Source organism: Arthrobacter sp. 9MFCol3.1 (assembly GCF_000620385.1).
GTDB lineage: Bacteria > Actinomycetota > Actinomycetes > Actinomycetales > Micrococcaceae > Arthrobacter.
In genome coordinates this window covers 1-57,671 of sequence record NZ_JIBJ01000010.1, presented here as the reverse complement: position 1 = coordinate 57,671, position 57,671 = coordinate 1, and the positions used below count along the sequence as shown (strand labels likewise).

General features: G+C 68.6%; 43 protein-coding genes, 2 tRNA genes and 2 pseudogenes (1 of these 47 running past the window's edge). 19 read left to right on the top strand and 28 right to left on the bottom strand.

Features of this window, described 5'->3' with window-relative positions:
• From C560_RS0112045 to C560_RS0112030, 4 genes are all read left to right on the top strand, one after another.
• Positions 1 to 778 carry the 3' portion of a J domain-containing protein gene (locus C560_RS0112045; RefSeq protein ID WP_026538403.1) on the top strand. The gene continues 206 nt to the left of window position 1, outside the view, so the window shows 778 of its 984 coding nt (coding positions 207-984); its start codon lies off the left edge, out of view; it ends in the stop codon at positions 776 to 778.
• A gap of 82 nt (positions 779 to 860) precedes the next feature.
• Positions 861 to 1,328, top strand: a complete 468-nt coding sequence (locus tag C560_RS0112040) for a tRNA (cytidine(34)-2'-O)-methyltransferase (RefSeq protein ID WP_026538402.1) — start codon at positions 861 to 863, stop codon at positions 1,326 to 1,328.
• 309 nt (positions 1,329 to 1,637) lie between these two features.
• Positions 1,638 to 2,243 (top strand): ECF RNA polymerase sigma factor SigK, encoded by a 606-nt coding sequence (gene sigK, locus C560_RS0112035; RefSeq protein WP_018775186.1) that lies wholly within the window; start codon positions 1,638 to 1,640, stop codon positions 2,241 to 2,243.
• A 10-nt stretch (positions 2,244 to 2,253) separates the two neighbouring features.
• Positions 2,254 to 3,153 carry an anti-sigma factor gene (locus C560_RS0112030; RefSeq protein WP_043423054.1) on the top strand — a complete coding sequence of 300 codons (900 nt, stop codon included), beginning with the start codon at positions 2,254 to 2,256 and terminating at the stop codon, positions 3,151 to 3,153.
• A gap of 153 nt (positions 3,154 to 3,306) precedes the next feature.
• Here the strand turns inward: C560_RS0112030 and C560_RS0112025 are convergent, their stop codons facing one another.
• The 6 genes from C560_RS0112025 to C560_RS0112000 form a co-directional block, all read right to left on the bottom strand.
• A complete protein-coding gene (locus C560_RS0112025; protein WP_026538400.1) occupies positions 3,307 to 4,701 on the bottom strand; it encodes a GntT/GntP/DsdX family permease in 1,395 nt (464 codons plus the stop codon).
• A 53-nt stretch (positions 4,702 to 4,754) separates the two neighbouring features.
• A complete protein-coding gene (locus C560_RS0112020; RefSeq protein ID WP_026538399.1) occupies positions 4,755 to 5,285 on the bottom strand; it encodes a gluconokinase in 531 nt (176 codons plus the stop codon).
• Between the two features lie 75 nt (positions 5,286 to 5,360).
• The gene (locus tag C560_RS0112015; protein ID WP_026538398.1) at positions 5,361 to 6,140 is read right to left on the bottom strand and encodes a PIG-L deacetylase family protein; all 780 of its coding nucleotides are present in this window, start codon (positions 6,138 to 6,140) and stop codon (positions 5,361 to 5,363) included.
• A 4-nt stretch (positions 6,141 to 6,144) separates the two neighbouring features.
• Positions 6,145 to 7,095, bottom strand: a complete 951-nt coding sequence (locus C560_RS0112010) for an electron transfer flavoprotein subunit alpha/FixB family protein (RefSeq protein WP_026538397.1) — start codon at positions 7,093 to 7,095, stop codon at positions 6,145 to 6,147.
• A 17-nt stretch (positions 7,096 to 7,112) separates the two neighbouring features.
• The gene (locus C560_RS0112005; RefSeq protein WP_026538396.1) at positions 7,113 to 7,925 is read right to left on the bottom strand and encodes an electron transfer flavoprotein subunit beta/FixA family protein; all 813 of its coding nucleotides are present in this window, start codon (positions 7,923 to 7,925) and stop codon (positions 7,113 to 7,115) included.
• A 256-nt stretch (positions 7,926 to 8,181) separates the two neighbouring features.
• A complete protein-coding gene (locus tag C560_RS0112000) occupies positions 8,182 to 9,909 on the bottom strand; it encodes a S1C family serine protease (protein WP_026538395.1) in 1,728 nt (575 codons plus the stop codon).
• Between the two features lie 297 nt (positions 9,910 to 10,206).
• Here C560_RS0112000 and C560_RS0111995 point away from each other — a divergent pair, with 297 nt between their 5' ends.
• The 4 genes from C560_RS0111995 (at position 10,207) to C560_RS0111975 (ending at position 15,630) form a co-directional block, all read left to right on the top strand.
• On the top strand, positions 10,207 to 12,267 hold the full coding sequence (locus C560_RS0111995; RefSeq protein ID WP_026538394.1) for a TPM domain-containing protein: 2,061 nt from the start codon (positions 10,207 to 10,209) through the stop codon (positions 12,265 to 12,267).
• A gap of 172 nt (positions 12,268 to 12,439) precedes the next feature.
• Positions 12,440 to 13,231: a PspA/IM30 family protein gene (locus tag C560_RS0111990; protein ID WP_026538393.1), complete on the top strand. Its 792-nt coding sequence runs from the start codon at positions 12,440 to 12,442 to the stop codon at positions 13,229 to 13,231.
• Positions 13,232 to 13,403: 172 nt separating this feature from the next.
• A complete protein-coding gene (locus C560_RS0111980) occupies positions 13,404 to 14,828 on the top strand; it encodes a cryptochrome/photolyase family protein (protein WP_026538392.1) in 1,425 nt (474 codons plus the stop codon).
• A gap of 220 nt (positions 14,829 to 15,048) precedes the next feature.
• Positions 15,049 to 15,630 (top strand): dihydrofolate reductase family protein, encoded by a 582-nt coding sequence (locus tag C560_RS0111975; protein WP_026538391.1) that lies wholly within the window; start codon positions 15,049 to 15,051, stop codon positions 15,628 to 15,630.
• A gap of 214 nt (positions 15,631 to 15,844) precedes the next feature.
• Here C560_RS0111975 and C560_RS0111970 read toward each other — a convergent pair.
• From C560_RS0111970 to C560_RS0111955, 4 genes are all read right to left on the bottom strand, one after another.
• Positions 15,845 to 15,918: transfer RNA gene (locus C560_RS0111970), tRNA-Met, on the bottom strand.
• A gap of 334 nt (positions 15,919 to 16,252) precedes the next feature.
• A tRNA-Met gene (locus tag C560_RS0111965) sits at positions 16,253 to 16,326 on the bottom strand.
• Positions 16,327 to 16,615: 289 nt separating this feature from the next.
• Positions 16,616 to 19,615 carry a UPF0182 family membrane protein gene (locus tag C560_RS0111960; protein WP_026538390.1) on the bottom strand — a complete coding sequence of 1,000 codons (3,000 nt, stop codon included), beginning with the start codon at positions 19,613 to 19,615 and terminating at the stop codon, positions 16,616 to 16,618.
• Positions 19,616 to 19,827: 212 nt separating this feature from the next.
• Positions 19,828 to 20,976 carry a YlbL family protein gene (locus C560_RS0111955; protein ID WP_026538389.1) on the bottom strand — a complete coding sequence of 383 codons (1,149 nt, stop codon included), beginning with the start codon at positions 20,974 to 20,976 and terminating at the stop codon, positions 19,828 to 19,830.
• 257 nt (positions 20,977 to 21,233) lie between these two features.
• On the opposite strand from C560_RS0111955, the gene C560_RS0111950 reads away from it, so the two are divergent.
• Positions 21,234 to 22,733, top strand: coding sequence for a zinc-dependent metalloprotease (locus C560_RS0111950; RefSeq protein ID WP_026538388.1), 1,500 nt, complete (start codon positions 21,234 to 21,236; stop codon positions 22,731 to 22,733).
• Positions 22,734 to 22,740: 7 nt separating this feature from the next.
• Here C560_RS0111950 and C560_RS0111945 read toward each other — a convergent pair whose 3' ends face one another.
• From C560_RS0111945 to nudC, 3 genes are all read right to left on the bottom strand, one after another.
• Positions 22,741 to 23,403: a M48 metallopeptidase family protein gene (locus C560_RS0111945; RefSeq protein ID WP_026538387.1), complete on the bottom strand. Its 663-nt coding sequence runs from the start codon at positions 23,401 to 23,403 to the stop codon at positions 22,741 to 22,743.
• Complete coding sequence (locus C560_RS0111940) at positions 23,403 to 25,505, bottom strand: ATP-dependent DNA helicase UvrD2 (protein ID WP_026538386.1); 2,103 nt, start codon at positions 25,503 to 25,505, stop codon at positions 23,403 to 23,405. The genes C560_RS0111945 and C560_RS0111940 overlap by 1 nt, the downstream gene beginning before the upstream one ends.
• Positions 25,506 to 25,665: 160 nt before the next feature.
• Positions 25,666 to 26,643: an NAD(+) diphosphatase gene (gene nudC / locus C560_RS0111935; RefSeq protein WP_231494328.1), complete on the bottom strand. Its 978-nt coding sequence runs from the start codon at positions 26,641 to 26,643 to the stop codon at positions 25,666 to 25,668.
• A gap of 313 nt (positions 26,644 to 26,956) precedes the next feature.
• On the opposite strand from nudC, the pseudogene C560_RS21685 reads away from it, so the two are divergent.
• A pseudogene (locus tag C560_RS21685) lies at positions 26,957 to 27,908 on the top strand (macrolide 2'-phosphotransferase); the annotation flags it as partial.
• A gap of 832 nt (positions 27,909 to 28,740) precedes the next feature.
• Here the strand turns inward: C560_RS21685 and C560_RS0111925 are convergent.
• The 3 genes from C560_RS0111925 to C560_RS0111915 are packed head-to-tail and all read right to left on the bottom strand — an operon-like array spanning position 28,741 to position 36,208.
• Positions 28,741 to 32,415, bottom strand: coding sequence for an ATP-dependent helicase (locus C560_RS0111925; protein WP_026538384.1), 3,675 nt, complete (start codon positions 32,413 to 32,415; stop codon positions 28,741 to 28,743).
• Entirely contained in the window at positions 32,412 to 35,765 is a 3,354-nt protein-coding gene (locus tag C560_RS0111920; protein WP_051533136.1) for an ATP-dependent DNA helicase, read from the bottom strand. Before C560_RS0111920 ends, C560_RS0111925 begins: the two co-directional genes overlap by 4 nt.
• 26 nt (positions 35,766 to 35,791) lie before the next feature.
• Complete coding sequence (locus tag C560_RS0111915; RefSeq protein ID WP_026538382.1) at positions 35,792 to 36,208, bottom strand: MGMT family protein; 417 nt, start codon at positions 36,206 to 36,208, stop codon at positions 35,792 to 35,794.
• A 97-nt stretch (positions 36,209 to 36,305) separates the two neighbouring features.
• Between C560_RS0111915 and C560_RS0111910 the strand changes: the two genes are divergently transcribed.
• The 4 genes from C560_RS0111910 (at position 36,306) to C560_RS0111895 (ending at position 39,863) form a co-directional block, all read left to right on the top strand.
• Entirely contained in the window at positions 36,306 to 37,016 is a 711-nt protein-coding gene (locus C560_RS0111910; RefSeq protein ID WP_018773857.1) for a 3'-5' exonuclease, read from the top strand.
• A 409-nt stretch (positions 37,017 to 37,425) separates the two neighbouring features.
• Positions 37,426 to 38,361, top strand: coding sequence for an ABC transporter substrate-binding protein (locus C560_RS23595; protein ID WP_026538381.1), 936 nt, complete (start codon positions 37,426 to 37,428; stop codon positions 38,359 to 38,361).
• A gap of 3 nt (positions 38,362 to 38,364) precedes the next feature.
• A complete protein-coding gene (locus tag C560_RS23590; RefSeq protein WP_026538380.1) occupies positions 38,365 to 39,129 on the top strand; it encodes an amino acid ABC transporter permease in 765 nt (254 codons plus the stop codon).
• The gene (locus tag C560_RS0111895) at positions 39,126 to 39,863 is read left to right on the top strand and encodes an amino acid ABC transporter ATP-binding protein (RefSeq protein ID WP_026538379.1); all 738 of its coding nucleotides are present in this window, start codon (positions 39,126 to 39,128) and stop codon (positions 39,861 to 39,863) included. The genes C560_RS23590 and C560_RS0111895 overlap by 4 nt, the downstream gene beginning before the upstream one ends.
• A 100-nt stretch (positions 39,864 to 39,963) precedes the next feature.
• Here C560_RS0111895 and hemL read toward each other — a convergent pair whose 3' ends face one another.
• The 10 genes from hemL to hemE form a co-directional block, all read right to left on the bottom strand.
• Positions 39,964 to 41,295, bottom strand: a complete 1,332-nt coding sequence (gene hemL, locus C560_RS0111890) for a glutamate-1-semialdehyde 2,1-aminomutase (RefSeq protein ID WP_026538378.1) — start codon at positions 41,293 to 41,295, stop codon at positions 39,964 to 39,966.
• Positions 41,296 to 41,324: 29 nt separating this feature from the next.
• Complete coding sequence (locus C560_RS0111885) at positions 41,325 to 42,425, bottom strand: LLM class flavin-dependent oxidoreductase (RefSeq protein WP_026538377.1); 1,101 nt, start codon at positions 42,423 to 42,425, stop codon at positions 41,325 to 41,327.
• Positions 42,422 to 43,405 carry a porphobilinogen synthase gene (gene hemB, locus C560_RS0111880; protein ID WP_026538376.1) on the bottom strand — a complete coding sequence of 328 codons (984 nt, stop codon included), beginning with the start codon at positions 43,403 to 43,405 and terminating at the stop codon, positions 42,422 to 42,424. The genes C560_RS0111885 and hemB overlap by 4 nt, the downstream gene beginning before the upstream one ends.
• Positions 43,402 to 44,370, bottom strand: a complete 969-nt coding sequence (locus C560_RS0111875) for a uroporphyrinogen-III synthase (protein WP_026538375.1) — start codon at positions 44,368 to 44,370, stop codon at positions 43,402 to 43,404. Before C560_RS0111875 ends, hemB begins: the two co-directional genes overlap by 4 nt.
• Positions 44,371 to 44,389: 19 nt before the next feature.
• Positions 44,390 to 45,388, bottom strand: a complete 999-nt coding sequence (hemC, locus tag C560_RS0111870; RefSeq protein WP_026538374.1) for a hydroxymethylbilane synthase — start codon at positions 45,386 to 45,388, stop codon at positions 44,390 to 44,392.
• Positions 45,385 to 46,680, bottom strand: coding sequence for a ferrochelatase (locus C560_RS0111865; RefSeq protein ID WP_026538373.1), 1,296 nt, complete (start codon positions 46,678 to 46,680; stop codon positions 45,385 to 45,387). The genes hemC and C560_RS0111865 overlap by 4 nt, the downstream gene beginning before the upstream one ends.
• On the bottom strand, positions 46,677 to 47,423 hold the full coding sequence (hemQ, locus tag C560_RS0111860; RefSeq protein ID WP_026538372.1) for a hydrogen peroxide-dependent heme synthase: 747 nt from the start codon (positions 47,421 to 47,423) through the stop codon (positions 46,677 to 46,679). Before hemQ ends, C560_RS0111865 begins: the two co-directional genes overlap by 4 nt.
• A 154-nt stretch (positions 47,424 to 47,577) precedes the next feature.
• The gene (locus C560_RS22640) at positions 47,578 to 48,342 is read right to left on the bottom strand and encodes a hypothetical protein (protein WP_155855774.1); all 765 of its coding nucleotides are present in this window, start codon (positions 48,340 to 48,342) and stop codon (positions 47,578 to 47,580) included.
• A gap of 370 nt (positions 48,343 to 48,712) precedes the next feature.
• Positions 48,713 to 50,239: a protoporphyrinogen oxidase gene (gene hemG / locus C560_RS0111850; protein WP_026538371.1), complete on the bottom strand. Its 1,527-nt coding sequence runs from the start codon at positions 50,237 to 50,239 to the stop codon at positions 48,713 to 48,715.
• A 4-nt stretch (positions 50,240 to 50,243) separates the two neighbouring features.
• A complete protein-coding gene (gene hemE, locus C560_RS0111845; protein ID WP_043423034.1) occupies positions 50,244 to 51,416 on the bottom strand; it encodes a uroporphyrinogen decarboxylase in 1,173 nt (390 codons plus the stop codon).
• Positions 51,417 to 51,585: 169 nt separating this feature from the next.
• Here hemE and C560_RS0111840 point away from each other — a divergent pair, with 169 nt between their 5' ends.
• Positions 51,586 to 52,980 (top strand): glutamyl-tRNA reductase, encoded by a 1,395-nt coding sequence (locus C560_RS0111840; RefSeq protein ID WP_231494327.1) that lies wholly within the window; start codon positions 51,586 to 51,588, stop codon positions 52,978 to 52,980.
• Between the two features lie 60 nt (positions 52,981 to 53,040).
• Here C560_RS0111840 and C560_RS0111835 read toward each other — a convergent pair whose 3' ends face one another.
• Positions 53,041 to 54,084: an SDR family NAD(P)-dependent oxidoreductase gene (locus C560_RS0111835; RefSeq protein WP_026538368.1), complete on the bottom strand. Its 1,044-nt coding sequence runs from the start codon at positions 54,082 to 54,084 to the stop codon at positions 53,041 to 53,043.
• A 101-nt stretch (positions 54,085 to 54,185) separates the two neighbouring features.
• The gene (gene moeB / locus C560_RS0111830; RefSeq protein ID WP_231494326.1) at positions 54,186 to 55,409 is read right to left on the bottom strand and encodes a molybdopterin-synthase adenylyltransferase MoeB; all 1,224 of its coding nucleotides are present in this window, start codon (positions 55,407 to 55,409) and stop codon (positions 54,186 to 54,188) included.
• An 83-nt stretch (positions 55,410 to 55,492) separates the two neighbouring features.
• Between moeB and C560_RS0111825 the strand changes: the two genes are divergently transcribed.
• From C560_RS0111825 to C560_RS21675, 4 genes and pseudogenes are all read left to right on the top strand, one after another.
• Complete coding sequence (locus C560_RS0111825; protein ID WP_442852618.1) at positions 55,493 to 56,212, top strand: TetR/AcrR family transcriptional regulator; 720 nt, start codon at positions 55,493 to 55,495, stop codon at positions 56,210 to 56,212.
• A gap of 60 nt (positions 56,213 to 56,272) precedes the next feature.
• The gene (locus C560_RS0111820) at positions 56,273 to 56,497 is read left to right on the top strand and encodes a DUF3107 domain-containing protein (protein WP_026538366.1); all 225 of its coding nucleotides are present in this window, start codon (positions 56,273 to 56,275) and stop codon (positions 56,495 to 56,497) included.
• Positions 56,498 to 56,584: 87 nt separating this feature from the next.
• The gene (locus tag C560_RS0111815) at positions 56,585 to 56,887 is read left to right on the top strand and encodes a hypothetical protein (protein ID WP_018773839.1); all 303 of its coding nucleotides are present in this window, start codon (positions 56,585 to 56,587) and stop codon (positions 56,885 to 56,887) included.
• Positions 56,888 to 57,037: 150 nt separating this feature from the next.
• Positions 57,038 to 57,671, top strand: a pseudogene (locus tag C560_RS21675) (hypothetical protein); the annotation flags it as partial.

Genomic DNA, 57,671 nt, shown 5'->3' with positions numbered 1-57,671 from the left:
CAGCGCATCCGGCGGGGCGTATGCGTCTCCCGCCGGCGACGAGGGCGCCCACTTCGACGCGCCGGCCGCGGGCAGCCGGGCCTCGGCCAACGTGCGACGGCCGAACACGCCGCGGAATACGGCCGCGGACCCACCCGTCTACGTTCCGCCGTTCGAGCAGTTTGACGGCGGATCGGCGGTGCCGCTGATTCCCGCCAGCCTTGCCCGACAGCAGGTCCACGGCATGCCCCGCAAGCGCGGAATCTTCGGTGCCGAAGCCCGGATCCAACGCGAGATGCGCACCGTGCAGCTCATCAGCAGGCAGATCCTGACCACCATCCCGGCGGCGCGCCTCGTCAACGGGCTGCAGTCCCCGGCGGACAACAGCCACATCGACCACGCCGTCCTTGCCGGGTACCGGCTCGCGATCGTGGGATCCATGCTCCTGCCGCCGGGCGCCTATGCATGGAACGGCAGCACGCTGACCCACGGCGGACGCTCCGTTGCCCCGCCCCAACTGGGCCATATCGTGCGCCGGATGCAGGACATATTTCCCGAGCTCAATGTCACCGGCTGGATTGTTGTCCACAGCACGGACGGCAATCTGCACCAACCGGTGATCGACCGGCACCGCCGCGCCGGCGGCCAGGGAAGCGGGTACGGGGAAGGCTCGGGCCTTGTCGAGGTGGTCAATGCCGCGGGCCTGGCCCGTGGCCTCAAGTTGTTCCTCGGCTCGGGACCGGCGCCTAACACGGTCAACGTTCCCGTTCTGGCCCGCCTGCTGGGCGGAATGCACTAGATTCCGCCCGGGCACTCCCCTGCGCCCCCGGGACAGAAGGCCCGCGGCGCGTTCGACGCCGGCGGCTCGCTAGGATGGAAACGTGTTCCGCATCCTCTTCCACACCCCCGAAATCCCCGGCAATACGGGAAACGCCATCAGGCTGGCTGCCATCACGGGCGCCGAACTGCATCTGGTGGAGCCCCTGGGCTTTGACTTCTCCGACGCCAAACTCCGGCGGGCCGGCCTGGACTACCATGACCTCGCCGTCGTGACCGTCCACCCGGACATCGACGCGGCGTGGGCCGCCCTGGAACCGGAACGGGTATTTGCCTTCACCTCTGACGGCGAGACCACGTACACAGACATCCGCTACCGTGCGGGGGACGTCCTCCTGTTTGGTCCTGAATCCGTGGGCTTGCCCGAGGAAGTCAAACACAGTCCCCGGGTGACGTCCCGGGTCCGCCTGCCGATGCTGCCGGCCCTGCGCTCGCTGAACCTTGCCAATGCGGCGTCCATCGCAGTCTACGAGGCGTGGCGCCAGAACGGGTTCGCAGGGGCCAAGTTGTAGCGGTCCGCCGCGGAGGCCCGCCGGGACCGGCAGTGGCCCCGGGGGGAGCCCGCGGGAAAGAATTCCCGCGCACGGCGCCCATCCAGGTGCCGGGCTGCGCCGAATCACTTCTGAAGGCGGACACCAAATCCGCCCACTCGGCATTGTGTCTACCAAGCATCATGCGGAGAAACGGAAGGGAGCGAGGAACGGCGGGTGAAAACAGTACATCTGGACAGATCCTCTGCCGGTGCGGCAGGGGCCGGCCTCGCGCAGCATGCCGCACAGAGTGGCCCGCGTTGGCCTGCAGGCGCCCTATGCTTGGGAGTGATGGAAACTCCGAATGCCCCGAACCCCGAGGCCGCCGCACCGGCGGGCACCTCAGCCGACATCAACGGCCGGCTCAGCAGCCTGCTGGCACTGATCGCCCAGGGCGACCAGACGGCGTTCGCGGAGTTTTACAGCCTTACCTCCAGGCGCGTCTTCGGCATGGCGCGCCGGGTCCTGATCGACACCGAACTCAGTGAGGACACCACCCAGGAAGTCTTCCTGCAGGTGTGGCAGAACGCCGCCAAGTTCAATCCCGCCGCCGGCAGTCCGCTCGCCTGGCTCATGACCATCTCGCACCGCCGCGCCGTTGACAAAGTCCGGTCTTCGCAGTCCGCCACCGACCGCGAAGCCAGATACGGTGCCAGCAGCCAAGAGATCGACCACGATTCCGTCTCGGACGAAGTCGGCAGCCGGCTCGAGGCCGAGGCCGTGGTCCGGTGCATGGAGACGCTGACCGATACGCAGCAGGAGTCCGTCCGGCTGGCATATTACGGCGGCCTCACCTACCGGGAAGTGGCCGAGCGGCTGAATGCCGCAGTACCTACCATCAAGTCCCGCATCCGCGATGGACTGATCCGACTGAAGACCTGCTTGGGGGTGAGCTGAATTGACCGACATGAACGCACCTGAGAACAACAACCGCCTCCCCGGCGGCTTCACCGCCGAGATCGCCACCGATCTGTCGTCCGGCCGCGTCGTGGACCTTGCCGAGGTCTACGCCCTCAACGCCGTGGACGACGCCGAGCGCACCGCAATCGAGCAGTTCCTCGCCTCCGCGCCGGCAGCAGACCGGGATGCCTTCAACGATCGTGTCCGGCAGGCCCGGGAGACCCTGGCTACCAGCTTCACCGCAGAGGAAGAGCCTCCGGCCGGGCTGCTGGACCGGATTATGTCATCCCTGCCCGCGCAAACGGCAGAGCAGGCCGCAGCGCAGATCCCCGCCGCAGTGCCCCTTCCCGGCAAGGGTCCGCAAGCGACGCCGGTGCTGCCGCATCCGGCACGCGACAGCTCCGCACTGCCCGCCACCGACGAACTCGGTGCGGCCCGCCAGCGCAGGGAAGAACGCCGCCGCCCGCAGGGCATGCGGAACTGGCTTATCGGCGTCGCCGCCGCAGCCGTGATCGCCCTGGGCGGCGTGGGCGTCGGCGCGTACGTCGCCAACCAGAACGATCCGCTGAATCAGGTGATGCAGGCCAGCGACGTCCGCCAGGCCACCGTCGACGTCAACGGCGGCGGCACCGCCACCGTGTCGATTTCCCCGTCCAGGGACGCGGCCGTCGTCAAAATGAACGGCGTCCCCGCTCCGCCCACGGGCAAGGTCTACCAGATGTGGCTGATCCCCAAGGACGGCTCTGCCCCGGTCTCGCAGGGCCTCATGGACGCTGAAGCCCTGTCCAAGCCCGCGGTGGTCAAGGGCATCGGTTCCGCTGCCGCGCTGGGCATCACCGTGGAACCCGAAGGCGGATCCGCGTCACCCACCCTGCCGACCGTCGCGGCCGCACCGCTGGACGCCTAGCAACCCGCAGGAAACAGCAAGCCGCCCGGACACACAAAGCCGCCCGGGCCTTGGCTCCTTCCGTAGAAGGACTCAAGGCCCGGGCGGCTTCTGTGTTGTGTCCGGTGGACGTTGTGTCCGGCGGGCGTCTTGTCCGGCCGCTTTCCTGCCCGGCTAAATGACCAGCGAGAGCAGCATGACCAGGCCGAAGCTCACCACGGAGATCAGCGTTTCCATGACGGACCAGGTCTTGAACGTCTGGCCCACCGTGAGTCCGAACAGCTCCTTGACGAGCCAGAACCCGGCGTCGTTCACGTGTGAAAAGAACAGCGAGCCCGCACCGATCGCGAGCGCCAGGAGGGCTGCGTGCGTCGGCGACAGCGAACTGGCCAGCGGTGCCACGATGCCGGCGGCCGTCACTGTGGCGACGGTGGCCGAGCCGGTCGCCAGGCGCAGGGCAACGGCCACGATGAAGCCGAGCACCAGGACGGACATGTTGGTCCCCTCGGCCCAAGCCTTCACGGAGTCACCGACGCCGGCACCGATCAGCGTCTGCTTGAAGCCGCCGCCTGCGCCGACGATCAGGATGATCCCCGCGATCGGGCCCAGGCTGGCCGCGATCTTGCTCGTGATCTTGGCGCCGTTCAGGCCCACGGCATAGCCGAAGGTCACCATGGCCAGCAGGACGGCCAGGGTCATCGCCACCAGCGGCTGCCCGACGAAGTCGAAGAACATCCGGATGGCCGGGGCCGTCCTGGGGTCGGGCCAGATGATGTCTACGACGGCCCTGAGCAGCATGAGGACCACCGGGAAGAGGATGGTCAGCAGCGTGACGGTGAAGTTCGGCGGGCGCTTGACGCCCTCCATGTCCGCGCCGTGCACCGTGTCGACGCCGCCGGCGACGGCGGGGGCGCCCACCGGCACCCAGCGGGCCGCCAGGCGGGAGAAGAGCGGGCCGCAGATAATCACCGTGGGGACGGCGATGAGGATGCCGAGGGCCAGGGTGGTGCCCAGTTCCGCCTTGACGGCGCTGATCGCGATCAGCGGTCCCGGGTGCGGCGGCACCAGCCCGTGCAGCACGGACAGGCCGGCCAGGGCCGGGATGGCGATGCGCATCAGTGGCATCTTCGAGCGCTGCGTGACCAGGACGATCACCGGCAGCAGCAGGACGAGCCCGATCTCGAAGAACATCGGCAGGCCGATGATCACTGCGACGAGGGTGATGGACCAGACCAGCTTGTTTCCGGTGGCCTTGGCCAGGAGGGTGTCGACCACCCGGTTGGCGCCGCCGGAGTCTGCGAGCAGTTTGCCCAGCATCGCGCCGAGGGCGACCAGCAGGCCGACTTCCTTCAGGACGCCGCCCACACCGTCTTCGAAGTTGGCGATCACCTTGGCCGGTTCCACACCGGCGGCGAGGCCGACGAATCCGGACCCCAGGATCAGGGCCAGGAAGGGGTGGAACTTGAATTTGGCGATCAGCACCACGAGCAGGGCGATGCCCAGGCCCGCAATGAGCAGTAGTTGGGTATTCACGCCGGTCCCGGCCTCAACGGCAGCCGGAAGCTGCATTGCTATCAGTGATTTCACAAAAATTCCTTGGTCGCGGCGGAACGCGGGAAGGCTCAGGGCCTGGCGTCGGCGGCGTCGAGATTAAGTCGGGTGATGATTTCCTGTGCTTCTTCCGCCGGCGTTGCGGAGACGGACAGGGAAATGAAGTTTTCGTCCGCTGTTGGGGCTTCGAGCGCGTCGAACTGGGACTCCAGCAGGGCCGGGGGCATGAAGTGCCCGTGGCGGGAAGCCAGCCGGTCGGAGATCTTGTCCCGTGATCCCTCAAGGAACACGAAGACCACCCCTTCGCCGCGCAGAACGTCCCGGTAACGCTTCTTCAGCGCTGAACAGGTCACGACGCCGGGATTCCCGGACCCGGTGTGGGCCCTGATCCAGTCGGCAATGCTTTCGAGCCAGGGCCACCGGTCCTCGTCGGTCAGCGGCTGTCCTGCGTGCATCTTCGCGACGTTTGATTCGGGGTGCAGATCATCGCCCTCGGCCAGGTCCCAGCCCAGCCTGCCGGCCAGAAGTCCCGCGACAGTTGATTTGCCGGATCCGGAGACGCCCATGATCACAAGAACGGGGTGTTGCGCAGTCTTCGCCATCAAAGTCTGCCTTCCATCAAATAAATATGATTTAAACAGAGGCCAGCTTATGGCAGAGGTTGTGCTGCAGCAACACTAGAAGCCGGCGATGGTCCCCTGGCCGTTGACTGTTACGACATGGAAGGCCTCGGCGCTACGCCCGGCGGGAAGTCCTGCGCGCGCCCCGGTGCCGAGCATGAGGCCGCGGACCGTGCGCTCCATGGCGTCGACGTCGGGGTGCTGGCTGACGTGGATGTGGATGGCGGCCAGCTTGCTCTCCACGTGCTCTGTGACGTCCACGAAGTGGTTTTCGCGCTCTTCCGGCCCGGCGAAGAGCCACAGCCAGGGCAATTTGTAGGCCTCCAGCCCGGCCTCGGCCAGTTCCGGGTATGCAAACGGGTTTTCCAGTGCGGGGTACACGGCACGGGTCACGGCCTCCCCCACGGCCAGGTGGTCCGGATGGCTCTTCTGGATCCGGTTCCAGTTGCGTTCCGGATGCATAGACACCACGACGTCGGGCCGGAGCTGCCGGATCAGGCGCACCACTTCGCGCATCACCTCATGCGAGGGTTCGAGGTAGCCGTCGCGCTGGTGCAGGTAATGGATGTCCGTGACGCCGACCAGGGCGGCGGCGCGCTGCTGCTCGGCAACGCGCAGCCGCACGATTTCCTCGCGCTGCTCCGGATCAAAGCCGCCGGCATCGCCGTCGGTCATGATGCAGTAGCTGACCTGGACGCCGGCGGCGGTCCACGCTGCAACCGTGCCGGCGGCGCCGAAATCGATGTCGTCGGGGTGGGCCGTGAAACAAAGCACCCGCTCGATCCGGGAGCTCTCCGGATCGAACGGGCTTTGTGCCGGGATGGCGGTGGTGCTCATGCGGTCAGCCTCTGCGCTTCTTGATTTCGGCGGTGGCCTGCGGCAGGACCTGGAAGAGGTCGCCCACAATGCCGAAGTCCGCGATCTCGAAGACCGGCGATTCGGCGTCCTTGTTCACGGCCACGATCACTTTGGCGGTCTGCATGCCGGCTTTCTGCTGGATGGCTCCGGAAATGCCCGCGGAGATGTAGAGCTGCGGCGCGACGGTCTTGCCGGTCTGGCCGATCTGCGCGTCGTGGCCGATCCAGCCGGCGTCCGTGGCAGCCCGCGAGGCGCCGATGGCCGCGCCGAGGGCGTCGGCGAGTTCCTCCAGCGGACCAAAGTTGCCGTCCACGCCGCGGCCGCCGGCCACGACGATCCGCGCCTCGGACAGATCGGGGCGTCCGCTGGCAGGCTTTTCGGCGCGCGCCGTGACCCGGGCGGCTGCCGCGGTCACGTCAGGGACCTGGACAGTGATGCTCTCCGGCGCCGTGCCGGTGACCGCGGGCTCGGGCGTGACGCTGTTGGGCTTCACGGTCAGCACGGAAACGGGCGTCGTGGCCTTCGCGGTGGTGGTGTAGGACCCGGCCAGCACGGACTTGTGTGCCGTTCCGTCGGGGTCCACGGCCACGACGTCGGTGATGACGCCGGCGCCGAGCCTGATGCCGAGCCGGGCGGCGATTTCCTTGCCCTCGGCCGAGTTCTCGGCCAGGACCACGCCAGCCCCGGCGGCGTCGGCGGCCGCGGCCAGGAATGCCGCCTTGGGTCCTACGAGGTAGTCGTCGAGGTCCGCGGCGGACGGGCGGTACAGTGCCTGGGTGCCGTAGGCGGCCAGGGTCGAGGCGGCGTCGTCGTGCAGTTCGCCGTTGACGGCGGCGACGGTCTCGCCCAGGGAACGGGCGATTGTGAGCAGTTCCAGGCTCGACTTCTTCAGCGCGGCACCGGGGTTGTCGATGAAAACGAGTACTTTTGCCATGATTCGGATAATCCCCTTTAGAGCAGCTTCTGGGCGGCCAGGAACTCGACCAGCTGGATGCCGGCGTCGCCTTCGTCGGTGATGATGGTGCCGGCCGTCCGCGGCGGGCGGGCCTCTGCGGTCTCGACGGCGGTCCAGGAACCGGACTTGCCCACCAGGGCAGCGTCGACGCCGATGTCGGCAAGGCTCAAGGTGGTGATGGTTTTCTTCTTCGCCGCCATGATGCCCTTGAAGTTGGGGTACCGCGGATCATTGATCTGGTCGGTGACGGAAACGACGGCCGGCAGCGCGGCCTCAATGGTGTCCGCGTGGGTGTCGCCGTCGCGGCGGGCGGTGAGCTTGCCGGCGTCGAGCTCCAGGGACGCGGCGAAAGTTACCTGCGGGAGACCCAGCCGTTCAGCGAGCTGTGCCGGGACCAGCGAGGTCTCCCCGTCCGTGGAGGACATCCCGGTGAGGATGAGGTCCGCGGGGGCATCCGCGCCCAGGTGGCGGATCGCGGCGGCCAGCGCCAGCGACGTGGCCGCGGCATCAGAACCGGCCAGGGCCTCATCGCTGAGGTGCACGCCTTCCGTGGCGCCGATCTGGAGGGACTTCTTCACCGCATTGACGGCCCCGGCCGGGCCCATGCTCAGTGCGATGACCTTGTTGCCGGCCGCTTCTCCGCCGCGGGCCTCGGTCAGCTGCAGCGCCGCTTCCAGGGCGTATTCATCCAGTTCGGACAGGATGCTTTCGGAGCGGTCCACCGTGTTGGCCTCACCGGTGAGGTGGCGGTCGAACTGCGCATCCGGGACGTGCTTGACCAGCACAATGATTTTCAGAGTTTCTTCCACTGTGTCTACAGCAGCCTTCCATGCGGGTGGACAGCCGCCCCTGACGGGGTCATGGCCACGGATCGCCCGGCAGCCGGGCTAATCCTAGCTAACCACATAGCCGCCGGGCAGCGCGGCCACGGTTAACGTCTGTGTCAGTGAACGGGCCCGGGACGGCAAAGGCCGGGCCGCACCTTTTCGGTGCGCCCGGCCTGCCCGGTACTGCGCAGTTTTGACTGCTGCGCTGTCTGCCGCTGCGCTGTTTTTACTGCTCTGGTTACTGCTCAGCTGCGGCGCCGAGCGTCACGTCGACGTCCTTGAGCTGGCCGCCGCGCAGCACCGTCACCTTGACCGTGGCCCCGGCGGCCTGTTCCCGCACCGCCGCGGTGAGCTGGTTGGGATCGCTGATGGTCAGGTTCTGGAACTTCGTCACGACGTCGCCGACCTTGATGCCGGCCTTGTCTGCGGCCGAGCCGGACTCGACGGTCGCGACCTCCGCGCCCACCGAGAACCCGGAGGAGGACGAGCCGGCGGCCTTGGGCTTCACGCTGACGCCGAACTGCCCGTGGGAGGCTTTGCCGGCGCTGATGATCTCCTGGGCCACGCGCTTGGCATGGTTGATGGGGATGCTGAAGCCCACGCCGATGTTGCCGCTGCTGCTTCCGCTGGCCGCGTCACCGCCGGCGGAGGCGATCGCGACGTTGACGCCGATGATTTCGCCCTTGGTGTTCACCAGCGCGCCGCCGGAGTTACCCGGGTTGATGGCCGCGTCCGTCTGAATGACATTGATCGAGATCGAGCCCTGATCCGCGGCGTTCGGAGTCTCGCCGCCGCCGGGGGGTGCGAACTGGAAGCCCTGGTCACCGCCCTGGGAGTTGTCCGCACCGTCCTTCGGCGCAGCCGAGGATGCCACGCTGATGGTCCGGTTCAGGGTTGAGACGATGCCGTCCGTGACTGTTCCGGTGAGTCCCAGCGGCGATCCGATGGCGACGGCAGTGTCGCCGACGTTCAGCTTGCCCGAGTCACCAAGCGTTGCCGGGACCAGCCCCGAGGGGTTCTCGATCTTGATCACGGCGAGGTCGGAAAGCGGGTCGGTACCGACGATCTTCGCGGAGTAGACCTTGCCGTCGCTGGTCCGGACCTCCATGGAAGCGTTGGCGGCCTTGCCGTCGAGTGTCACCACGTGGGTGTTGGTCAGCACGTGGCCCTGGGTGTCGAGGATGATCCCGCTGCCGGTGCCGCCGTCGCTGCCGCTGGTCGCCTTGATGGTCACAACACTCGGGGAAGCCTTGAGGGCGGCGGCGGTGATGGCGTTGACGTCGTCCCTGTTGTTGACGATCACCGGACCAGCCTGGCTCGTGTTGCTCGCGGCGGACGGGGCAAGACGGTCGCCCAGCAGGACGTTGCTGCCGGCCACCACGCCGCCGCCGATCAGGCCGGCGGCCACGATGCTGGCCACGAGGGTGGGCACGCCGAACGCCGCCTTGCGCTTGGGGGCGTGTGCCGGGTCGTTTGCAAAGGCCGGGCCGGAAGGGTAGGACGGACCCGACGGCGGCTGGCCGCCGGAGTGGGCACCGTAGGGGTTGGCGCCGTACTGGGCCTGGCCGTACGGGGCTTGCTGCGACTGGCCGTACGGGGTTTGCTGCGACTGGCCGTAGGGCGGGTGGCCGGGCTGGGAGGGCTGGCCTTGGCCGGGCTGCGATGGTCCGCCGTAGGGGCCTGCGTGCTGGGCCGGGGCGCCTATCTGCTGGGTGTCCGCGGCGGGCGGCTGGTGCTGCTGGTACACCGGACGCGGTGCGCCGTCCTCGGTGCGGTCCAGCCGGAGGGTCGGGTTCTCGGGCGCCGGGCTTCCCGCGGCCGGGCGTTCGGATACCGGATTTCCCGGTGCCGCCTCAGGCGTGCGGCCGGCATGCGGCTGCTCCGGCGAGCCCTCCTGTGCTCCCGCCGGTTCCTGGTTCTGTTGTGTCGGCTCCGGTGACACACCCGGCACTGGGTTCTCAGTCATGAGACTTCCTTTCATCCTCGTCTGCATTTAACTATGGACGCTCAGGCTGACACTAGAGCGGACATTTGCTGGGAGGTTCCTGAACGGACAGTTTCGCGGCCCGCGGGCCGGTGTTTCCTTGGTTAAGCGCGTTTCGCTGGTGGCATATTCCCCTAGGTGGACTGCCATTTGGGTGCACCATAGAATCAAATGGAAATGCCACAGCGACCTGCGGCTTTACATCTGCGTGGGGGCGCTGCTGCTTTCTGTGACGGCTGGTTCGACCGAACCGGTCCCAGAAGTGCTGAAGGGTTGCACATGCGGTCTAAGTTGAATCGTTTCCTCGCCGTCCTTGGCGTCGCTGGATTGCTGGCGCTTCCCGCCGCTCCAGCCCTGGCCGAAGATCCGGTGACCATTCCGTCCGGGCAGAACATCGTGGACAGTGCGAACGTGCTCGGCAGCCGCAAGGCCGAAGTCCAGGACGCCATCCAAAAGCTCCTGAAGGACCACAAGTACAACCTCTACGTCATCACGGCAAAGACGTTCGAGAATCCGGCCGACCCCAAGGCGTGGGCCCAGGCCGTCGCGACCAACAAGGGCATGGGCAAGGCCGACGTCATCCTGACCATGTCCGACGATGGCAAGTACTACTTCTCACCCAGTTCGGCCAGCGCCATCTATCCCAAGACGTCCAACATCGTCCAGAACGCCATCGTGCCGAACCTGGCTGGCGGAAAGCGCGACTTCTCCCAGGCCGCCATTGATACGGCCGCTGCGGTGGGCGACGCGGCCGGCGGCGGCAGCGGAACGGTGCCCTCCGGCGACGGAGCGGGCAGCGCCGTCCTCGTGGGTGTCGGCGTCGTGGCTGTGGGCGGAGCTGGAACGTACCTGTACCTGCGCAACCGGCGGAAGAAGGCCCTGCAAAGTTCGGGGGCGTCAGCCGGGGCCCAAGGCTCGCAGCCGGACCCGCTGGCGGGGCTCACCGTGGCCGAGCTGCGCCGGAAGAGCGATTCCCTGCTGATCGAAGCCGACGACGCCATCAAGTCCAGCGAGCAGGAGCTCGGATTCGCCCAGGCCCAGTACGGCGACGCCGCGGTGGGCAATTTCACCAAAGCGCTGCAGGAGGCCAAGGGCCACATGACGGAATCGTTCAAGCTGCAGCAGCAGCTTGACGACCACATCCCCGACACCGAGGAGCAGCAACGGAGCTGGCTCGTTGAAATCATCGGCCGCTCCGAGGCCGCGCTGGCATCGCTGCAGGAACAGAAAGCGGATTTCGATTCCCTCCGGGAGCTGGAAAAGAACGCACCGCAGGCCCTCGCCGCCGTCGGCGCCGGCGCCGCGGACGCCCAGGCAAAGCTGGCCAGTGCCGAACAGTCCCTGACCGATCTGCGTGCCAAGTACGCCGAGAGTGCCCTGGTGCAGGTTGCGGACAACATCAAACAGGCCAAGGAACGGCTCGACTTCGTGCAGAATGCCTCCACGGCGGCGCACGAGAAGCTCGCCGCGGGTGAGAGCAGCCTCGCCGCGGTCGCCGTCCGCGCCGCCGAGGAAAGCCTGCACCAGACGAACGTGCTGATCGGCGCCATCACCAAGGTGGCCGGCAGCCTCGACGAGGCACGCAACAGCCTGGAAGCCGCCGTCGTCGATACTGCCCAGGACCTGGCCCAGGCGAAGGCGATGATCCAGTCCGGCGCCCATCCGGAACTTTCCGGCCCGGTGGCCGCGGCGGAAGCTGCGCTTGCCCAGGTCAAGGCGGAAATCCAGGGCGGGAAGATTGATCCGATCGCGACGCTGGAACGGGTGGTCACGGCGCACCAGGCACTCGACCAGTCCCTGGCCGGAATCCGCGACCAGCAGGACCAGGCGCGCCGGGCCCAGGCCTCACTGCAGCAGAGCATCATGTCGGCCCAGGCCCAGATCAGCGCGACGTCGGACTACATCACCGCCCGCCGCGGTGGCGTGGGCACCGATGCCCGCACACGCCTGGCGGAAGCCCAGCGGAACCTGGACTATGCGCTCTCCATTTCCCGCACGGACCCTGTCACGGCCTTGCAGTACGCGCAGCAGGCCTACGCGCTGGCGGCACAGGCCGCGCAGCTGGCCCAGTCCGACGTTGACCAATTCGGCGGCTACGCCAACCAGGGCCAAGGCTACGGCCGGGGCGGCATGTTCGGCGGCAGCAGCGGAGGGGGCCTCGGCGGCGCGATCCTCGGCGGAATCCTCATCAACTCGATCCTCCACGGCGGAGGCGGCGGCTGGGGCGGCGGCGGAGGAGGCTGGGGCGGCGGAGGCGGCGATGATTCCGGCGGCGGCTGGGGTGGCGGCGACTTTGGCGGCGGCGGAGACTTCGGTGGCGGAGACTCCGGAAGTTTCTAGCCCGTTGGCCCCATCCCAGCTGGGGACAAAGTGGGGAAACAGGGCGGGGAAACTTTGACGGGAAACTTTACAGACCACGCGCCGGCCAGAACGGCCCGGACAGCGGATAGATGCGATACATCATCGATCACTGGAAGCAGTGAGACAACGGAGCAGGACGAAAGGTAACACCATGGTTAAGCAGTCCATTTTCGGCCGCATGGCGCAGCTGGCGAAGGCAAACATCAATTCGCTGCTGGACCAGGCCGAAGATCCGCAGAAAATGCTGGACCAGATGGTCCGTGACTACACGAACAACATCGCGGAGGCGGAGTCCGCCGTGGCCCAGACCATTGGCAACCTGCGCATGCTCCAGGACGACTACAACGAGGACGTCCGCAACGCCCAGGATTGGGGCAGAAAGGCCCTCGCCGCCTCGCGCAAGGCCGACGAGTACCGGGCGAAGGGCGACGTCGTTGATGCCGAGAAGTTCGACAACCTGGCCAAGGTAGCTCTGCAGCGCCAGATGGGTTCTGAGAACGAGGCCAAGGCTGCCGAGCCGAGCATCGCGTCCCAGACCGAGGTGGTGGACAAGCTCAAGCACGGCCTTGACCAGATGAAGGGCAAGCTCAACGAACTGACCAGCAAGCGCAACGAGCTGGTGGCCCGGTCCAAGACCGTGCAGGCCCAGAGCCAGGTTCACGACGCCCTCAAGAGCATCAACATCATGGACCCCACCTCCGAGGTGGGCCGCTTCGAACAGAAGATCCGCCGCGAAGAAGCCAAGGTCCGCGGCCAGCAGGAGCTCGCCGCGTCAAGCCTGGACGCCCAGTTCAATTCGCTGGAAGATCTTGGCGAGCAGACCGAGATCGAAGCCCGGCTGGCAGCGCTGAAGTCCGGCGGCTCCCCCGCCGCTATCGGCGCCGGCGAACCGAGCACCGAGTCCGGTTCCACGGTCGACGAGGCCGACTTCGACAAGCTCTGACCCGCCGGTCCGGCGTTACCGCCGGACAGGATGCACGCATCCGTCCCAGGGGCCGGGCTCTGGCGGGCGAACCTGACACCTCAGGATCGCCCGCCGGAGCCCGGCCCTTGTTGTGCCGTGGATTTCACCGTACCGGCGCCCGCGCCGGCGGCCGCGCGTGTACCGTGGATCCATGTCTGCGACCCTTGTCTGGCTCCGTGACGACCTCCGGCTGGATGACAATCCGGCACTGGCGGAGGCCGCCGCCCTGCACCAACCCCTGACCGTCGTCTATGTCCTGGATGAGGAGTCACCCGGCATCCGGCCGCTGGGCGGCGCGGTGAAGTGGTGGCTCCACCATTCCCTTGCCAGCCTGGCCACCGCGCTGGAGGCCACGGGCTCGCGGCTGGTGCTCCGCCGCGGCCCGGCCGCCCGGATCATCCAGGACCTCGCGGTGGAGACGTCGGCAGACGCGCTGCTGTGGAACCGCCGCTACGGTGGCCCTGAACGCGCCGTCGACGCAGGACTGAAGAGCTGGGCCAGCGGGGAGGGCCTGAACGCCACGAGCTTCCAGGCGAACCTCATGTTCGAGCCGTGGACCGTGCGCACCGGCAGCGGGGGCCCCTACAAGGTGTTCACGCCGTTCTGGAAGGCCTGCTTGGCCGGCGCCGAGCCGCGGCAGCCGCTGGCGGCCCCGGACCGGCTGCCGGCCCCTGCACACACCCGCAGCGGCAGCCTGCCGGCGAGCGAAACGCTCGAAAGCTGGGGCCTGCTCCCCCGTAGCCCCGACTGGAGCTCTGGACTGGCCGGCACGTGGACACCGGGAGAAGCAGGCGCCCTCAGCCGCCTCGAGGATTTCGTGGACGGACCGGCGGCAGAATATGGCACCGGCCGCGACGTTCCGGGTGTCGAAGGTACGAGCCGGCTCTCGCCGCACCTGCGCTTTGGCGAAATCAGCCCCTTCCGGATCTGGCACACGCTGCGCCACAGCTTTGCGCGGGGGGCTCCGGCCGACGTCGGGATCTTCCGTTCCGAACTGGGCTGGCGGGAATTCTGCTGGCAGCTGCTGTACGAGAATCCTGATCTGGCGACGCGGAACTACCGGCCGGAGTTCGACCGCTTTCAGTGGCAGCCGGCGTCGGGCGACGAGCTCAAGGCCTGGCAGCAGGGCCGTACGGGCTACCCGATGGTGGACGCGGGCATGCGCCAGCTCTGGCAAACGGGCTGGATGCACAACCGCGTGCGGATGGCGGCCGCGTCCTTCCTGGTGAAGAACCTGCTGGCCGACTGGCGGCTGGGCGAGGCCTGGTTCTGGGACACGCTGGTGGACGCCGATGCCGCGAGCAACCCGGCCAACTGGCAGTGGGTCGCGGGCTCGGGGGCCGACGCGTCGCCGTACTTCCGGATCTTCAACCCGGTCACGCAGAGCAAAAAGTTCGACGCCGCCGGTCGTTACCTGCGCGGGTACATTCCCGAGCTCGCCGCGCTGGACGACAAAACTGTCCACGAGCCTTGGAAGGCCGACAGCGCCGCCACCAGCTACCCCGCGCCGATCGTGGACCTCGCCGAGTCCCGGGCACGGGCGCTGGCGACCTATCAGCGGCTCAAGGACGGCTGAGGGCCAGCTCTGGGCCCGTTGGGGGGGCTGGTTCAGGGCCGGCCGGTTCAGGGCCGGCCGTGTCGGGTAACGACCCGGTACGTCGAAGTCCGGCGGCGGTTCCTGCGCGAACATCCCGGCCATGCGCTGGACTGCTGGCCGCTGCAGGCCGATGATTTCTTACAAGAGCGAGAGCTCACGACACGCCAATTTGGGGGCACCCAGAGCAAAGGAGAGCCTCGTGGGCAAGGTGGTCATGTACAGCTCGGTGTCGGTGGACGGCTTCATCGCGGACGAGCACGACCAGCCCGGACCGCTGTTCGACTGGTTGTCCAGCGGTGACGTTCCGTTGGACGAGAGCGGCGAGTTGAAGGTATCGCAGACGTCCTACGACTACACCCGGCCGTACTGGGACCAGATCGGGGCGACAATCGTCGGCCGCCACGTCTTCGACATGACGGGCGGCTGGGACGGGAAGCCTCCGGGCGGGGTCGACCACGTGGTCGTCGTGACGCACCGGCCGAAGCCCGAGGGCTGGGACCCCGAGGGGTCGTTTCACTTCGTCGGCGGCGTCGAGGCTGCAGTGGCCAAGGCGCAGGAGCTTGCCGGTGACCGCCTGGTCGAGGTCGCCGCCGGCGACGTCGGTGGCCAGGTGCTTGCCGCGGGCCTGATCGACGAGGTGCGCATGGACGTGGCACCCGTCGTATTCGGGTCCGGCAAGCGCTACTTCGGGTCGATCCACGCGCAGCACCTGTTGGAGGATCCTGACGTGGTGATTCAGGGCAACCGGGTGCTTCACCTGCGCTACCAGGTGCGCCGTTGACCCATCGGAAGGGGCACGCAACGTAGTCCACCGCGAACGGTGACACAAGATCGGGTCTCCGGCCGCGTTTGCGCATCCTCGGAAGACCTCGACACCTGCCCCGGGACCGGCGCGCCAGCCGCCATCCAACCGGCGACTACACCCTCAACCGTGAAGAGCCCTTAAAGCGAAAGGTCCGGAACACTGTTTCCAGTGTTCCGGACCTTCTCTCCAGTTGCGGGGACAGGATTTGAACCTGTGACCTCTGGGTTATGAGCCCAGCGAGCTACCGAACTGCTCCACCCCGCGTCGCTTGATCAACTCTACCCTAGTTTCCGGACCGCCCTGACCACGCCCCCGGCCCGGCCCAGCCGCCGCCCGCCCTCCGGGGCGCCTTTGGGTTCCATTCCGGCCCCGGGTCCAGTGTCCGCGGCGTGTCCGTGTCAAAGTGCCCCCGGGCCGCGTCCGCCGGGCGGGAGCAGGGGCACCCGGGTCCGGTGGCTCAGGGTTCCGGCAGGACGCCCCTGGTACGGCCGGGATTCATACACGTTCTGTCCCATAACCCGGCTTCCGGACCGTCCCCCAGCCGCTTAAAGCAAAGGGTCCGGAACACTGTTTCCAGTGTTCCGGACCTTTTCTCCAGTTGCGGGGACAGGATTTGAACCTGTGACCTCTGGGTTATGAGCCCAGCGAGCTACCGAACTGCTCCACCCCGCGTCGCAAGAACAACTCTACCTGCCGGTGAACTTGAGGCCAAATCGAGGTGGCGTGATGTGCATCTCGCCACCAGCGAGCGTCCGCCAGCGTCCGCGCAGGTCCACCCGGCCCCGCCCGGTCAAGACCGGCCCCGCCCGGTCAAGGCCGCAGGGATCGACTCCGGTCCGTCTACGCCACAGGCCGGGCTTGCCTCTCCGGAGAGGGCAAACCCGGCCTGTGTCGGACCGTGCACAGCCGGCGCCCGGCCCTAGCTCAACGTCAGGAGCCTGCCAGCGTCAGCTGCGGACCGTTAGCCGCCCGCCGTCGCCGACGGCGTGGCAGAAGGCGTCGGCGTCGCAGTGCCAGCAGGGGCGGCCGGGGTTTCCAGCTTCGCTTCGGCCTCGAGAGCCTTTTGCAGGGCGGCAGCGAGCTTCTTCTGCTGGTCACCGTAGGTCGCAAAGTCGCCCTTCGCGAGGGCGTCCTGGCCGGCCTTGATCGCGGCATTGGCCTCGTCGAGCGCGGCCTTCAGGTCTGCCTTCGCGTCGGTGGTGCCAGGCGGCGTCGCACCCCCTGGCGTGGTGGGCGTGGCCGGCGTTTGTCCCTTGTTCGCCGAGTCCCCTGCCGCGGCCCCCGAATTTCCGCCGAACAGCTGGTTCAAGGCCTCGTCCAGGGTGGGCGCGAACCCGATCTTGTCGCCGAACGCCACCAGGACCCGCTGCAGCGTCGGGTAGGAGGTCTCACCCGTGGAGCGCAGATAGACGGGCTGGACGTACGCCATGCCGCCGCCGACCGGCAGGGTCAGGAGGTTGCCGTTGAGCACCGCCGACGCGCCCTGGCGCAGCAGGTTGAGGGCCTGCGAAACCGTGGGGTCGGAGTTGAACTTGTTCTGCGCCTGGCCGGGGCCGGGAACCTGGGTCTCCGGCGGGATCTGCAGGAGCCTGAGCTGGCCGTAGCTGTCCGCCTTGACGCCCTTCTGGTTGCCGGCGTCGGAGTCCGCGGCCAGGAAGCCGTAAAGCACGTTGCGGGCGTTGCCGTTGACCACCTGCGGGATGAACGATGACGTCAGCTGGAACGCCGGCTTGTCCTGGTCGGGCATCTTCAGCGACATGTAGTACGGCGGCTGCTTGACCTCGTCCTTGACGGTGGGGTCGTTGGGAACGGACCAGGCGTCAATGTTGGTGTAGAAGCTGTCCGGGTTGGTCACGTGGTAGCGGCCCAGGAGCTCGCGCTGGACCTTGAACAGGTCCTCCGGGTACCGCACGTGGCTCATGAGCGCGCCGGACATCTCCGAGTACGGCTTCACCGACGTCGGGAAGATCTTCTGCCAGGCCTTCAGGACCGGATCCTGGTCGTCCCAGGCGTACAGCGTCACGGAGCCGTCATAGGCATCCACGGTGGCCTTGACCGAGTTGCGGATGTAGTTCACCGAGCTGTTCGGCAGGGCTACTGTCCGGTTCGCGGCGGTCTGTGAGTCAGCCGTGGCGGCGGAGAGCTGCTCCTGCTGGGAGTACGGGAAGTACGGGCTCGTGGTGTATCCGTCCACGATCCACTTCACCCTGCCGTCGACGACGGCGGGGTACGGGTTGCCGTCAACGGTCAGGTAGGGCGCCACCTTTTCGACGCGGTCCCGCGGGTTGCGGTCGTAGAGGATCTGGGACTCGGCGTTCACGCCGTCGGAAAGCAGCAGGTCCGAGGACTGGAACTTGATCGCGTAGAGGATCTTGTTGAAGAAGCTGCCCACGTTCGGGCCGCCGTTGCCGGTGAAGGTGTACTGCGTCTCGCCGTCGCCTTCCTTGGCCGCGGGCCGGTCCTGCTCACGGTGCGGTGCACCGTCCGGGGCGCCCACGATCGAGTAGTCGGGCGAGTCCTGGCCGAAGTAGACGCGGGGCTGATACGTCGAATCGTTGCCGAGCGCACCGGTGGACGGGATGCCCGCCTGCAGGAAGTCCGGCTTGCCGTCCACGGTGAACTTGTTGCCCTTGGCGGCGACGACGCCGTAGCCGTGTGTGTACACGACGTGCCGGTTCAGCCAGGACTGCTGGTTCGTGGCCAGCCCGTCCGGGTTGAGTTCGCGGACGGCGATGACCGTGTCCTGGATCTTGCCGTCGATCTCGTAGCGGTCCACGTTCAGGGCGCTGGGGAACTGGTAGTAGGGCCGGTACTGTTCCAGCTGCGAGAACGCATCCGAGATCAGGTTCGGATCCAGCAGCCGGATGTTGGCGGTGGTCTGCGCATCGGGGGCCAGCGCGCCGGTGGTGGCGTTGGTGGTGGCGTTGTACCGCTTTTCCTGGACCTTATCCAGGCCATAGGCGGCACGGGTCATCGCGATGTTCCGCTTGATGTATTCGTTCTCCAGGGTCTGCTCCGAGGGCCGGACCTGGAACTGCTGGATGACCCAGGGGTAGACGCCGCCGGCCAGGATGGCCGTGATGATGAGCATGGCGGTGCCGATCACCGGGAGACGCCACTTGCCGATCACCGCGGCGATGATGAACAGCACGGCGACGATGGCCGCGGCCACGGCCAGGATGGCCTTGGTCGGAATGACGGCGTTGACGTCCGTGTACAAAGCGCCGGCCCAGCGCCCGCCGTTATTCTGCACGGTGGAGTAGCGGTCCAGCCAGAAGTTGATGCCCATCAGCACGAGGAAGGCGGCGCCCGTGACAGCCAGGTGGATCTGCGCGGCGCGGCTGGTGAAGATCCCGCGTTCCATGATCCGGATGCTGCCGTACAGGTAGTGGGTGAGGATGCCGGCAAGGCCGGCGATCACCGTGACGCTGATGAGGAACCCGGTGACAAAGCCGAGGAAGGGAAGCGTCATGAGGTAGAAGCTGATGTCGAGCCCGAACTGCGGATCGTTCTGGCCGAACTGCTCCTGGTTCAGGAACAGGAGCACTTTCTGCCACTGGCTGGCCGCGGCGCTGCCGGCGAACAGGCCAAAGAGGATGGGAAGCCCCACCATCACGACGCGCCGGATCGGTTCAAGCTGGGCCTGGTAGCGGTTGAGGTTGTCCCGGATTTCCGAGTCGGGGGCATACACCGGCCGCGCATGGTAGGCAATCCGGATGGCGAAGAAGACGGCCGTGAACATGACGGCGAAACCTGCCAGGAAGATCACAATCCTGGCGAGGTTCTCGGTCATGAACACTCCGAAGTAGCCCAGCTGCTGGTACCAGAGGACATCCGTCCAGACATTGGCGAAGAAGATGAATCCGACCACGATCAGGGCCACGATGATCAACGTCGGCGTCAGGGCGCCGCGTCGTGTCTGGGGTCTTCCGGGCGGGACAGTGCTGGCGGGACGGGACAAACTCGGTACCTCATAGCTGGTCGTACTGCTGGTTTTTAGTTATCAGTCGCTGCTGTGGCTCAGTCTGGCGACCAAGTGCCGGTGTTGCAGGGTTGATGCATTCTAACGGCCGTCGCCGCCGTTCCGTCAGGGCCCTGCAGCAGGGTCACGTCCGGACGGCGCGGCCGTCATTAGTGCCACGAGTGGGGGCGGCGCTTAGTTCCGCGGCCAGTCTAGTTGTTGGTGCAGACCGGCAGGCCCGATGTGTCGCCGCCTGACGCGGCCAGTTCAACTGCTTTGCGGGCCTCGGTGAGGTTCTCGACCCGGACCACCTGCAGTCCGTCGGGGATGTGGCCCACGACGTCTTCGCAGTTGGCCGCCGGCGCCAGGAACAGCGTGGCCCCGCCGGACCGTGCCCCTTGCATTTTCTGGGCGATCCCGCCGATGGGTCCTACGGCGCCGTCCGGGGTGATGGTTCCGGTCCCGGCGATGTGCTTGCCGCCGGTCAGGTCCCCCGGAGTGACGGTGTCAATGATGCCAAGCGCAAACATCATGCCCGCACTGGGGCCACCGACCTTATCGAGCGAGATGGTGACATCGAACGGGAACGTGAACTTGTACTGCAGCAAGACGCCGAGGATGTAGCGGCCCGCGCTGTTCTTGGCCGGAGTGATGGTCACCGGCACCCGTGCGCCGGAGCGTTCCACGATGACCTTGGCGGGTTTGCCGTTGCCGGCGGCCAGTTCCGCCTGGACCACGCCGAGCGCGGTAATCGGCTTGTCATTGATGGAGACAAGTTCGTCCCCTGCCTGCAGCAGCCCCTTTGAGGCGGAGTCGTCCGGGAGGCCGGCCACCTGCATCTTCTGCCCGAACGGAATCTTCAGTTCCTTCAGTGCCGAGGCGATGGCGTTCTCCTGGGAGGTGGTCATCGCGGTGGCGCTCTCCTGCTGGGACTGCTCCTTGGTGACGCCGGTCGGGAACAGCAGCTCCTGGGGGTAGACGGCTTTGGTCCCGTTCAGCCATGCCGAGAACGCCTCGACGACGCTGACCGGGCCGTTGGGACCGCCGTCGACATAGACAGTGGTGAGGTCCAGGCTGCCTTTGGCGGGATACGACTCATGGCCGCTGACGCTGATGACCGGTTTGCCGTTGTCCTGGCCGATGGTGTTGAAGGTGGGGCCGGGAGACTCGATCACGTAGGGCACCGGCAGGCTCACCGCTGTGATGCCCAGGGCGGCGGCAAGCAGCCCCGAGACCAGCATGGCCGAAGACCGGTTGTTGCGCGGGCGCCGCACGCCGGCGCCGGCCAGTCGCGCCCTTCTGCCCCGGGCAGGGCCGGCCGCTGGGTCGTTGGCGGGCTGCTCACCTTGGGTGATTGTCATTGAACGACCTCTCCGTGCCGGCACGAGACGCTGCGGCCCCGCCAGGACAAGCCCGAGAGGACACCGCAACCACGCACCAGGGCCGCAGCCTAACCCGAGGCTGCCGCATGCAAATATTCCAACTTCCAAGCCTACGCGCTTGGGACCCCGGACCGCTCTTTGCCTACAGCGAACGTGGCGCGGTTTCGGCAGACAGCCACTCTTGCACAGGGGTACCGTGAAGTTGAGAAGCAGCCACACCGACGATCGGCGGGATCATGACCTCCAACCCACTCAATCCGTCCAATGGCGACGAGGAACCCAAGGATCCCCTGGCCGAAATGCTCAAGAACCTGATGGGCGGGCAGGGCATGGGCAATATCGACCCGGCCGAACTCGCCAAGGCAGCAGGCCTCCCGGACGATCCAAACCTCCTGGCCCAGATGTTTTCCCAAGTGCAGGCGATGATGAGCGCCCCCTCGGAGGGGCCCGTCAATTGGCAGCTGGCGCATGAGAACGCCCGGCGGGTCGCCGCCAGCGGATCCGATCCCTCGGTCACGGCGCAGCAGTCGCGGGAGGTCGATGAGGCCCTTCGGCTGGCCGAACTGTGGCTTGACCAGGTCACCGGGCTTCCGGCCACGGGACTGATCGGCCGGGCGTGGTCCCGCGCCGAGTGGGTCGAGGAAACCCTGGGGACGTGGAAGCGGCTGACCGAGCCCGTGGCCAACAGCATCGCCAATGCGCTCTCTGCCGCCATGACCGAGCAGATGCCCGAGGAAATGAAGTCCATGATGGGCGGCGCCTCCTCGATGATCCAGAACATGGGCGGGGCGATCTTCGGCATGCAGCTCGGCCAGGCGATCGGCGCGCTCTCGGCTGAAGTGGTCAGCTCGACGGACATCGGCGTGCCCCTGGCAGACCTTGAAATGGCGCTCCTGCCGGCCAACGTGGCGAAATTCGGTGAGGGCCTCAGCCTGCCGGAGAACGACATCCGCCTGTTCCTGGCCGTGCGCGAGGCGGCGCACGCCCGCCTCTTCGTCCAGGTTCCCTGGTTGCGCGGGCACCTGCTCGGTGCGATCGAGGCCTACGCCCGCGGCATCCACATCGACACGTCCAAGATCGAAGAACTGGCACGCGAGATCGACCCCAGCAACCCCGAGGGCATCCAGGAGGCGCTCTCGCAGGGTGTCTTCATGCCGCAGCGCACTCCGGCCCAGGAGCAGGCCCTCGAGAAGCTGGAAACGGCGCTGGCCCTGGTGGAGGGCTGGGTGGACGAACTCACCTGGGGTGCGACCGAGAAGCTGCTGCCCTCCGCCGCTGCGTTGCGCGAAACCGTCCGGCGGCGCCGCGCCACCGGCGGCCCAGCGGAGCACGCGTTCTCCTCCCTCGTGGGGCTCGAACTGCGGCCGCGCCGGCTCCGCGAGGCCGCCACGCTGTGGGCCTTGCTCAAGGACGAGCGTGGGGTGGATGGCCGCGACGCCGTTTGGCAGCATCCCGACCTGCTGCCCACGGCAGAGGATCTGGAAGATCCGCAGGGCTTCAGCGAACGCCGCAAACTCGCCGAAGCCAGCGACAGCGAAGTGGACGACGCCCTGCAGAAGCTGCTGAGCGGAGGGTTCGACGAGCCGGCCGGCACCGACGCCACGGAACCCGAGGGCACCGCAGGGTCAGAGGGCACCGCGGAGCCCGGCGCGTCCGGCCAGGAATCGGCGGCCAAGGAAGACGACGACGACCGTCAGGACGGCGGTCCGGAAGACGGCGGCACGCCCAAGGCCTAACCGAACGCTAGTAGGCCCCGGCCGGGACTTCGGTTCCGTCCGGGGCTTCGTCGTATCCGCCGCCGGGCGCGAGGCCGCGTGAGGTCGCGAACGAGACCCCTTCCAGGAAGGCCTTGGCGCGCTCAGTCTCCGGGTACGCCGTCAGCAACCGCCAAAAAGCGGCATCGTGGCCGGCCACCAGGAGGTGGGCCAGTTCGTGGAGCAGCACGTAGTCGATCACCCACTGCGGCATGGGCTGCAGCTTCGCGGAGAGCCGGATGGTCCCTTCGGACGGCGTCGCGGAACCCCAGCGCGAATTCTGGTTGGTGACCCAGCGGACCGAGGAGGGCACCGCCCTGCCGCCCAGATACTTCGCCGACAGAGCGGCGGCGTGGGCGGCCAGGTCGGCATCGCTGCGGGGGCGCCGCCGGCCGGAACCAGGCGCCGCCCGGTCCCCCTGGCGCCGGAGTTTTTCCAGCATGCGATGGACCCACTCCCGTTCCTGGGCCCTGCTGAAGGAAGCGGGGATGGCGACGACGGCGGTGCCGTCCTCCCAGAACGCGGCGACCGTGCGGCGTCGGCGGGCAGAGCGGCGCACCACCACCGGGGCGCCGTCGGCGGTGGTCAGCGGTGTGGCCGCCGGAGCTGCGCCGGACTTCGCTGGACCCCCAGACTTCACTGGACCGGGCATCACTGAACCGTGCTTTCGGCCAGGACCGTCAGGACCGCCTCGCCGTACTTCTCCAGTTTGGACGGACCCACACCGGCGAGTTTGGCCAACTGCTCCAGCGATTCGGGGCGTGCCTCGGCGATGGCAGTCAAGGTGGCATCGGTGAACACGACAAAAGCCGGGACGTCGGCCTCAAGGGCAACGTCCTTCCGCCATTGCCTGAGCGCGTCGAACGTCTGTTCCTCGTAGCTGGGCGGGCACTGGTTGCAGCGGCCCACCTTGCGCTCCGCGCCGCTGGAGAGCATGCTGCCGCAGACCCGGCACGACGCCGGGACGGCCGCCTTCCGGCGCGGCGCCGGCCCCTTGCCCCGCAGGTGGGAGCTGGCCACCGAGTCGGGCCGCAGGCCGTCCAGGAAGCGCGAAGGCTTGCGGTTGGCGCGTCCGCCCGGTGTCCGGGCAGTGGACCAGGACAGCGACAGGTGTTCGCGGGCGCGGGTGATGCCGACATACAGCAGCCGGCGTTCCTCGTCCACCGCCTCCGGGGTGTCAGCGAACGAGATCGGCACGAGCCCCTCGCTCAGCCCGACCAGGAACACGGCGTCCCATTCCAGGCCCTTGGCGGCGTGCAGCGATGCCAGAGTGACGCCCTGGACGGTCGGTGCGTGCTGGGCCAGGGACCTTTCCTGGAGCTCGTTGACGAAGTCCGGGAGCACGAACTGCGGGCCCCTGCTGATCACGAGTTCGTCGGCCAGCGCCACGAGGGCGGCCAGCGATTCCCAGCGCTCCCGGAGCGCGCCGCCGCTGTGCGGCGCCGCGTCCGTGTAGCCCAGGGAGGCGACGATGTCCCGGACCAGCTGCCCGAGCGGCTCGGGCGTGGCGGTTTCGGCCACGGCCCGGGTGGCTGCCCGGAGCTGCAGGATGGCGTCCCGGACCTCCTTCCGCGCGAAGAACCGCTCACCGCCGCGCAGCTGGTACCCGATCCCTGCCGAGGCCAGCGCCTGTTCGTAGGCTTCGGACTGCCCGTTGGTGCGGAAGAGCACGGCGACCTGGCTCGCCGGAGTTCCGGCGTCGAGGAGTTCGCGGATCCGCGCGGCGACCGTGGCGGCCTCCGCCTCGTCATCCGAGCATTCGGTGAACCGCGGCACCGGGCCCGCCGGCCGTTGCGCCACGAGCTGCAAAGGCGTGGCCCAGGCGGCGTCGGCCACCGGGCCGCCGCTGCGCCGGCCGGCGAGGAGGTCGTTGGCGAGCCTGACAACCTGGGGCGTGGAGCGGTAGTCCCGGATCAGCTTGACGACGTGGGCCTCGGGATACATCGCTTTGAACCCGAGCAGGTGCTTCGGGGAGGCGCCGGTGAAGGAGTAGATGGTCTGGCTGGCGTCGCCCACGACGCAGAGCTCGTCGCGGCCGCCGAGCCACAGTTCCAGGAGCCGCTGCTGCAGCGGTGAGACGTCCTGGTACTCGTCAACGACGAAGTGCCGGTACTGTTCCCGGACGGTCGCTGCCACCTTAGGGTCCTCCTGAAGGATCCCCACGGTGATCAGCAGCACGTCCTCGAAGTCGATGACGTTGCGGTCGGTCTTGACGTCCTCATAGGACTGGAAGACCCGCGCCACGGCCGTCAGGTCGAAGCCGCCCGGGTTGCCGCGGCCCTGGGCATTTTCCAGATAGTTCGCCGGGGTCAGCATGGATACCTTGGCCCACTCGATTTCGGAGGCGAGGTCCCGGATGGAGGCGCGGTCCGTGCTGAGCCGGAGCCGCCGCGCGGCCTCCGCAATCATCTGTGCCTTGTGGTCCAGCAGGTTGGGCAAGGTGCCGCCCACCGCCTGCGGCCAGAAGAACTGCAACTGGCGCAGCGCCGCGGCGTGGAAGGTGCGGGCCTGAACGTTGCCGACGCCGAGGTCACGGAGCCGGCTGCGCATCTCGGCGGCAGCCCGGGCCGTGAAGGTGACAGCGAGGAGCCGTTGCGGGCTGTACACGCCTGAGTGCACGCCGTAGGCGATCCGGTGCGTGATGGCGCGGGTCTTGCCGGTGCCGGCACCGGCCAGGACACACATGGGCCCCTGAAGGGTGCTGGCGACCTCGCGCTGCTCGGCGTCGAGGCCGCCGAGGATCCGTTCCTCCAGCGAGCGGCCGTCAGGTTCGGGGGCATCGCCGGCCGGGGCATCGCCCGACGTCGTGCCGCCGGACGGTTCCCCGCCGGGGATGGTGCTGAAGTTCAATTTCTCTGTGGTCACTTTGCTGCTTAGTCGGTAGTCGGTGTCCTGCGGATGGGGGCAGGCCTGCTCAGGCGCTGTCCGCGGCGTCCTGAATGACGCCGCCGTACCAGTGTTCAATAAGGGACCGGGCAATGGAGAGCCTGCTGGAAATGACGATCTCGCCGCTGAGGACGGCGTCCTGGAGTTCGCTCCGGCTGAACCAGCGCGCCCTGGTGACCTCGACGCCGTCGGGCCGGGCCTCGGTGTCCGGCGTGGTGGCCGTGAAACCGAGCATCAGGGAGGCGGGAAACGGCCAGGACTGCGATCCGAGGTACTGGGACGCGGTGACACGAACCCCGACTTCCTCGCCGATTTCGCGCTGCACGGCCTGTTCGAGCGACTCCCCCGGCTCGACGAAGCCGGCCAGGGTCGAATAGTTTCGGGCGTCGAGCGGGCCGCCTCCGCCCAGCAGCAGTCTCCCGTCGGGGCCTACCACGGTGACGATGATGGCCGGATCCGTCCGGGGGAAGTGCTCGGAGTTATCGGCCGGGCAGCGCCGGACCCAGCCGCCGGCTTCCGGCTGCGTGGGAGTGCCGCAGCGCGGGCAGTGCGTGTGGGTGGAGTGCCAGTTGGCGATGGCGCTGGCTTCGATGAACAGCGCAGTGTCCGTGGCGTTCAGGCGTGCCGCGACTTCGCGAAAACCCACCCACTGCGCATCGCTGGAAACGCCGGCCACGTGGGCCTCGAATTCCTCGGCCTGGACTTCGAACTGAACGGGGAGGACAAAGAGGACGAGCTCGGTGCCGGCGTCGAGGTCCGAACCCGCCAGGGCGGAACCGAGGTAAATCACGTGTTCGGGAGCATACGGGGTGTTGGCCAGGTGCCCGGAGAGCTCGGCAGCGTTGAGGAGCACGAGGCTGTTGCCGCTGACGAGGGCCTGCCGGCCGGAGAGCACCATGGCCTGCGCCGAGCCTGAACCGACCAGTTCCGCGAGCATGCCGGGTTTCCCCCGCGCCGCGGATCCACGGTCGATCAGGGCCGGGCGCACGGGAAGGACAGTCTCCATAAGGTGGTTTGCCGGCAGGAGATGCACCGGCGGGGCCGCACCGTCGGGTGCCGGCGATTCGGAGGGGGTTTGCTGTGATGCCGATGACGATCCTGGTGACGATGCCGGTGACTCCGCAAGACTCATATACCCACCGTACTGACTCGGGCAGACAATTGACATTTGCCGGTCATGCCGCCGGGAGCTCCACGGCGTGTGCGGGACAAGCCGTTTGCCCCGGATTCAGCGCCGATTTAGCGCCGATTTGTCCCCGATCTCAAGACTCGCCGGAGTGCATCGCCGTCTTGAGCGCCGCTCAATCTACCGTGGAAGGGTGAGAAGGAAACCAATCGAACTGGCAGCCGTAGCAACGGCGGCGGTACCCGGCCTGACCCCGACCGCCGTCAGCTCTGCGCCCGACGATCCGGCGGACTTCGACGCAGCCCTCCTGCTGGACTCCGAAGGCAAGCGTTGGCGCGTCCGCTCCCCCCGGCATGCCGAAGCCAGCGCCCGGCTGGAAACCGAATTCCTGGTGCTGCGGGCCTTCGCTCCCGGCATCCGGGCCGAGCTGCCGTTCCTCATGCCCACGGTGGCGGGAACGGTCCGGCAAGGCCAGCTCAGCACGTTCGTCTATTCGCACCTGGCCGGCGCCACCCGCTCCTTGGACGAGCTCAGCAGCGGCTCCCCCGCGCTGGCCCGCGAAATCGGGGCGGCGCTGGCCGCGATCCATGACCTCCCGCGGTCGATCGTGAGCAACGCCGACCTGCCCAGCTACACGCCCAACGAATTCCGCCAGCGGCGCCTGAATGAACTGGATCAGGCGGCCACGACCGGAAAGATCCCGCCCCTGCTGCTGCGGCGCTGGGAACACGCCATGGAGGACGTTTCGCTCTGGCGCTTCAATCCCTGCGTCGTTCACGGCGACCTGCATGAGGACAATCTGCTGGTCGAGGGCGAGCGTGTGACCGCCGTGACGGGCTGGACCGACCTGCGCATCGGCGACCCGGCGGACGACATGGCCTGGCTCGTCGCCTCGAACGAACAGGACTTTGTGAACGCGGTCCTGGATCACTACACCGCCAGCCGGCGCGACGTTCCCGACGCGCACCTGTTGCGGCGGGGCGCGCTGTCCGCGGAATTCGCCCTGGCGCAGTACCTGGTCAAGGGCATGGCCGCCGGCAACCAGGACATGATCGACGAGGCTGAATCCATGCTCGCCACACTCGCCGAGGACGTGGCGGAACACGGCGGCCAGCCGATCAGTGTGGAACCGCTGCCGGCCGCGGCACCCGTACCCGGCACAGATCAAGCCAACGCCGAGGCCGGCGTTCATGTCGACACGGCGACGGCGGCGGTCCCGTCCGCGCCCGTCCCTCCGGCCAACGGGACTGCGCCCGCCGTCAGCAAGGTCACGCTGCTGCCCATGGAGCCGGTACCCGGTACCGCTCCGGCTGGCCATGCCACTGCCGCCAGCAGTGCGAGGCCTGCGGTGCATGTCACGCCTATCCCCCGGGAATCGGAGACTGACGAACCGACGGCTGTCCCGCAGCCTGCCCCGGACACAGTGCAGCACACAGACGCATCCAAGGGCACAGCCAAGGACACCGCCGCCGACGCAGGCGCCCAGGTAAGCGCCGGGCCGGGTGCCGGTAAGGCCGCAGGTGCGTCCGCCGACATCACCGCTGTCCCCGGCGCCCCCAAGTCCTCCGAGTGCTCCGAGTCCTCCGAGTCCTCCAAGTCCTCCAACGCTGATGGCGCGCTAGACGGCGCCCCGCAGGCGGGGGCTCCGGACCCGGACACCGGGGCAACCGGTACGGCCAGTGAAAGCGACGCCGGGGCGGCGGTTTCCGGCGGCGACACGTCGACGCAATCGATCGCCGTCGTACAGCCGGACTCCGCCGTGCACCCGGACTCCGTCGTAAAGCCGGACTCCGCTGTGCAGCCGGACTCCGCTGTAAAGTCGGACTCCGCTGCGGGGCCCGGGGCCGGTGACAACACGTCGACCGCCGCCATCACGGTGGTCGACTCCGCCTCCCGCTAGCCCCGGCTGCCGGCCGGTTTGGGTGCACTGCCCCGACCGGCTCGTTCGGCGGGTGTTCCCTGGCCGGCTGAGATTCGCTAGGTGCCGCTCGCTGCTGCCGTCCTTCCCAGCGCCGCCGCCACGATTTCCTCAAGCTTTTCCGCTGATCCGAGGTCGTGCGGGCGGACCACCTGGTTGTCGGCCACGTAGTAGAAGGCGGCCCGGACATCCTCCAACGGGACCCCTTTAAGGCGGGCCCAGGCCAGGCGATAGACGGCGAGCTGGACTGCTTTCACCTTCAGCTGGGCAGCCGACGGGCGGCGGCCGGTCTTCCAGTCCACAAGGTCCCAGCGGCCGTCGGCATCGCGGAACACGGCATCGATCCTGCCTCGGACCACGACGTCGCCGATCCGCGTCTCGACCGGGACCTCAACGTGGGCGGGGGCGCGGTGGGCCCACTCGGACTGACGGAAAGTTTCCACCATGGAATCCAGGCCGTATGCCTCGTCGATGTGGTCGTCAGCGCCGGCGGCCTCACCCAGGTCCAGCATCCCGGCGGCCCCGAAGTATTCCTCCACCCAGGCGTGGAATGCCGTGCCCTTGCGGGCCGACATCCCCGGTTCGCGCGGGACCGGCCTGCGCAGGCGGGCCACAACGGAACCTGCGTCATCTTCCAGGTCCACGAGAGTCGACGCCGAGATATGCCCGGGCAGATGCACATCCTGGAGCACCGAACGCCGCGAGCGGCGTTCCAGCAACGTGGCCGCCTCCTGCGCCCACCCGGCTGCAGGACCGCGCAGGACGGGACGTTTTCCGACCTCCGCGCCGTCCGCCGCGCCCGGGTGAGTCCGGGCCGCAGCCGGGCCACCATCACGGTCCCGCCACGGGACGCTGCCCAGGCCAAGGCCCGGCTGGGCGTCCGGGCCGGCGTCCATTGCCTGCAGGACGCGGGCAGCTGCGGATTCCATGGCCGCCCGCCGACCCGGGACAAGCCGCAGCCGTTTTCCCGTCCGGGGGTCATGCGGGCCCTCCAGCGGATCATAGGGCCACGCGGCGACTTCGAGTTCGGAGGTCAGGGGGCTTTCGGCCGGCAGTGCGTCCTCGCTGACGGACAGCGGATGGATTTCGGCCGCGCCTTCGGCGGTAAGGCCCTCGAGCCCGGCAAGGAAGGGAGACATCTCCGCCAAACCCGCCCGGGACCCCACCCACGCCGCACTCGATAGCCAGAGCACGTGTTTGGCACGGGTGTACGCCACGTAAGCCAGGCGCCGTTCCTCGGCCTCGCCGTGCGCCTGGACGGCAGACTTGAACTCCTTTTCGGCGTCAAGCCAGCCTTTTTGGTCCGGCTGGTCCAGGTCCCATTGGGGCAAGTCGGTGCGGTCGCCGCGCAACGGCCACGGCAATGCCGCACTGCCGCTGCTCCACCGCGAGTCCCGGCTGCTGGGGAACGCCCCGGAATTGAGCCCGGGAACGAACACGACGTCCCATTCCAGCCCCTTGGAGGCATGCACTGTCAGCAGCTGGACGGCTTCGTGGTTCACCTCCGGCGCTGCGGCATCCAGACCGTTTTCCTCGGCCGCCGCGGCTTCCAGCCATGCGAGGAACGCCAGGACGTCGACCCGCTGGGAGGTGTGCAGGAATCCGGCCGCTGCGTCCTGGAAGGCGTCCAGGTTGCGGCGGGCCTGATGGATGCTGGTCCCGGGCCGCGCCGCAACTTCGATGTCCAGGAGCATGGCCCGTTCGACCTCGCCGAGCAAAGTGGTGAGGTCGTCCCCCATGTAGCTGCGCAACTGCCGGAGCTCTTCCGAGAGCCGCTGCAGACGGTCCCGGGCCTCCGGGCTCAGTCCGCGTCCGTGCGCCGAGATCCAGCCCTCGCGGGGCAGCCAATCCAGAGCCTCGACCAAGCTGGCCGAATCGGTGATGTCGCCTTCAATCACTGCGTCGTCGATCGCGTCCTCGGCGGCACGCCCGTCATCCCCGGCACCCTGTCCGGCGTCTCCGGCGTCCAGGCCGCCGGGGCGGCCCCGACGGCGGGCCAGGAAACTGGACCAGTCCCGCAGGGCCATCAGGTCCGCCGGGCCGATCCGCCACCGCGCGCCGGCCAGCAGGCGCATGAGGGAGTCCGAACGGCCCGGGTCGGCCAGAACCCGGAGCGTAGCGACAAGATCGACGATTTCCGGCGTGTCCAACAGCCCGCCGAGCCCAACGATTTCGTAGGGAATGCCCCGGACTTCGAACTCGCGGCGAATGCATTCCATCTGTGCCCGGCGCCGGCACAGGACAGCCATGGCCGGCGGAACCGGGTCGGCGGAGTGCGCGGCGTCGAAGTCCGTCACGCGAAATTTCAGCACGTCGCCGGCGATCGCCGCGGCCTCGGCTTCGTCCGTGGCGAACCGTCCCATCACCACCCTGCCGTCCACCGCGGCGGGGCTGGGCTGCAGGGGCGGGACCTCGACGGCGTCGGCGCTTTCCCGGGCCCCGGCGGCCCCGAGGTTCGCCGCCGCCTTGCTCAGCGGCGCCGAAATGAGGTTGGCCGTGGCCAGGATGTTGCGTCCGTTGCGCCATGCCGTAGTCAAGTAGGAAGTGGGCGCCACGGCAAAGCGCCGGGTCTGCCCACTGCCTTGGTCGCCGCTGCCCTGGTCCCCCTCGCTGCCGCGGCCGGTGTCGGGACCGTCCCCCCTGACGCCGACGAGGACCGGGAATTCGCGGACGAAATGGAAGAGTTGCCCGGCGGACGCTCCCCGGAATCCGTAGATGGACTGGTTCGGGTCGCCCACCGCGGTGACCGCATGGCCGTCGCCGAAGAGCCGGGAGAACAGCACCAACTGGGCGTGCGAGGTGTCCTGGAACTCATCGAGCAGCACCACCTTGTAGCGCTGGCGCTCCGTTTGGGCGGCGACCGGAATCTCGTTGGCCACCCGCGCCGCCAGGGCCACCAGGTCACCGAAGTCCAGGGCGCCGCGGGCGCGCTTCGCCTCGGAATAGCGGCCCACCATGTCCGCGACGCTGGCCCGCGTGCGCAGCATCGCGCTGAGCTCGCCCGCAGCCTGGGTGGGGTTCTTCTTGGCTTCAGCGACGTAGGGGAGCGACTCGAACTCGGCGACACGTTCCAACAGCCAGCCACGGACGTGGGCCGGGTCCTGCAGATGCTCCGAGCACTCTCCCGCCAGTTGGATCACGGCCTTGACGAGCGTCGATTTGGCGGACCGGAAGTGTTCGTAGTCCCCGTCAAAGGCTTCCACCACCTCGCTGGCGAGCTGGAACGACTGGGCGCCGCCGAGCAGCACGACGTCGCGTTCGACGCCGAGGCGGAGACCATAGTCGGACACAATGCCGCTGGCATACGAGTGGTAGGTGGAGACCTTGGGTTCGAGCGCATCCGCGCTCAGCAGCCCGGCAGGGAAGAGCGTGTTCCCGGTGTCGGCCGCCGCGATGCGCGCCAGCGCGGCCAGCTTGGTCCGGATCCGCGAGGCGAGTTCACCCGCTGCCTTGCGGGTGAAGGTGACGCCGAGGACTTCCTCCGGCCGGACCCAGCCGTTGGCGACGAGCCACACCACCCGGTCCGCCATGGTGGCGGTCTTCCCCGATCCCGCCCCGGCGATCACGAGCCGCGGTGTGAGGGGCGAGGAAATGATCAGGGACTGTTCAGCCGTGGGGCTGTTCCCCTCCCCCAGCAGTGCCGACAGCTCTTCCGGGCTGAACCGCGGGGCGGGAAGGGGAGCCGGTGCCGGTTGCGGGTCGGTCGGGCCGGGTGCCGGCGCCTCGGGGCTCATTCAGTAACCTGCTTTCCCCGCACGCACAGCGGGCACACTTCAGGGAGCCGGCAGCCGTGGCCGCCGTGGCCTCCCTTGGACGGATCGTGGCGGGCCTGGAAAACGCTGCCGGACATCACGCGGGCGGCGTCGCCGACCATCTCCAGTGCCCAGTTGTCCTGCGGATCCAGCGGTGCCTGTGCCTGGATGCCGGGGCTCTTGGTGGTGGTCCCCAGCTGGGCCAGGACGGCTCCGCCCGGCAGCGGCGGCGGACCGTCGTCGGGACCCGCGAAGCCGCCGGCCAGCACAGCGGCCTGATAGGCGCCGAGCTGCGGGTGCCGGTCCAGATCCGCTTTGCCGGGCTGGCGTTTGCCGGTCTTGAGGTCGATGATCACCAGCCGGCCCTCGGCGTCGATCTCGAGCCGGTCGACCTGGCCACGGAGCACGGCGGGCCGCGCCGGACCGGTGCTCCCGCCGTCACCGGACTCGGATCCGGCCTGCGAGGCAGGGGCCTCCGCCGGAACGTCCGGCAGCTTCACCTCAAAATCCTGTTCGACGCCGACCAGGCTCCGGCCATCGCTGCGCATCACCAAGACATACTGGGCGAGCTTGCGGACCATGGACTCGGCTCGCTGGAAGTCCAGTTTGCCTTCCCAGTTGTCCTTCATCCCCAGTGTGGGCCAGCGCCGGACCAGTTCGGAAACGTATTCGCTTCCCGAGGCGTCCGGCATGTCCTGCGCGATGGCGTGGACCAGCGTTCCCAGGCTGCGGGCAAAATCGGTTGCGGCTTCTCCGCCGGCGGCCTGGACAAACCAGTCCAGCGGCGATTTCTGCACGGTTTCGACCTTCGAGGGCGACACGAACACGGTACCGCCCGGCGGAACCACCGGCTCCGCCGAGGACAGCTCCGCCAACCCCCACCAGCTCGCGGGGTGCGCGCCCGGAACCGGCGGCTGGGCCGTGGCCAGGCCTCCCAGCACGGCCGCGGCTTCCACCGATTCGGCCGCCCTCGGGTCGAGCTGGGCGTACTGTCGCAGTTCCGCGACCAGCGCCCGGAGGGTCAGGGGGCGCTCGACCGGGGTAAAGCCCCGGCGGTCCTGCCCCGGCCGCAGCGGCGCCACATAGTCCAGGAAGGAGGACGGCTGCTCATCCTCCGAGGACACCGCCGTGCAGATCAGCACCTCCCGGGCGCGGGACACTGCCGTGGAAAAGCTCCGGAGCTCGTCATAACGGATTTCGCGCAACCGGCTCTGGGGATCCAGCCGCAGCGCGTACTCCACGCCGTGCTCGACGGCGTCGGCGAACAACGTGCTGCCGAGCAGCTCGCCGCGCAACCGGGTGTTGGGCCACACGCCTTCCTGAAGTCCGGGCACAATCACCACCGGCCACTCCCGGCCCGCCGCGCTGGCAGGGGTCATGAGCTCCACCGCGTCTTCCTGCTGCGCCCGCGCCGCAAGGGTATCCATGGGAAGTTCCTGGCTGAGCAGGTATTCAAGGAACTGCTCCGGGCCGGACCCCGGCAGCTGGTCCACAAAACGTTCCGCGGTATGGAACAGCGCCATCATGGCGTCAAGGTCACGGTCGGCCCGGGCACCGGCCGATCCTCCCGCGAGGGCTGCGTCGGTCCAGCGGGAGGCCAGGCCGGTGGAATGCCAGAGCGCCCAGAGCACCGTTTCGGCGTTGCCTCCGGGAGCCCCGGCGGCCTCGCGCCCCGCGGCGATCATCCGGGAGATCCGGCGAGCCGAGTGCCCCTCGATGCCCGGCGTTGCCAACGCTCCCGGCTCCAGCAGGGCCTCCACCAGGAGGGCGTCGCTGGTGCGTCCGCCGCCGCCCAGGAGTTCCTCCCGGCGCAGCGACTGCCGCAGCCTCCGCAGTTCAATCGACGTGGCGCCGCCTATCCGGGACGTCAGCAGGGACACGGCTGACTCGGGTGTGAGCGCGGCAGGGTCCAGGGCCACCGCATAGGCATCGAGCAGTGGACGGACCGCGACCTCGTCCCGGACGGCGGATTCGGCGACGGGAATCCGGACCGGAATCCCCTGCCCGGCCAGGTACCGCTGCAACTGGCTGAGCTGGCCGCCGTTGCGCACGATCACGGCAATGTCCCCGAGTTCCCGGGCGTCGTTCAGCTGGGCTTCAAGGATCCGCTGGGCCACATACCGCAGCTCATGGACCGGGGACGGCAGCAGGTGGGCCTCGACCGTCCCCGCGCGGCCGTCTGCTGTTCCCTCCGGCGTCGGGACTGGTTGCCCGTCCGGTGCCGGTACTGGTTCGGGCTGTTCGAGCCGGCGGGCAGACTGGCCGCCGGACCTGCGGGAGATGCGCCCGGCGACCGACAGCCAAGCCTCTGCCACAGCCGGTACCTGCCGATGCGCGGTCCACAACGGACGTTCCAGGATCGCTCCGTCAGGGGCCAGGAGGCCGGGAAGCTCCGCTACGAGATCGGGACGTGCCCCGCGGAAGCCCTGAACCACGGTGTCCGGCGAGGCAGTGATGATGGCGTCCTTGCCGGCGGCGATGTCTGCGAGCAATTCGAAGACCGCCGGGTTCGCCTCCTGGATGTCGTCCACGAGAATCAGCTGGAGGCGGTCGCGTTCGGCGGCGAGGAAATCGGGCGAGTCCTGGAAGATCTGGCGCGCGGCAGTGATGATGCCGGCGGGGTCGAAGGCCTCGGGCATGCGCAGGTCCAGGACATCGCGGTACTCGGAGTACAGTGCGGCCGCCGGAATCCAGTCCGGCCGGTTGCACTGTCGCGCCAAGGCTACAAGGTCCTCGGCCGTCCGCCCGGATTCGATGATCCGGTCAAAGAGCTGGCGCACTTCCTGCCGGAAGCCGCGGGTCCGCAGGGCGGCGTCCAGGTCCTCGGGCCAGGGCAGTTCCAGACCGGGCAGCGCATGGCCCTCCAGCAGTTCCTTGATGATCAGGTCCTGTTCCGGGCCGGAGAGCAGCTTCGGCTGGCGCGGAAGCGGCAAGAGGCCTTCGGCCTTGGCACGGCGGATCAGATCGAAGGCGTATGACGCCCAGGTCCGTGCCGGCGTCGTGCTCAGGCTCCGGTCCAGGCGGGCCGTGAACCGGTCGCGGAGCGTATCCGCGGCGAGCCGCCCAGGAGCCAGAATGAGCATCCGCTCCGGATCAAGGCCGTCGCGCAGGGTGCGGCGGACGGCGGCCTCGACCAGGACCGTCGACTTGCCGGTGCCGGGTGCGCCGGGCACCAGCACGGGGCCGGAGCCGGGCGGGACCTCGACGGCGGCGAGCTGGTCCGGCGACAGCACCGGGACCGCACTGTGGTGGGTCCGGGGCGGCAACAGGCGCAACCCTGCTCCCGTTGCGTGCCCCGCCCCGGGAAGGGGACGGGACCCGGACCGCTGCAGGCTGGGTTCGAGGTGGCTGGGGGTACTCACACAGTCATTTCATCATCGGGTACCGACAATTTATGCGACTCCCGTTCGAGCCGCTCCGCGATGGCATCGATCCGGTCGAAGTCGGCCTCGGTGGGCGCCCAGCGGCCGGAGGCCAGGTCAACACGCCAGCGTCCCTCGCCGGTCCGGCGGAAGTCGTCGTAGCGGCCCAGCAGCGGCGTCCCCTCCTGCAAATAAAGGCCCAATGCCTCGTGCTCCAGGCCTGGCGGGGCGTCCCCGCTGGATTTCAGGACGCGCCACCAGGGCACGCTGCTGCCATAGTGGCTCATGACCGACCCGACCTGGCGCGGGCCGCCGGCGCCGAGGAGTTCCGCAACGTCGCCGTAGGCCACCGCCGTGCCGGCCGGGATCAACGCCACGAGCTCCAGCACCGCCTGCACATACTCCGTCCGCATCGGTCCAGCCTAGCCGTTCCGGACCCCGGGACCGTGTCCGGGCGGCACGCGGGCACAGCGGTCAGGAACTGTCAGTGGCAGCAGTTACGGTTGAAGCATGAGCACTTGGAACACCCTCCCCCGCGCAGCCTTCGACCTCGAAACCACCGGGCGGAACTCCCGCGCGGCGCGGATTGTCACAGCATCCATCACCGTGGTGGACTCCGACGGCGGGATTGTCCAGGAACACGAGTGGCTCGCCGACCCCGGCGTTGAGATTCCCACCGAGGCCAGCGACATCCACGGCGTCACCACCGAGAAGGCCCGCAGCGAAGGCCGCCCCGCCGCGGAAGTGACGCGGGAGGTCGCCGCCGTGCTCCAGGAGCTCTTCGACACGGGCGTGCCGGTCATCGCCTTCAACGCCAGCTACGACTTCACCGTGCTCGCCGCCGAATCGGCCCGCTACGGCGTCCCGCAGTTGAGCCGCTTCCCCGTGCTGGATCCGTACGTCATGAACAAGCAGGTGGACCGATACCGCAAGGGCAAGCGCACCCTCACCGCCTTGTGCGAGGAGTACGGCGTCAATCTGGACAACGCGCACACCTCCGCGGCCGATGCCCTGGCAACCCTTCGGATGCTCGATGCCATGGCCGGAAAATTCCCCAAGCTCAGGATGCCGGCGAGCAACCTGCACCAGCTCCAGGTCGAATGGGCCTCTGCCCAGGCCGCGGACTTCCAAAGCTACCTGCGCAAGACGAAGCCGGCCGCCGTGATCGAAGGCGACTGGCCCGTCCTGCCTCCCGAGGATGCCAGCCGGGGCGACTTCTAGGATTTCGGAACGCCGGGATGCCGGACGCCCGGGCGCCGGCGCGGGAACACTTCTTAAAACGAAACGTTCGCCGGCGGAACGGCTTAACTAGTCCCCCGCTGTGCGCAAATCCAGTGATTGCGACGGAGGTCACACCGCCCGGGTCGTCCACCGGCCGCCCGCTCCGGCGCCGATGATTCCGCGCCACCCCGCCAGCACTATCAGGATCACCGCCGATCACGCATGACCCTGAAGATAGTTCGCAGAACGCACACACCAGCTCTGATTTGTTCGGATTGAATGGGCGCCCACGTCGGATGACACAATTATCTTTCGCGGCGTGTCTGCTCCACCCGGCGCCCAAGCCAGCGGCCGGGGGCCCGATGAGCCTCCCGCGACCCACTGAATTTCAGACGAAAGTGATTGCGTGATGAAAAGCAAAGCCTTGAAGTGGCTGACCACCGTTCCCGTGGCCATCGCCGTGGCGGTTTCCCTTGCAGCCTGCGGCGGCGGTTCGGCCCAGTCAACGGCGTCACCGACGGATGCCCTGCAGGGCAGCGACCAGAAGTCCTTGGACAAATACACCACCAAGGACGTCACTCCCCTGGACCAGATCGACAAGTCCAAGCTCGGCCTGATCACCGATGGAACCCTGACTGTGGGAACCCTTTCGGACGCGCCGCCGAACATCTACATCGACCAGTCCGGCAAGTTCACCGGCTACGACAACGAGCTCCTGCGCGCCATCGCCGACAAGCTGGGCCTCAAGGTGGAGTTCAAGGCCACCGGCTTCGCGTCGCTGCTCGCCCAGGTCCAGAACAAGCAGTTCGACCTCGGGTCCTCCTCGATTTCCACCACTGACGCCCGCCGCAAGACCGTTGGCTTCACCAACGGTTACGACTTTGGCTACATGGCCGTGGTCGCCAAGAAGGACTCCAACATCAAGGGATTCAAGGACCTGACCAAGGACACCCGCATCGCCGTGGTCCAGGGCACGGTGCAGGATGACTACGTCACCAACACGCTCCAGATCGAGCCCGTCCGCTTCGAGGACTACAACACCGCTTACGCCAACGTGAAGAACGGCCAGGTCGACGCCTGGGTCGCTCCGTCCCAGCAGGCCACCGGCCAGGTCAAGGACGGCGACGGCACGGTCATCGCCGAGTCGGTGGTAAACACCCAGAACTTCACTGCGTACGCCGTGAACAAGGAAAACCAGCCGCTCATTGACGCGCTGAACTCCGGCCTGGACGCCGTCATCGCCGATGGCACCTGGTCCAAGCTGACCAAGGAATGGTACCCGGACCGCGAGACCCCGGCCACGTGGTCCCCGGGTTCCAAGGCCGTCACTGTTCCGAAGTCCTAGTCCATGGATGCACTCGATCAACTCATAGGCAGCTTCTTCGACTGGGAGGCGATAGTAGCCGTCCTGCCGCAAATGCTTACGGTCGGCCTGCGCAACACCCTGATCCTGGCGATCGCCTCGGGAGTGCTCGGGTGCATCCTGGGCATGGTCCTGGCCATCATGGGCACGTCCCGCAGCACGCCGCTCCGGTGGCTGTCGCGGATCTATACGGATGTCTTCCGCGGGGTCCCCGCGATTGTGGTCATCCTGCTGATCGGCATCGGGCTCGGACCCGTGGTCCGGGAACTGACCGGATCCACGAACCCGTTCCCGCTCGCCATCTTCGCCCTGACGCTCATGGCGTCGGCCTACATCGGCGAAATCTTCCGCTCAGGCATTCAGAGCGTGGAAAAGGGCCAGCTGGAAGCCTCCCGTGCCCTGGGATTCAGCTATAACTCATCCATGCGCCTCGTGGTGATACCGCAGGGCATCCGGCGCGTGCTGCCGGCCCTGGTCAACCAGTTCATCACGCTGATCAAGGACTCCTCCCTGATCTACCTGCTCGGCCTGCTCGCCAGCCAGCGCGAGATCTTCCGGATCGGTAACGACGCCGCCGCCAACACGGGCAACCTGTCGCCCCTGATGGCCGCGGCGTTCATGTACCTCATCCTGACCGTTCCGCTCACCCACTTGGTCAACTACATCGACAACCGCCTGCGCACCGGCCGTCCGGAGAAACAGCAGCCGGACGACGCCGCCGCCCTGATCGGGAAGGGAGCACAGCCTTGAGCGAATTCGCCTCCGGCTCGCTGACCGGCAAGAACCTCCACCTGTCCTTCGGCTCAAACCATGTCCTCCGCGGCATCGACCTGGACGTCCCGACGGGCACCACGGCCTCGGTGATCGGTCCCTCCGGCTCAGGGAAGTCCACGCTCCTGCGTGTCATGAACCGCCTGATCGAACCGGACCAGGGCGACATCCTGCTCGATGGCCGCTCGGTCCTGAAGGACAACCCGGACGAGCTGCGCCAGCGGATCGGCATGGTGTTCCAGCAGTTCAACCTGTTCCCGCACAAGACCGTGGTGGACAACGTCTCGCTGGCGCTGCGGAAGCTGCGCAAGCTGCCGGCCGAGCAGGCCCGGGCCGAGGCGCTCGAGCAGCTCGACCTGGTGGGGCTCAAGCACAAGGCCGACGCACGTCCTGCCAACCTCTCCGGCGGGCAGCAGCAGCGCGTCGCCATTGCCCGCGCCCTGGCCATGAAGCCGGAGGTGATGTTCTTCGATGAGGCCACCTCAGCCCTCGACCCGGAGCTCGTCAAGGGTGTGCTGGCGCTGATGGCCGACCTCGCCAAGGGCGGCATGACCATGGTGGTGGTGACCCACGAGATGGGCTTCTCCCGCAATGTCTCGGACACCGTGACGTTCATGGACGCCGGCGTCGTCGTCGAGTCCGGTCCGCCGGAACAGATCTTTACCAGCCCGCGGACCGAGCGGCTGCAGGGGTTCCTCGCGGACGTTCTGTAGTTCGCCAGCGCCAAGGCAACTTAGCCAGGGCAACTTAAATGACTGATGGCACCCGCAACAGCGGGTGCCATCAGCCGTTAACTCGTTAAAGTGCTGCAGGCTACGGCCTGGCGCCAGCCGCCGCCTTCGCCGCGGCCGGGAGGGCGTCGAAGATCCGGTTCATCGCGGCATCGTCGTGCGCGGCGGAGAGGAACCAGGCCTCGAAGACCGACGGCGGCAGGTAGACGCCGGAGTCCAGCATGGAGTGGAAGAACGGGGCGTAGCGGAACACTTCCTGGCCCTGGGCGTCGTCGTAGTTGTGGACACCCCGGGCGCCCGTGCCGAAGGCCACCGAGAACAGGTTGCCTGCGCGCTGGATGGAGTGGTCCACGCCGGCTGCATCGAGTGCGGAGGACAGCGCCGCGGAGAGTTCCAGCGAGCGGGCATCCACGAACGAATAGACTTCGGGGGTGGCATGCGTGAGGGTCGCGACTCCGGCGGCCATGGCCACCGGGTTACCGCTCAGCGTCCCGGCCTGGTAGACGGGGCCCAGGGGCGCCAGGTAGTCCATGACCTCCGCGCGCCCGGCGAGGGCCGCCGTCGGCATGCCGCCGCCAATCACCTTCCCGAACGTCAGCAGGTCCGGAGTCCACGGCTCGGCGGCGTCGGCGGCGCCTCCGGTGAGGCCCCAGTAGCCGGAGTAGCCGGTCCGGAAGCCGGTCAGGACCTCGTCGAGGATCAGCAGGGCGCCGTGCTCGCGGGTGATCCGGGAGAGGCCGGCGTTGAAGCCGTCGCCGGGGGTGACAACGCCCATGTTGGCGGGAGCGGCTTCGGTGATGACGGCGGCAATGCTGTCACCGTGCTTGGCGAAGGCGGCCTCGACGGCGCCGAGGTCGTTGTAGGGCAGCACGAGGGTCTCGGCGGCGGTGGCGGCGGTGACACCGGCCGAGCCGGGCAGCGCGAGGGTCGCCAGGCCGGAGCCTGCGGCGGCGAGGAGGCCGTCGAGGTGGCCGTGGTAGCAGCCGGCGAACTTGATGATGAGGTTGCGGCCGGTGAAGCCGCGGGCCAGCCGGACGGCCGTCATGGTCGCCTCGGTGCCGGTGGAGACCATCCGGACGCGCTCGGCGGCCGGGACGCGCTCCTTGACGATGGCGGCGAGGTTTGCCTCGTCCGGCGTCGAAGCTCCGAAGGAGAGCCCGCGGTCGACGGCGGCGTGCACGGCTGCCAGGACCTCCGGGTGGGCATGCCCCAGCAGCGCCGGGCCCCAGGAGCAGACGAGGTCGACGTAGTCGGCACCGTCGGCGTCGGTCAGGTAGGCGCCCTTGGCGGACACCATGAACCGCGGTGTCCCGCCCACGGAGCCGAAGGCGCGCACGGGTGAATTCACGCCGCCCGGCATCAGCTGGCGGGCCCGGTCAAAGAGTTCCTCGTTGCGAGGCATGCTGGAAGTCATGGTTCCTATTCTTTCAGTTCGCGGCCAGTTCAGTTCGCGGCCAGAAGCGCGGCCACGCGGGGCGCCACTTCGGTGCCGAACAGTTCAATCGAGCGCATCATGGCCGTGTGCGGCAGGGTGCCGTTGCTGTACTTGAGATCAAAGCGGTCCACGCCCAGGTTCTTTTTGAGCAGGGCGATTTTCGCGGCCACGGTTTCCGGCGACCCGACATAGAGGGCTCCCTCGGGCGTGCACATCGCGTCGAACTCGCCGCGGCTGGCCGGGCCCCAGCCGCGTTCGGCCCCGATCCTGTTGCGCTGATCGAGCCAGTGCGGGAAGAACTCCTCCCGGGCTTCCTCATCCGTGGCGGCAACGTGGCCGGGCGAATGCGTGGCCATTTGCTGCATCGAGTGCCCGTACTTGGCCATGGCTTCCCGGTAGAGGTTGGCCAGGGGCGCGAAGGACCGCGGCTGGCCGCCGATGATCGCGAAGATGATCGGGTAACCGTACTCGGCGCAGCGCAGCACCGACTCGGGGGTGCCGCCGACGCCGATCCAGGTCGGCAGAAGGTGGTGTTCCAGCGGCGGATAGACGCTCAGGCCGCTGATGGCCGGCCGGGTGCGTCCCTCCCAATGGACCGGTTTCTGCGCCCGGACCTTGTCGAAGAGCTCGAGCTTTTCCTCGAAAAGGACCTCGTAGTCCGCCAGGTCCAGGCCGAACAGCGGGAAGGACTCGATGAAGGACCCCCGGCCCAGCATGACCTCCGCCCGGCCGCCGGAGATGGCGTCCACGGTCGCGAAGCGCTGGAACACCCGGATCGGGTCATCGGAGCTGAGCACTGTCACGGCCGAGCCGAGCCGGATGTTCTTCGTGCGGGCGGCCGCCGCGGCCAAGAAGACCTCCGGGGCGGAGACCGCGAAGTCGCGGCGGTGGTGCTCCCCCACCGCGAAGGCGTGCAGGCCGATCTGGTCCGCGAGTTCAGCCTGTTCCAGGAGCTGGCGCAGCACCTGGGCGTGCGGGACGGGATGGCCGTCCGGGAAGACCCCGACGTCGCCGAAGGTGTTCAGGCCCAGGAGGATGCGGTGCGGTCCCACCGGCGCCGTGGGTGTGGAATCGAGCGGGGCGTTCGCGGTTTCAGGGGCCGTGTTCATCGGGTTTCCTTCAGCCAGCCGGCGAGCTCGCTCGCCCAGTAGGTCAGCACCATGTTGGCGCCGGCGCGTTTGATGCCCAGGACGGACTCGGTGATGGCGGCCCGGCGGTCAATCCAGCCGTTCGCGGCGGCAGCCTCGATCATCGAGTACTCGCCGGAAATCTGGTAGGCGGCCACGGGGACCGGGCTCATGGCGGCGACGTCAGCGAGGATGTCCAGGTAGCTCATGGCCGGCTTCACCATGACCATGTCGGCGCCTTCGGCCAGGTCCAGGTCGACCTCGAGGATGGCCTCCCGGCGGTTGGCGGCGTCCATCTGGTAGGTGCGGCGGTCGCCGGTCAACTGCGAGTCGACGGCCTCGCGGAACGGGCCGTAGAACGCGGAGGCGTATTTCGCGGCGTAGGCCACGATCGCGGTGTTGGCGTGCCCGGCGTCCTCCAGGGCCTGCCGGATCACGGCGACCTGGCCGTCCATCATGCCGGAGGGGCCCAGGACGTGGGCCCCGGCGTCGGCCTGGGCAACCGCCATCTGGCCGTAGATTTCCAGGGTGGCATCGTTGTCGACGTAGCCGTTGGCGTCCAGGACGCCGCAGTGGCCGTGGTCGGTGAATTCGTCGAGGCACACGTCGCTCATGACCACGAGTTCGTCGCCGACCTCGGCGCGGACGTCCCGGATGGCCTTGTTCAGCACGCCGTCGGGGTCCAACGACGCCGTCCCGCGCGCGTCCCGGACGGCGGGGACGCCAAACAGCATGATGCCGCCGACGCCCAGCTGCACCGCCTCGGCCGCGGCACGCCTGAGCGAATCGGTGGTGTGCTGCTGCACGCCGGGCATCGAGGCGATCGGGTTGGGCTCGGTCAGGCCTTCGCGGATGAAGGCCGGCAGGATGAGCTCCGAGGCTGAGAGCCGGTGTTCGGCCGTCAGCCGGCGCATGGCCGGGGTGGTGCGGAGCCGGCGGGGGCGGTGGGTCGGGAAGCTCATATGGTGTCCTTTGCTGAGGGCTCTGCGACTGACGGATGCGGTGGGGGCTGCTGGTGGTCAAGGGACCGGACGACGGCGGCAACCAGCCCGGACGCCGTCGGCTCCTCGGCGACGGCGTCGACGGTGAGTCCGAGGGAAGCCGCCTCGGCCGCCGTCGAGCGTCCGATGGCGACGAAACGGCAGTTGCCCAGCGGGGCGAGGTCCGCGTGGATGCGGCGTGCGGCGCTGGGCGAGGCGGCGACGACGGCGTGCAGCCGGCCGGCACCGATTTCGGCCTTGGCCTCGGCCGCGGTGAGCACGGCGGGCGGCGGCGCGTCCTGCCCGGCTGGACTGCTCCCCTGCGTCAAGGCCGCCTGCGGCGGGGCCGGCGGGGAGGCGGGCAGGGCCCGGCGCGGATCGGCCGGATAGTCGACGGTGTTGTATGCGGTGACGGCCTGGACTGCGGCACCGCGGGCCTCCAGGCCCTTGCGCAACCGGGGGTCCGCAATGTCCGCCTGGGGCAGGAGCACGCTGCCCTGGTTCGCGGGCCAGATGTCGAGCAGGCCCGTGCCGGATTGCTGGCCCGAGGGTGCGAGGTCGACGCTGATGCCCCGGGATTCCAGCACACGGCGGGTCGCCGGGCCGATCGTGGCCACAAGGATGCTGCCGGGCAGCCAGCTGCTGAGGGAGGCACCGCGTTCGGCGGCTTTCGCTTCAAGTGCCTGGACGGTGGTTACACTGCTGACCACGAGCCACGTGTAGGCCCCGGCGCCGAGGGCGTCGAAGGCGACGTCGAGGGAGTGCTGGTCGCTGGCCTGCTCGAAGTCGATCAGCGGCAGCAGCAATGGCTCGGCACCGACACGGCGGAGCGCCGTGACGAGCTCCCCCGCGCGGTCCGGGCTGCGGGCAACCAGCACGCGGGCGCCCTCCGGCAGGCTCATGCCGGCTGGCCCGCCCGTGTTGTTGCGGTCGCTGTGCCGTCCCATGAAGTGTGGAATCCGCGGTTCAGGAAGCGGCCAGGTCCGCGATGTCCGCGGCGCCGCGGGCGAGCAGGACTTCCGCCAGCTCGATCCCGAGCAGCGTCGCCCCGACCTCGGTGAGGCCGTCGGTGGCCTTCTTGTCGCGGACGGTTGCCGTGCCGTCGACCGCGCAGACCACCGCTTCGAGGTGGAGCATGCTCCCCTTGCGGTAGGCGTAGGCGCCCACGGGGGCGGCGCATCCGGCCTCCAGGCGGGCCAGCAAAGCGCGTTCGGCCGTGACGGCGAGCCGGGTGTCCGGATCATCGAGGGCCGCGAGGGCCTGCGCCAGGACGCCCTGGGAGCCTTCCGTGGACCCGGCCCTGCGGGGCGCGTCGGCGGTGCGGCATTCGATCGCCAGGGCACCCTGCCCGGCGGCAGGCAGCATGATGTCCGTTTCGAGGTACTCGCTGACCGCGTCGAGCCGGCCGATCCGGTGCAGTCCGGCGGCGGCGAGGACGACGGCGTCGAGGTCGTTCGACTTGCCGTCAACGACGGCGTCGTTCGTGTTGCCCGACAGGCCGGGGACGCGCCCCAGCCGGGTGTCCACGTTGCCGCGGATGTCGCGGATGTCCAGGTCCGGACGCACGGCGCGGAGCTGGGCCGCGCGGCGCGGCGAGCCGGTGCCGACGCTCGCGCCACTGGGCAGGTCGGCAAGTTTGAGCCCGTCGCGGGCGCACAGCACGTCCCGGACGTCGACGCGTTTGGGTGTGGCCGCGAGGCTCAGGCCGAGGGCCGGACCGGTCGGGAGGTCCTTGAGCGAATGCACGGCGATGTCGCAGGTGTTCTGCAGCAGGGCGTCGCGGAGCGCTGCGACGAAGACGCCGGTGCCGCCCATCTGGGACAGCGAGCCTTTGAGGACATCGCCGTCGGTCCTGATGTGGACGAGCTCGACGGGGAACCCGCCGACGGCGGCCAGCTGGTCCGCGGTCTGTTGGGTCTGGGTCAGGGCGAGCTTGCTGGCGCGGGTGCCGATTCGGACGCTCATGCGGTCCCCCGGCCTGCCGCCGTATCAGCCGTGCCCGCCGCCGTGCGCGAAGCCACCGCTGCGGCCGGGTAGGGATCGTGTCCGGTCCCGACGGTGGTGTCGGCTCCGGCGATGGTGGGCTTTTCGCCGCGGAAGTTCGCGCAGCAGCCGGGACGGCAGACGTCGTACCAGGGGCCGAGCTTGGTCAGGTGCGGCCGCTCGGCGATGTTGTTCGCGACGGTCCGCTCGCAGATGAGGTCCACGAGCCCGGCGACAAACTTGCGGTGCGTTCCGGGCGTGGGGACGCGGGTTGCGGCCAGCTCCAGCCGGGCGCAGGTCTCAAGCGCCTCGGTGTCCAGGTCCCAGACCACTTCCATGTGGTCGCTGACAAAGCCCAGCGGCACAATCACGATGCCCTTGACGCCCTGGCCGGCGAGCTCCTCGATGGCGTCGTTGATGTCCGGTTCGAGCCACGGCACATGCGGGGCGCCGGAGCGGGACTGGTAGACGAGGGACCAGGGTGCGGTCAGGCCCGTCGCGGCTTCCACCCGGCGGATGATTTCGGTGCCGGAGGCCAGATGCTGTGCGGCGTACGCGGAGTCTTCCTCGAAGGTGCGCGGCTCACCCTCGGACCGGCCTGCTGCCTCGGCGTCGCGGGTCGGGATGGAGTGCGTCGCGAACAGGATGTGCACGGGGGCGTCCGGGGTGCCGGCCGCGGCCAGCTGGGCACGGACGTCGGCGAGGCCTGCGGCGGTTCCCTCGATGAAGGGCTCCACGAACCCGGGGTGGTCGAAGTACTGGCGCACCTTGTCGACCTCGAGCTTGCCGTCGAGCCCGGTTTCGGTCAGCGCCATGCCGATGTCCTCGCGGTACTGGCGGCAGCTGGAGTAGCAGGAGTAGGCACTCGTGGTGAGCATGAGCACCTTGCGGTGGCCGGCGTCGTAGATCTCCTGCAGGGTCTGCGGGATGTACGGGTCCCAGTTGCGGTTGCCCCAGAACACCGGCAGCGCGATGCCGCGGGCGGCAAGTTCGGCCTCGAGGCCGGCCTTGAGCTGACGGTTCTGTGAGTTGATGGGGCTGATGCCGCCGTTGGCGCGGTAGTGGTGCGAGACCTCTTCGAGCCGTTCGTCGGGGATGCCGCGGCCGCGGGTGACGTTGCGGAGGAACGGGATGACGTCCTCCTGGCCTTCGGGCCCGCCGAACGAGGCGAGGAGCACGGCGTCGTACTCCTTGGGGGCCATCCGGCCGGCCTCGGTGACGGCGTTCACGGCGGTTACTGAGGCGGCGGATTCCTGGGGATCCAGCGGGCTCATGCCAGGACCTCGGCAATCTCGGCGGCGGTGACGCGGCGGCCGGTGTAGAACGGGATTTCCTCGCGGACGTGGTGCCGGGCTTCGGTGGCCCGGAGGTGGCGCATCAGGTCCACGAGGTCCACGAGCTCGGGGGCTTCCAGTCCGAGGATCCATTCCCAGTCGCCGAGGGCGAAGGAGGACACGGTGTTGGAGATGACCTGGGGGAAGTCGCGGCCCAGCAGGCCGTGGTCGCGGAGCATGGCGCCGCGCTCGGCGTCCGGGAGGAGGTACCACTCGTAGGAGCGGACGAAGGGGTAGACGCAGAGCCATTCCGCCGGTTCCACGCCGCGGGAGAACGCCGGGGTGTGGTTCTTGGCGAATTCGGCCTCGCGGTGCACGCCCATGGCGGACCAGACGATCTCGGTGCCGGCGAACAGCTTGCTGCGCCGGATGTCCCGCACTGCCCGCTGCAGCGCTTCCGGCCGGGGAGCATGCAGCCAGACCATGATGTCCGCGTCGGCCCGCATCGCCGAGACGTCGTAGCTGCCGCGGTGGACAACTCCGGCGTCGGCGAGGCTTTTCATCAAGGCGTCGAAGTCCTCAGCGGCATCGGCGCCGCGCAGGATGTCCGCCGACCGCTTGAATACGGTCCAAAGGGTGAAGAACTGCTCAGTTGAATCTTCGGGCGCCGATGCCCCGGCGACGGATTCTCCGGGGGCTGACATTCCGGTTTTAGTGACAGATTCGGCAGAAGTGTGGCTCATGCATACCAGTCTGCCTCCTCTCCCCAGCTAAGTCGAAAAAAAGCACTTCTACATCGCGTAGAAGTGCTTTATTTCACATGCCGGGCGCGGCTCCGCGTGAGGCGGGTCCGCGTGAGGCGGGTCCGCGTGTCGCGGGCGCGGGATGCTGGTCCTGTCAGCTCCGGCGCATCCGAAGGACCGTGACGCCGGCGCCAAGCGAGAGCGCTACCAGGGAGATGCCCCAGCCGACCAACGGGGACGGACCGGCCGGTTCCAACGTCGAGGTTGCCTCAAGGGAGGTGTTGCCGGAGTGGCCCTTGGCCGGAGCCTGGGTCTGGGTCTGGCCGCTTGGGGACGGATGCGGCGCGGCCGACTGCGAGGCCGACTGCGTGCCGGTACCGCTGCCCGCGGCCGGCACCGCGGTGCCGGACTGGGGCCCGGCGGCCGGGTCGGCGCCCGCGCTGCCCGGTGCCGGCTGGCCGGAAGCCTGTCCGGTGGGAGCGGTCCCGGCGGAACCGCCTGCGGCGGGAGCTCCCGGAGCCGGGGCCGCGGGCGGCGCGCCGGGATCCTGCGGTCCGGCGGGCGGTGCAACTTTCGCGGACGGCGTGCCCGACGGCGGCGGGGTACTGGTGTGCGGGGCCGTGGGTTCGGGATTGCTGGGCTCGGGGTCGCTGGGTTCGGGATTGCTGGGCTCGGGGTCGCTGGGTTCCGGGTCGCTGGGCTCGGGATCGCTGGGTTCCGGGCTGCTGCCTGGCGACGGGGTGGCCTCGCCCGGGTCGGCGGACGGCGAGGGGCTCGGCGTCTTTGAGGAGCCGAGCAGGCTGTCCAGCACGTCGTCGAGGCCGAGGGTCAGCGAACCCTGCGCGGACGGCGCGGTGGACGCCGCCGCGGACAACCCGGCGGCCGCCTGCGAGGCAGGAGCCCCGGCGGTGGCAGCCAATACGGCCCCAAGCGCGACCGCCGCCGCACCCCTTCGAAGGCCCCGATGGCTCCCGGTCTTCGTTGTTGACACCTTGGACCTGAAAGTAAACATGGTCATCGAGCCTAGCCGGAATCGATCGGCAGGAAAAACTTGCAAAAACCGCGAATTTCCGGCACGAAACCACCGGGACCGGAGGGGTTCAGGGTGCCTTTGGAGCCGCTGTGATTCCTGTGACTGAAGGTGCGTTTGGGGCTCGGAGGACCGCGTTGTGGGCAGCCAAATTCGATGAAGCCACACTGAGCGCAGCAGCGGTCAGTGCAACCACTTGAACTCAGCGTCCGTCATGGCAATCCGCGGTCAGGGCAACCGCGTTCAGGGCAATCCGCGGTCAGGGCAACAGCCTGCGGACCTGCTGCGGGGTGTCGGCGACGATCGCGGCCAGGCCATTGCCGGACAGCCAGCCGCCCACCACGGCAAGCGTGCCGTCCGCGGCACAGACGCTCCGGACGTCCGCGACACGCTGCCTGTGGCCCAGGGACGCAAACGGCAGCGCACCGGCCCAGCGGACCACGTCCCAATCGGCCACGTCCCCGGCGCCGACGGGCACAGCCAGCAGGGCCGAGGCATCAGCCAGCGCTGCGCGGAAAAGTTCATCGTCGGAGCGCGGCGCTGTGGCCAGTCCACCGCCGCGGGACTCGGGCACTGCCCGGGGAGTAACAGCCCCGGGAGCTGCGCTCCGTCCGTAGGAGAGCCGGAGCACATGCCTTCCCGGGCCTGCCATCTCCGCCAGCCACGCCCATTTGGCGGTGGCGTGCGTCAGCGCCTTGGCCTGCACGCCCGGGCTCTGCGGCGCAACAAGCACGCCGGTGCCGCGTGGCGCCGCGTCAAGGGCCGGGAGGTCCACCACGAGCGTGACAAGGCTGACGTCGGGACCCGCGTCGGGGCGGTGGCCGGCAAGTTCCGGCAGGGACTCCTCAAGCAGCCCGACGGCGGCGGGACCTTCGACCGCAACCACGAGGAGCCCGGCGTCGAAAGTGGCCTGGTCTGTGGCCACGCGCCAGCCGTCGGCTGTGCGCCGCACTGACCGGGCCTGGGTGCCGGGCAGCAGGGTGACGCCGCGCTGACGCAGATCAGCCAGCAGGGCGGCGACGAGCGTGTGCATGCCGCCGCGCAGCCCGGCGACGGCGGAGCCGGCCTTCTGGAGCCCGGCGGCCTGGGCTGTCCCAGCCGTTCCGGCTGGTCCGGAGGGGCCCGCCATGGCGGTCGCCGCTCCCCTGCGCTGGGCCGCGACGGCGGCGGCGAGGGAACCGTGCTGACGGATGCCAGCCCGCAGACCGGGGGCCACCATGTCGACGTCGAGGGCTGAGGGATCGGCCGAGTGGACGCCGCCGACCACCGGTGCCACGAGCCGGTCCAGGACCCGCCTGCCCATCCGCCGGCGGACCAGGGCTGACACGCTCGTTGCCCCGGCAGCGGTGCCCAGCGAGGCCGGCAGCACGGCGTCGACGGAGGCACGGAGCGAACCCAACAAACCCAGCGACCGGCGGACTTCCGGGTCCCACGGGCTCGCCGGGATGCCCAGCACACCGGTCTTGGGCAGTTCCCGGGGACCGTCAGGCAACTGGACCCAGGCCCCGCCGGGGTTCGGCGCGACGATCTCGCCGGCCAGCCCGAGCTCCGCGGCGAGATCGGCTACGGCGGCGGTGCGGGTGGCGAAAGACTCCGCGCCGCTGTCCAGGGTCAGTCCGGCCACGGCATGGCTGCCGACGCAACCGCCCCAGGCCTCGCCGGCCTCCAGGACGGTGGTGCGGACCCCGGCCAGGGCGAATTCCCGTGCCGCAAGCAGCCCGGAGATCCCGCCCCCAATCACGACGGCGGTGCCTTCCCCGGGAGTCCCGGCGGCGCCTGCGTCCACGCCCCTACTCCGGAGCGATGGAGTGGATAAGTTCGACGACGCGCGTGAGAACCTCAGGATCCGTCTCCGGCGGCACCCCGTGGCCGAGGTTCACGACGTGCCCGGGCGCAGCGGAGCCTGCCGCGATCACCTCGCGGACATGGGCTTCGAGGACTTCCCACGGTGCCGAAAGCAGTGCCGGGTCGATGTTGCCCTGCAGCGGAACGGTGCCGCCGAGGCGGCGGTTGGCCTCGTCCAGCGGCAGCCGGTAGTCGACCCCCACGACGTCGACGCCGACGTCGCGCATCGCGACGAGCAGTTCCGACGTGCCGGTGCCGAAGTGGATCAGCGGTGCACCGAGGTGCCGGACATGGTCCAGGGCCCGGGACGACGCCGGCGCAACGAAGCGCTGGTAGTCGGCCAGTCCCAGCGAACCGGCCCAGGAGTCGAAGAGCTGGCCGGCGGAGGCGCCGGCTTCCAGCTGCGCGCGGAGGAACATCCCCGAGGCATCGGCGGCCCAGTTGGCCAGGGCAGTCCAGGTCTCGGGGTCGGCGTGCATCATGGTGCGCGGGCCGAGGTGGTCGCGGGAAGGCTTGCCTTCCACCATGTACGCGGCAAGGGTAAACGGGGCACCGGCGAAGCCGATCAGCGGGGTGCTGCCGAGCTCGGCCACCGTCAGCCGGACGGCCTCGCGGATGGGCTCCAGGGCCTCCCAGGTCAGCTGCGGCAGGGCGGCAACGTCAGCGGCCGTGCGGACCGGCTTGTCCAGGACGGGTCCGACGCCGGGCACGATGTCCACGCCGACGCCGGCCAGCTTGAGCGGGATGACAATGTCCGAGAAAAAGATGGCGGCATCGACGTCGTGGCGGCGGACCGGTTGCAGGGTGATCTCGGAAGCCAGCTCGGGGCGCAGGCAGGAGTCCAGCATCGCGACGCCCTCACGTACCTTGAGGTACTCGGGGAGGGAGCGGCCGGCCTGGCGCATGAACCAGACCGGACGGCGGGAGGGCTTGCCGCCGCGGTAGGCGGTGATCAGCGGCGAATCCGCGGTGCGGCCGTCCATCAGCGGGTGCCCGGCATCGAGGCCGCGGGCGGCGGCACCCGCGGCGGCGCCATCATTGGCGGCATTGCCGGCTGCGCCGTCGTCGGACGTACTGAAGGTGGTCGTGCCGGCACGGGCCGCAGCGCTTGGAGTCATGACTTCGATTGTGCCCAAATTTGTGCCCAAAAGATAACGACAGCCTGTCACGCTGGCTCCGGCACTGGCCATGAGTGCCGCGCCGTGGCGGGAATCACAGGCCGGGGTGCCTGAGCCCACGCCGGACAGTTGTTCTACACGGACGCGAAAAAGCTATGATGGTGGTGCTGTGGTTCTTTTTTCATTGGTGGCTACACACGCCGACATCGACCTCGAAACCGTTGCTCAGTTGAGCACCGGCGCTTCAGGGATCGCCACATCCGCCCTCGCCGGATCGCCGGCCGTGGCGGGTGCCGTTGTCCTTGCCACGTGCAACCGGCTTGAAATCTATGGTGAAGCCCCCCATCCGGACGCCGTCGCCGCGGCCCGGGCAGCCCTCATCACCCACATCAGCGGCGCCAGCGGACTCAACGATCAGCTCGTCTCCCGCGCCTTCAGCACCCGTACTGGCGCCGAGGTCAGCCAGCACCTCTTCTCCGTCAGCTCCGGGTTGGACTCCGCCGTGGTGGGCGAACGGGAAATTGCCGGGCAGGTCCGCCGCGCCTTGATCACGGCCCAGCACGAGGGCACCGCCAGCTCCGGCCTGGTCCGGCTGTTCCAGGCCGCGTCCAAAACCGCGAAGGACGTCGGCGCCCAGACGGCGTTGGGTTCGCGCGGGCTCTCCATCGTCTCCGTGGCCCTGGACCTCGCCACTGACCTGTCGGAAAACCCGGACTGGACCGCCAAGAAAGCCGTCGTCTTCGGGACCGGCGCCTACGCCGGTGCCACCATGTCCCTGCTGCGCGAACGCGGCTGCACCGATGTCTCTGTCTATTCCTCCTCCGGCCGCGCCGCCGGCTTCGTCGCCACCCGGGGCGGCACGGCACTGGACGAGGACACGCTTCCGGGCGCAGTTGCCGCGGCCGACGTCATGATCGGCTGCAGCGGCTCCGACAGCCGGGTCGAGGCGGACGAAATCGCCCGGATCCGGGCGAACTCGCGCCAGCCGCTGATCGCGATCGACCTCGCCCTGACCCATGACTTCGACCCCGCTGTCGGCGACCTCGACGGCGTCGAACTGCTGACGCTGGAATCGGTCCGGCTGGCCGCACCGCAGGAACAGGCCGAGTCGCTCGAGCAGGCCAGCAGCATCGTGGCCGGGGCGGCCAGCGCCTTTGAGCAGGAGCGCGAGGCCAGGAGCGTCGACTCGGCGATCGTCGCCTTGCGCCGCCACACGATGAACGTCCTGGACGCGGAAATGGAAAAGGTCCGGGCCCGGCACGGCTGCACGGCCGCCGCCGAAGAAGTCGAATTTGCCCTGCGCCGCATGGTGAAACAACTGCTGCACGTCCCCACCGTCCGGGCCCGCGAACTGGCCTCCAACGGTCAGCAGGACGCCTACATTGCCGGTCTTGAGGCGCTGTACGGCATCACGGTGGAGCCCACCGCCGGCGCAACGGTTCCCGGTGCCGCCGGTTCCGCGGCCGCGTGCCCCGTGGACCACAACGCCGTTGTCCATAACCCCGGCGCCCATAACCCCGGCGACCTCGGCCCCGCAGCGGGCGACATCCGCGAAACCGCGTAGCTGCCCCGCGCGTCCCCGCGCCGCGACTTATCCGTGGATAATCCCTGGATAATCCCTGGCTTATCCGGGGAAAGCGTTGAGCCCGGTCATTTCGGCCGACACCTGCCACAGCCGTGTGGCAGCCTCCCGGTCCACCGCGTGGGCATCAACTCCCCGGACCCTGGCTTCGGGCGACCCGGGCACCGTGGCTTCGGCGATGTCGCAGTCCTCGCAGTAGACGCCGCCCATTCCTTCGAGCGCCGGCGCCGTCGCGGCCCAGACCGAGGTGGCCGCGCCCTGAGCGGGGGTCTTGAAGCGCGGGTCGAGCTTGCCGTGTTCGTCCATCCAGCCCGCGGCGATCATCTCCTCCCGCGGCAGGTGCCGCTGCAGCTCCGTCATGATCCCGCCGGGATGTACTGCGAAGGCGCGCACGCCAAAGTTCCGGCCCAGGGCATCGAGCTGGACGGCGAAGAGCGCGTTCGCCGTCTTGGCCTGGCCGTACGCACGCCACTTGTCGTAGCCGGCGTCGAAATTGATGTCATCGAAGCGAATCGCGGAGAGCTTGTGGCCGGTCGAGGACAGCGCGACCACGCGGGCTCGCTGGGCCGCGGCAAGCGCCGGCCAAAGCAGGTTGGTCAAGGCAAAATGGCCCAGGTGGTTCGTGGCGAACTGTGATTCCCAGCCGGGTCCCACCCTGCGCTCCGGACTCGCCATGATGGCGGCGTTGTTGATGAGGATCTCCAGGCTGCGGCTTGCACCCGGCGCCGCGCCAGGTACGGTTCCCGGCGCCGGGCCGGCCAGGAAGCCGGCGGCGAATTCCTTCACACTGTCCTGGTCCGCCAGGTCCAGCTCGGCGACGCTGACGCCGCCAGTGGTTGCCGGCATCAGCCCGGCCGCGGCGAAGACTTCACGGGCATGCTCCGGCCGCCGGGCCGGCACCACGACGGCGGCGCCGGCGGAGGCCAGCGCCCGCACGGTCTCCAGGCCCAGCCCCGAGTACCCGCCCGTGACAATCGCGGTCTTCCCCGTCAGGTCGATCCCGGCAATGACGTCGGCCGCCGTCGAATCCCGGCCGAACCCGGAGCCGATCTTCCGCTGGGGCGTCAGTGCATTTTCCTCGCTCATGACATTTTCCTCGCTCACGACCAAGCCTTTCGGTTAAGGGCGCCGCTCAACGGAGCGTTCATTCGGGTGCCGCGACATGGCCGCCAATGGCCAGCCACGGCTCAGTACACCGGTTTCCCGGGTTCCACGTCCCTAACCCAGGCGAGAATGCCGCCCTCGAGGTGGCTGACGCGCTCGTACCCGGCGGCGCGGGCTGCGGACAGGACGGCGGCGGATCGTGTTCCGGCCTTGCAGTGGAAGACAATTTCGGCTTCCTGGGGCAGTTCCTGCCACGCCTCGCCGGCAAGGATGCGGCCTTGCGGGATCAGCTCCGACCCCTCAATGCGGACGATTTCGTATTCTCCCTGCTCGCGCACGTCCACGAGGCGGAAGTCCTTGAGGCCGGCCTGGCGGGAGGCCAGCATGGTGGCGAGCTGGGTCGCCGTCACGGTGTGCTCGGTACCGGCATCCGCCGTTGGGGTGATCCCGCAGAAGGCCTCGTAATCGGTGAGTTCGGTGATCCGCTCCGCCGCCGGGTCCCGGGTCACCTTGATTTCGCGCCAGGTGCCGCCCAGCGCGTCATAGAGCGCCAGCCGGCCCAGCAGGGACCGGCCGACGCCGGTGATCAGCTTGACGGCCTCGGTCACCATCAGCGCTCCGACGGCGGCGCACAGCATGCCGAACACGCCGCCTTCGCCGCAGGACGGCACAGATCCGGGCGGCGGCGCCTCCGGGTAAAGGTCCCGGTAGGTGGGCCCGAACTGTTCCCAAAAGACGCTGACCTGGCCGTCGAAACGGAAAATCGATCCCCAGATGTAGGGCTTGCCGAGGATGGCGGCGGCGTCATTGACGAGGTACCGGGTGGCAAAGTTGTCGGCGCCGTCGAGGATCAGGTCGTAGCCGGCAAAGAGTTCCAGTGCGTTGGACGCATCGAGGCGGACGTTGTGGAGCCGGACGTCCACGAGCGGGTTCAGCGCCGCTATGGCATCGCGGGCGGACTCGATTTTAGGCCGGCCCACGTCCGCGACGCCATGGATGATCTGGCGTTGGAGGTTGCTGAGGTCGACGTCGTCGTCGTCGACGATGCCCAGGGTGCCAATCCCGGCGGCGGCGAGATAGAGCAGGGCCGGGGAGCCGAGGCCACCGGCACCGATCACCAGGACTTTCGCGTTCTTGAGGCGTCGCTGGCCGATCGCGCCGATCTCCGGAATGATCAGGTGGCGCGAGTAGCGTTCCACCTCCTCCGGGCTGAGGTCCGCCGCCGGGTCAACCAGCGGTCCGGGCCGCGGATCCAGCTGCGTCTTGGGGATTGCGGGGGCACCGGCGTCGGTGAACTTGGAAGCCATACTTCAATCTATGCCCGAAGATACCGCCAGGTCATATTACCCGCGCGTAAGGTGTAATTGAGTGCAAGGTAGTTCAGTACGAAATGCAAATGAGTGCCATTGCGCGCAATGGGGTGAAAAGGGAAAGAAGGCCGACAGTGGTTCATCAGGCACCGTTGGAGCGGGACGAGTCCGGCAAGCCGCCGGCAGGGCAGACTCGGAGCGGACAGCGCTCGGCCCGCCTCCCCCGCGACGAGCGCCGGGCGCAGCTGCTGGCGGCCGCGCAGGAAGTTTTCGTGGCGAACGGCTACCACGGTGCCGCCATGGACGAGATCGCCGAGACTGCCCACGTCAGCAAGCCGGTGTTGTACCAGCACTTCCCTTCCAAACGGGACCTCTACCTGGCCCTGCTGGACAGCCACCTCAGCAAGCTGACCGACCTGCTGCTTGGCGCCCTGAACTCCACCACCGACAATGACGAACGCGTCCAGGCCGTCATGCGCGCCTACTTCCGCTTCATCGCCCACGACGACCAGGCGCACCGGCTCGTCTTCGAGTCGGACCTGATTAACGATCCTGACGTCAGCGCGCGGCTGGAAACGTTCAACAAGACCTTCGCCGACGCCGTCGCGCATGTCATCGCCGAGGACACCAAGCTTCCTGAGCTGGAGGCCCAGCTGCTGGGCCGCGGGCTCGCCGGAATGGCCCATGTGAGCGCCCGGTATTGGCTGGAAACGGACGGGAACCTGGATCTCGATGTAGCCAGCGACCTCATCTACCGTTTAGCTTGGCGCGGAATCTCCCGCTTCCCCAAAGAGACCTAGAGTACAACTAGAGATTGACCTTAGACATTTTTGGACGTTGATTGGCTGGGAGGCCTTGCTGTGGAAGTAAAGATTGGTATTCAGAACATTGGCCGCGAAATTGTCCTCGAATCGACCCAGGACGCCGACGCCGTCGCCAAGGTAGTCGGCGACGCGATCGCCAAGGGCAGCGAACTGCGGTTGAAGGACGACAAGGGCCGTCTGGTGATCGTCCCCGCCAATGCCCTGGGCTACGTGGAAATCGGAGCAGAAGAGGCCCGCCGCGTCGGCTTCGGCGCCCTCTAGCCCCGTTCTTCTCACTGCCGCTTCTTCACTGGCTTTCTCATCATCGTTTCTTCGTCATCGTTTCTTCACCAGCGTGAGGTGTCCTGAATGCTTTCCCTGATTGTGGTCGCCTTGGTGACCGTCGCTGCGGGTTTCGTGGTGTGGGCCAACGACAAGCGGCACCAGAAGTACGGCGTCGCCGTCCCGGCGGGAGTCGCTGCGTCCGTCGGCATGCTCAGCTGGATCATCTTCATCGCGGCCGGGCTCGGCTACCAGCCGGGCCTGACCTGGATCCCGTGGATCCTGCCGATGGTGCTGGGCACCGCAGCCTCGATCGCGGCCGTGGTGTACCTCGGCAAGGCCCGGACCCGGCAGGACACCGAGCGGCTCACCAGCATCCTGAAGCTCTAGCTCGTTAGACCCGCACGGCCGGTTTCCGCGCGCATCCGTGACCACGCACCCAACAGGGTGCGTGGTCACAGTTCGTTTGGGGTCCCGCCGAGTGAGCCGTACGGAACCGTGTCCATCATCTTTGTCGTACCCCAGAAATAGACTCGAGCCATGGAAGCCGTCAGGGATTTCATCAGGGATTTCAGCCCTTGCGAGGACGAGGCGCAGGGCACGGACCGGGGTGCAGCCCCGGTCCGGCAATCCGGTATGGACACCGCCGTGGCCGCGCTGCGGGCGGTGAGTTCGACGGCAGTGGAGGACGCGGGGTCGTGGGGCTTCCGGGCCGCGGCGGACTTCGCCGGCAGCGTGGAGGAACTCTCCCGCACGGTGGAGTATCTGCAGCTCGTCGCGGCGGCCGCCGTGGACCGGACCAGGAAGCAGTCCGCCGCCGCGGCCTCCGGGGGCGCGGCCTCCGGGGTTGCGGCGGGGGCGGTCACGGCGTGGACCACCGGCTGGCGCGAGAGCGACGGCGGATGGCAGACCGGCACGGCCGGAACCTCCTTGGCCGCGGGGCCTGACGGCGCGACCGGCACCTTGGGGCCCGCCTGCGGGCCCGGTACCGCAGAACCTGCCGGCGTGTCCGGTACGGCGGTGCCGGAATCGGTGCTGGATGACGGGTACCGGAACACGGCGGAGTTCCTGCGGGCGCGGCTGCGGATCGGCGCCGCGGAGGCCAAGCGCCGGCTCTGCCTCGCCGACACCCTGCTGCCCCGGCAGGGACTCACCGGCCGGCCCATGCCGGCCG

Coding starts and splice junctions, on each gene's coding strand:
- hemQ (WP_026538372.1), bottom strand. CDS start 47,423: ATGAGCCACACTTCTGCCGAATCTGTCACTAAAACCGGAATGTCAGCC.
- C560_RS0112000 (WP_026538395.1), bottom strand. CDS start 9,909: ATGACTGAGAACCCAGTGCCGGGTGTGTCACCGGAGCCGACACAACAG.
- C560_RS23590 (WP_026538380.1), top strand. CDS start 38,365: ATGGATGCACTCGATCAACTCATAGGCAGCTTCTTCGACTGGGAGGCG.
- moeB (WP_231494326.1), bottom strand. CDS start 55,409: ATGGCTTCCAAGTTCACCGACGCCGGTGCCCCCGCAATCCCCAAGACG.
- C560_RS0111925 (WP_026538384.1), bottom strand. CDS start 32,415: ATGAGCCCCGAGGCGCCGGCACCCGGCCCGACCGACCCGCAACCGGCA.
- C560_RS0111875 (WP_026538375.1), bottom strand. CDS start 44,370: ATGGGACGGCACAGCGACCGCAACAACACGGGCGGGCCAGCCGGCATG.
- C560_RS0111950 (WP_026538388.1), top strand. CDS start 21,234: ATGACCTCCAACCCACTCAATCCGTCCAATGGCGACGAGGAACCCAAG.
- C560_RS0112010 (WP_026538397.1), bottom strand. CDS start 7,095: ATGGCAAAAGTACTCGTTTTCATCGACAACCCCGGTGCCGCGCTGAAG.
- C560_RS0111885 (WP_026538377.1), bottom strand. CDS start 42,425: ATGAACACGGCCCCTGAAACCGCGAACGCCCCGCTCGATTCCACACCC.
- C560_RS0111915 (WP_026538382.1), bottom strand. CDS start 36,208: ATGCGGACGGAGTATGTGCAGGCGGTGCTGGAGCTCGTGGCGTTGATC.
- hemC (WP_026538374.1), bottom strand. CDS start 45,388: ATGAGCGTCCGAATCGGCACCCGCGCCAGCAAGCTCGCCCTGACCCAG.
- C560_RS0112025 (WP_026538400.1), bottom strand. CDS start 4,701: ATGCAGCTTCCGGCTGCCGTTGAGGCCGGGACCGGCGTGAATACCCAA.
- C560_RS0111990 (WP_026538393.1), top strand. CDS start 12,440: ATGGTTAAGCAGTCCATTTTCGGCCGCATGGCGCAGCTGGCGAAGGCA.
- C560_RS0111835 (WP_026538368.1), bottom strand. CDS start 54,084: ATGAGCGAGGAAAATGCACTGACGCCCCAGCGGAAGATCGGCTCCGGG.
- nudC (WP_231494328.1), bottom strand. CDS start 26,643: ATGGAGACTGTCCTTCCCGTGCGCCCGGCCCTGATCGACCGTGGATCC.
- C560_RS0111910 (WP_018773857.1), top strand. CDS start 36,306: ATGAGCACTTGGAACACCCTCCCCCGCGCAGCCTTCGACCTCGAAACC.
- C560_RS0112030 (WP_043423054.1), top strand. CDS start 2,254: ATGAACGCACCTGAGAACAACAACCGCCTCCCCGGCGGCTTCACCGCC.
- C560_RS23595 (WP_026538381.1), top strand. CDS start 37,426: ATGAAAAGCAAAGCCTTGAAGTGGCTGACCACCGTTCCCGTGGCCATC.
- C560_RS0112020 (WP_026538399.1), bottom strand. CDS start 5,285: ATGGCGAAGACTGCGCAACACCCCGTTCTTGTGATCATGGGCGTCTCC.
- C560_RS0111995 (WP_026538394.1), top strand. CDS start 10,207: ATGCGGTCTAAGTTGAATCGTTTCCTCGCCGTCCTTGGCGTCGCTGGA.
- C560_RS0111815 (WP_018773839.1), top strand. CDS start 56,585: ATGCTTTCCCTGATTGTGGTCGCCTTGGTGACCGTCGCTGCGGGTTTC.
- C560_RS0112015 (WP_026538398.1), bottom strand. CDS start 6,140: ATGAGCACCACCGCCATCCCGGCACAAAGCCCGTTCGATCCGGAGAGC.
- C560_RS0111980 (WP_026538392.1), top strand. CDS start 13,404: ATGTCTGCGACCCTTGTCTGGCTCCGTGACGACCTCCGGCTGGATGAC.
- hemB (WP_026538376.1), bottom strand. CDS start 43,405: ATGAGCTTCCCGACCCACCGCCCCCGCCGGCTCCGCACCACCCCGGCC.
- C560_RS0111945 (WP_026538387.1), bottom strand. CDS start 23,403: ATGCCCGGTCCAGTGAAGTCTGGGGGTCCAGCGAAGTCCGGCGCAGCT.
- C560_RS0111955 (WP_026538389.1), bottom strand. CDS start 20,976: ATGACAATCACCCAAGGTGAGCAGCCCGCCAACGACCCAGCGGCCGGC.
- C560_RS0111825 (WP_442852618.1), top strand. CDS start 55,493: ATGCAAATGAGTGCCATTGCGCGCAATGGGGTGAAAAGGGAAAGAAGG.
- hemL (WP_026538378.1), bottom strand. CDS start 41,295: ATGACTTCCAGCATGCCTCGCAACGAGGAACTCTTTGACCGGGCCCGC.
- C560_RS0111865 (WP_026538373.1), bottom strand. CDS start 46,680: ATGAGCCCGCTGGATCCCCAGGAATCCGCCGCCTCAGTAACCGCCGTG.
- sigK (WP_018775186.1), top strand. CDS start 1,638: ATGGAAACTCCGAATGCCCCGAACCCCGAGGCCGCCGCACCGGCGGGC.
- hemE (WP_043423034.1), bottom strand. CDS start 51,416: ATGACTCCAAGCGCTGCGGCCCGTGCCGGCACGACCACCTTCAGTACG.